This window comes from Streptomyces sp. KL116D (assembly GCF_030766975.1).
Classification (GTDB): Bacteria; Actinomycetota; Actinomycetes; order Streptomycetales; family Streptomycetaceae; genus Streptomyces; species Streptomyces longispororuber_A.
The window spans coordinates 1-57,671 of sequence record NZ_JASERH010000016.1 but is presented as its reverse complement, the minus strand read 5'-3'; the positions used below and the strand labels follow the sequence as shown (position 1 = coordinate 57,671).

At 71.6% G+C, this 57,671-nt stretch carries 43 protein-coding genes and 1 tRNA gene (1 of these 44 running past the window's edge); 25 read left to right on the top strand and 19 right to left on the bottom strand.

Annotation, left to right across the window (positions count from 1 at the left end):
- From RBJ77_RS05980 to RBJ77_RS05970, 3 genes are all read right to left on the bottom strand, one after another.
- Window positions 1-662: the 5' portion of a DUF3068 domain-containing protein gene (locus RBJ77_RS05980; protein ID WP_372344013.1), read on the bottom strand. It extends 331 nt beyond the left edge of the window; only the first 662 of its 993 coding nucleotides appear in the window; it begins with the start codon at window positions 660-662; its stop codon lies off the left edge, out of view.
- 15 nt (window positions 663-677) lie between these two features.
- A complete protein-coding gene (locus RBJ77_RS05975) occupies window positions 678-812 on the bottom strand; it encodes an SPW_0924 family protein (RefSeq protein ID WP_255981037.1) in 135 nt (44 codons plus the stop codon).
- Window positions 813-979: 167 nt separating this feature from the next.
- Entirely contained in the window at window positions 980-2,740 is a 1,761-nt protein-coding gene (locus tag RBJ77_RS05970; RefSeq protein ID WP_372344012.1) for a lytic murein transglycosylase, read from the bottom strand.
- A 176-nt stretch (window positions 2,741-2,916) separates the two neighbouring features.
- On the opposite strand from RBJ77_RS05970, the gene RBJ77_RS05965 reads away from it, so the two are divergent.
- A complete protein-coding gene (locus RBJ77_RS05965; RefSeq protein ID WP_372344011.1) occupies window positions 2,917-3,804 on the top strand; it encodes a DUF4184 family protein in 888 nt (295 codons plus the stop codon).
- On the opposite strand, the gene RBJ77_RS05960 is transcribed toward RBJ77_RS05965, so the two are convergent.
- Together RBJ77_RS05960 and polA are read right to left on the bottom strand one after the other, a co-directional pair.
- Window positions 3,701-4,687: a serine hydrolase gene (locus RBJ77_RS05960; protein WP_372344010.1), complete on the bottom strand. Its 987-nt coding sequence runs from the start codon at window positions 4,685-4,687 to the stop codon at window positions 3,701-3,703. The genes RBJ77_RS05965 and RBJ77_RS05960 overlap by 104 nt on opposite strands.
- 323 nt (window positions 4,688-5,010) lie before the next feature.
- A complete protein-coding gene (gene polA, locus RBJ77_RS05955) occupies window positions 5,011-7,680 on the bottom strand; it encodes a DNA polymerase I (protein WP_372344018.1) in 2,670 nt (889 codons plus the stop codon).
- Between the two features lie 215 nt (window positions 7,681-7,895).
- Here polA and RBJ77_RS05950 point away from each other — a divergent pair, with 215 nt between their 5' ends.
- Both RBJ77_RS05950 and RBJ77_RS05945 read left to right on the top strand, forming a co-directional pair.
- Window positions 7,896-10,175, top strand: coding sequence for an FdhF/YdeP family oxidoreductase (locus tag RBJ77_RS05950; protein WP_372344009.1), 2,280 nt, complete (start codon window positions 7,896-7,898; stop codon window positions 10,173-10,175).
- A 60-nt stretch (window positions 10,176-10,235) separates the two neighbouring features.
- Window positions 10,236-10,706, top strand: coding sequence for a PaaI family thioesterase (locus RBJ77_RS05945; RefSeq protein ID WP_372344008.1), 471 nt, complete (start codon window positions 10,236-10,238; stop codon window positions 10,704-10,706).
- Here RBJ77_RS05945 and RBJ77_RS05940 read toward each other — a convergent pair.
- Window positions 10,696-12,621, bottom strand: coding sequence for a Xaa-Pro dipeptidyl-peptidase (locus RBJ77_RS05940; protein ID WP_372344007.1), 1,926 nt, complete (start codon window positions 12,619-12,621; stop codon window positions 10,696-10,698). The two genes, RBJ77_RS05945 and RBJ77_RS05940, sit on opposite strands and share 11 nt — an antisense overlap.
- A gap of 146 nt (window positions 12,622-12,767) precedes the next feature.
- Between RBJ77_RS05940 and RBJ77_RS05935 the strand changes: the two genes are divergently transcribed.
- From RBJ77_RS05935 to RBJ77_RS05910, 6 genes are all read left to right on the top strand, one after another.
- On the top strand, window positions 12,768-13,499 hold the full coding sequence (locus RBJ77_RS05935) for a hypothetical protein (protein WP_372344006.1): 732 nt from the start codon (window positions 12,768-12,770) through the stop codon (window positions 13,497-13,499).
- Between the two features lie 380 nt (window positions 13,500-13,879).
- A complete protein-coding gene (locus RBJ77_RS05930; protein ID WP_255980395.1) occupies window positions 13,880-15,103 on the top strand; it encodes a branched-chain amino acid ABC transporter substrate-binding protein in 1,224 nt (407 codons plus the stop codon).
- Window positions 15,104-15,225: 122 nt separating this feature from the next.
- Window positions 15,226-16,158, top strand: coding sequence for a branched-chain amino acid ABC transporter permease (locus tag RBJ77_RS05925; RefSeq protein ID WP_255980393.1), 933 nt, complete (start codon window positions 15,226-15,228; stop codon window positions 16,156-16,158).
- Between the two features lie 5 nt (window positions 16,159-16,163).
- Window positions 16,164-17,966 (top strand): branched-chain amino acid ABC transporter permease, encoded by a 1,803-nt coding sequence (locus RBJ77_RS05920; RefSeq protein WP_372344017.1) that lies wholly within the window; start codon window positions 16,164-16,166, stop codon window positions 17,964-17,966.
- 5 nt (window positions 17,967-17,971) lie between these two features.
- Window positions 17,972-18,823: an ABC transporter ATP-binding protein gene (locus RBJ77_RS05915; protein WP_255980391.1), complete on the top strand. Its 852-nt coding sequence runs from the start codon at window positions 17,972-17,974 to the stop codon at window positions 18,821-18,823.
- Window positions 18,820-19,536 (top strand): ABC transporter ATP-binding protein, encoded by a 717-nt coding sequence (locus tag RBJ77_RS05910; protein ID WP_255980389.1) that lies wholly within the window; start codon window positions 18,820-18,822, stop codon window positions 19,534-19,536. Before RBJ77_RS05915 ends, RBJ77_RS05910 begins: the two co-directional genes overlap by 4 nt.
- Window positions 19,537-19,644: 108 nt before the next feature.
- Here RBJ77_RS05910 and RBJ77_RS05905 read toward each other — a convergent pair whose 3' ends face one another.
- Window positions 19,645-20,301, bottom strand: coding sequence for an ANTAR domain-containing response regulator (locus tag RBJ77_RS05905; RefSeq protein WP_255980387.1), 657 nt, complete (start codon window positions 20,299-20,301; stop codon window positions 19,645-19,647).
- A gap of 107 nt (window positions 20,302-20,408) precedes the next feature.
- On the opposite strand from RBJ77_RS05905, the gene RBJ77_RS05900 reads away from it, so the two are divergent.
- The 3 genes from RBJ77_RS05900 to RBJ77_RS05890 all read left to right on the top strand — a co-directional run bounded on the left by RBJ77_RS05900 (window position 20,409) and on the right by RBJ77_RS05890 (window position 23,402).
- Window positions 20,409-20,482 (top strand) — tRNA-Leu (locus RBJ77_RS05900).
- Between the two features lie 106 nt (window positions 20,483-20,588).
- Window positions 20,589-21,353 carry a transcriptional regulator gene (locus tag RBJ77_RS05895; RefSeq protein ID WP_372344005.1) on the top strand — a complete coding sequence of 255 codons (765 nt, stop codon included), beginning with the start codon at window positions 20,589-20,591 and terminating at the stop codon, window positions 21,351-21,353.
- A gap of 144 nt (window positions 21,354-21,497) precedes the next feature.
- Window positions 21,498-23,402 (top strand): alkyl/aryl-sulfatase, encoded by a 1,905-nt coding sequence (locus RBJ77_RS05890; protein ID WP_372344004.1) that lies wholly within the window; start codon window positions 21,498-21,500, stop codon window positions 23,400-23,402.
- Window positions 23,403-23,462: 60 nt separating this feature from the next.
- On the opposite strand, the gene pyk is transcribed toward RBJ77_RS05890, so the two are convergent.
- Together pyk and RBJ77_RS05880 are read right to left on the bottom strand one after the other, a co-directional pair.
- Window positions 23,463-24,899: a pyruvate kinase gene (pyk, locus tag RBJ77_RS05885; RefSeq protein ID WP_372344003.1), complete on the bottom strand. Its 1,437-nt coding sequence runs from the start codon at window positions 24,897-24,899 to the stop codon at window positions 23,463-23,465.
- 165 nt (window positions 24,900-25,064) lie between these two features.
- The gene (locus RBJ77_RS05880; protein ID WP_372344002.1) at window positions 25,065-25,778 is read right to left on the bottom strand and encodes an SIMPL domain-containing protein; all 714 of its coding nucleotides are present in this window, start codon (window positions 25,776-25,778) and stop codon (window positions 25,065-25,067) included.
- Between the two features lie 152 nt (window positions 25,779-25,930).
- On the opposite strand from RBJ77_RS05880, the gene RBJ77_RS05875 reads away from it, so the two are divergent.
- The 3 genes from RBJ77_RS05875 (at window position 25,931) to RBJ77_RS05865 (ending at window position 29,817) form a co-directional block, all read left to right on the top strand.
- Complete coding sequence (locus tag RBJ77_RS05875; protein WP_372344001.1) at window positions 25,931-27,736, top strand: bifunctional UDP-sugar hydrolase/5'-nucleotidase; 1,806 nt, start codon at window positions 25,931-25,933, stop codon at window positions 27,734-27,736.
- 166 nt (window positions 27,737-27,902) lie between these two features.
- A complete protein-coding gene (locus tag RBJ77_RS05870) occupies window positions 27,903-29,171 on the top strand; it encodes a hypothetical protein (RefSeq protein ID WP_372344000.1) in 1,269 nt (422 codons plus the stop codon).
- A complete protein-coding gene (locus RBJ77_RS05865; RefSeq protein WP_372343999.1) occupies window positions 29,149-29,817 on the top strand; it encodes a hypothetical protein in 669 nt (222 codons plus the stop codon). Before RBJ77_RS05870 ends, RBJ77_RS05865 begins: the two co-directional genes overlap by 23 nt.
- 54 nt (window positions 29,818-29,871) lie before the next feature.
- Here RBJ77_RS05865 and RBJ77_RS05860 read toward each other — a convergent pair whose 3' ends face one another.
- From RBJ77_RS05860 to RBJ77_RS05840, 5 genes are all read right to left on the bottom strand, one after another.
- The gene (locus RBJ77_RS05860) at window positions 29,872-31,317 is read right to left on the bottom strand and encodes a lysine N(6)-hydroxylase/L-ornithine N(5)-oxygenase family protein (RefSeq protein ID WP_372343998.1); all 1,446 of its coding nucleotides are present in this window, start codon (window positions 31,315-31,317) and stop codon (window positions 29,872-29,874) included.
- Complete coding sequence (locus RBJ77_RS05855) at window positions 31,314-32,708, bottom strand: aspartate aminotransferase family protein (RefSeq protein ID WP_372343997.1); 1,395 nt, start codon at window positions 32,706-32,708, stop codon at window positions 31,314-31,316. Before RBJ77_RS05855 ends, RBJ77_RS05860 begins: the two co-directional genes overlap by 4 nt.
- 223 nt (window positions 32,709-32,931) lie before the next feature.
- Window positions 32,932-35,430: an aminopeptidase N gene (gene pepN, locus RBJ77_RS05850; RefSeq protein WP_372343996.1), complete on the bottom strand. Its 2,499-nt coding sequence runs from the start codon at window positions 35,428-35,430 to the stop codon at window positions 32,932-32,934.
- Between the two features lie 58 nt (window positions 35,431-35,488).
- On the bottom strand, window positions 35,489-35,824 hold the full coding sequence (locus tag RBJ77_RS05845) for a chorismate mutase (RefSeq protein WP_372343995.1): 336 nt from the start codon (window positions 35,822-35,824) through the stop codon (window positions 35,489-35,491).
- 6 nt (window positions 35,825-35,830) lie between these two features.
- Window positions 35,831-36,718 (bottom strand): AraC family transcriptional regulator, encoded by an 888-nt coding sequence (locus RBJ77_RS05840; RefSeq protein WP_255983425.1) that lies wholly within the window; start codon window positions 36,716-36,718, stop codon window positions 35,831-35,833.
- 138 nt (window positions 36,719-36,856) lie between these two features.
- Between RBJ77_RS05840 and RBJ77_RS05835 the strand changes: the two genes are divergently transcribed.
- On the top strand, window positions 36,857-38,605 hold the full coding sequence (locus RBJ77_RS05835; protein ID WP_372343994.1) for a beta-galactosidase: 1,749 nt from the start codon (window positions 36,857-36,859) through the stop codon (window positions 38,603-38,605).
- A gap of 310 nt (window positions 38,606-38,915) precedes the next feature.
- Here RBJ77_RS05835 and RBJ77_RS05830 read toward each other — a convergent pair whose 3' ends face one another.
- Window positions 38,916-41,996 carry an endo-alpha-N-acetylgalactosaminidase family protein gene (locus RBJ77_RS05830; RefSeq protein ID WP_372344016.1) on the bottom strand — a complete coding sequence of 1,027 codons (3,081 nt, stop codon included), beginning with the start codon at window positions 41,994-41,996 and terminating at the stop codon, window positions 38,916-38,918.
- 491 nt (window positions 41,997-42,487) lie between these two features.
- On the opposite strand from RBJ77_RS05830, the gene RBJ77_RS05825 reads away from it, so the two are divergent.
- The 3 genes from RBJ77_RS05825 (at window position 42,488) to RBJ77_RS05815 (ending at window position 45,703) form a co-directional block, all read left to right on the top strand.
- Complete coding sequence (locus RBJ77_RS05825; RefSeq protein WP_372343993.1) at window positions 42,488-43,393, top strand: hypothetical protein; 906 nt, start codon at window positions 42,488-42,490, stop codon at window positions 43,391-43,393.
- A 136-nt stretch (window positions 43,394-43,529) separates the two neighbouring features.
- Window positions 43,530-45,317, top strand: a complete 1,788-nt coding sequence (locus RBJ77_RS05820) for an ankyrin repeat domain-containing protein (RefSeq protein WP_372343992.1) — start codon at window positions 43,530-43,532, stop codon at window positions 45,315-45,317.
- Between the two features lie 170 nt (window positions 45,318-45,487).
- Window positions 45,488-45,703 carry a hypothetical protein gene (locus RBJ77_RS05815; protein WP_372343991.1) on the top strand — a complete coding sequence of 72 codons (216 nt, stop codon included), beginning with the start codon at window positions 45,488-45,490 and terminating at the stop codon, window positions 45,701-45,703.
- A 31-nt stretch (window positions 45,704-45,734) separates the two neighbouring features.
- On the opposite strand, the gene RBJ77_RS05810 is transcribed toward RBJ77_RS05815, so the two are convergent.
- From RBJ77_RS05810 to RBJ77_RS05795, 4 genes are all read right to left on the bottom strand, one after another.
- Window positions 45,735-46,904: a hypothetical protein gene (locus tag RBJ77_RS05810; protein ID WP_372343990.1), complete on the bottom strand. Its 1,170-nt coding sequence runs from the start codon at window positions 46,902-46,904 to the stop codon at window positions 45,735-45,737.
- 158 nt (window positions 46,905-47,062) lie between these two features.
- Window positions 47,063-50,221: a LuxR C-terminal-related transcriptional regulator gene (locus tag RBJ77_RS05805; RefSeq protein ID WP_372343989.1), complete on the bottom strand. Its 3,159-nt coding sequence runs from the start codon at window positions 50,219-50,221 to the stop codon at window positions 47,063-47,065.
- 96 nt (window positions 50,222-50,317) lie between these two features.
- The gene (locus RBJ77_RS05800) at window positions 50,318-51,271 is read right to left on the bottom strand and encodes an SDR family oxidoreductase (protein ID WP_372343988.1); all 954 of its coding nucleotides are present in this window, start codon (window positions 51,269-51,271) and stop codon (window positions 50,318-50,320) included.
- Window position 51,272: 1 nt separating this feature from the next.
- A complete protein-coding gene (locus RBJ77_RS05795; protein ID WP_372343987.1) occupies window positions 51,273-52,013 on the bottom strand; it encodes an SDR family oxidoreductase in 741 nt (246 codons plus the stop codon).
- Window positions 52,014-52,133: 120 nt separating this feature from the next.
- On the opposite strand from RBJ77_RS05795, the gene RBJ77_RS05790 reads away from it, so the two are divergent.
- From RBJ77_RS05790 to RBJ77_RS05765, 6 genes are read left to right on the top strand one after another with little or no spacing between them, the layout of a single operon-like run.
- Complete coding sequence (locus RBJ77_RS05790; RefSeq protein WP_372343986.1) at window positions 52,134-52,901, top strand: enoyl-CoA hydratase family protein; 768 nt, start codon at window positions 52,134-52,136, stop codon at window positions 52,899-52,901.
- A gap of 47 nt (window positions 52,902-52,948) precedes the next feature.
- A complete protein-coding gene (locus RBJ77_RS05785; protein WP_372344015.1) occupies window positions 52,949-53,797 on the top strand; it encodes a CoA transferase subunit A in 849 nt (282 codons plus the stop codon).
- Complete coding sequence (locus tag RBJ77_RS05780; protein WP_372343985.1) at window positions 53,794-54,585, top strand: CoA-transferase subunit beta; 792 nt, start codon at window positions 53,794-53,796, stop codon at window positions 54,583-54,585. Before RBJ77_RS05785 ends, RBJ77_RS05780 begins: the two co-directional genes overlap by 4 nt.
- Complete coding sequence (locus RBJ77_RS05775; protein ID WP_372343984.1) at window positions 54,582-55,655, top strand: NAD(P)H-dependent flavin oxidoreductase; 1,074 nt, start codon at window positions 54,582-54,584, stop codon at window positions 55,653-55,655. The genes RBJ77_RS05780 and RBJ77_RS05775 overlap by 4 nt, the downstream gene beginning before the upstream one ends.
- Before the next feature lie 43 nt (window positions 55,656-55,698).
- Window positions 55,699-56,625: a tyrosine-protein phosphatase gene (locus RBJ77_RS05770; protein ID WP_372343983.1), complete on the top strand. Its 927-nt coding sequence runs from the start codon at window positions 55,699-55,701 to the stop codon at window positions 56,623-56,625.
- A gap of 50 nt (window positions 56,626-56,675) precedes the next feature.
- Window positions 56,676-57,644, top strand: coding sequence for an SDR family NAD(P)-dependent oxidoreductase (locus tag RBJ77_RS05765; RefSeq protein WP_372343982.1), 969 nt, complete (start codon window positions 56,676-56,678; stop codon window positions 57,642-57,644).
- Window positions 57,645-57,671 lie beyond the last annotated feature (27 nt).

Sequence of the window (57,671 nt, the reverse complement as noted above, 5' to 3'; positions counted from 1 at the left end):
GTGCGGACGGTCGTGTACCACATCTGGGTGCCGGTCTTGGCGACGGATTCGGGGGTGATGCCCGCGACCGGGAGCTTCTTGGGGAGGGGCACCCTGGTCCAGGGGATCGTCTGCTCGAAGCGGTAGACGGTGACGCCGCGGAAGTCCTCGGTGCCCTTGTAGTGGATGGGGCGGGTGATGCGGGCGCGCGCGTCGAAGTACTCGTAGTCCCGCTTCTCGGTCAGGAAGGGCCACTTGAACTCGATGCCGTCGCGCTTGACCGCGTCGCCGTCGACGGACTCACCGGTGGCGTGCACGGGTTCCTGGCTGTGGGCGTCGAAGATGTAGCGCTCGGGGATCTGGGAGACGAACTTGCCGTCGGGGCCCACGATGTAGCTGAGGCCGTCCCAGACGACGACGTCCCGCCCGGCGCTCTTCTCGATCTTCTCGGACTCCTCGACGTTGCCCTTGAGCGTCTGTACGACGGTGAGTCGGGGGACCTTCTCGGCCTGCATGGTGCCGTAGTCGATGAGGGTCGCGTCCTTCGCCTCCAGGACCATGGTCTGGTACTGGCTGGGCGGGATCTTGGCGAGGCGCGGGAACGCGTACCAGCGCATCAGCGGGGACAGCGCCGTGAAGAACACGGCGAAGGCGAGCAGGATCAGGCTGGCCTTGCGGCGCATCTCGGCGGCCCTCCTCTACGGGTGCTTCGGAACGGTCGTGAGCAGCGGTTTCGGGGACGTCTCGCCCGGCGGTGCGCCGATCGCCGTCATCGTGAGAACGAGGGCGAACGCCGCGGCCAGTCCGATCGCCGCCGCTATGAGGGCACGCATGTCCGGCCTCCCGAATCTGCATCTGATGGGGCGTCAGGCCTTGCGGTCGGTGCACCGTAGCAATGCCGGGGACAGATGAGAACACGTTGCACAGGACGTACCCGCGACGCACCGAGCCCCCGGCCGATCGTCGGCCGGGGGCTCACGTGCGGTGCGTGCCGCGGGAGTTACGCGGAGGGGCTCGCGGACTCCGTCGGGGTCTCGCTCGCGCCGCCGGACGGGGCCGCGGTCACCTTCAGCTCGACGGTGAGCGTCGCGCCGCCCGTGGTGTTGATCCGCAGCAGGAACGTGCCGGTCGCGTCGTCCGCGTACAGCTTCGGCAGCTCCAGGACGCCGTCGGCGTCCGTCGTGAGGTCCTTGAGGGTGCGGACCGCCTTGCCGTCGGCGTCCTTGAAGTAGGGGCCCTTGTCGGCCTCGGTGGCGTCGTCGGCCGACTTGATGAGCGTGGCCGTCGCCGCGACGCCGTCGGCCACGGCGCCCTTGTACGTCGCCTTCACCTCGACGGCGTCCGCGAACGTGCCGCCCGCGACGCAGCTGAGCTCCTTGTCGCCGGTGCGGGCCAGGGCGTCGGCCTGCCGCGCGGTGACCGTCGCCTTGTAGTCGAGCCCGGCCAGCGAGCGGCCGACGACGGTGGCGCGGACGGTGAACTCGCCGGTCTGCTCGCCCGCCTTGATCGCGGGCGCCGTGGCGACACCCGACGTGCTCGTGGTGACGGTGGCGCTCGTGCCGCCGCCGGAGAACGTCGCCTTCGTGTCGCCCACGATCGCGAACCGCACCTGGACGGAGCCGACACCCGCCCCCGACTTGTTCTTCGCGCGCACCTTGACCCGGTCGGCGAAGGTGTCGCCGGCCGTCGCGGAGAGCGTGCCGGTGCCCGCGTCGGCGAGCGCGGTGACCGACTGGACGGGCGTGGTGGTGGGCGGGGGCGTCGTCGGGTCCGAAGGGCCGGGGCTTCCCGTGCCGCCGCCGGATCCGCCGCCCGAACCGCCGCCGGGTGTCGAACCGCCGCCGCCCGAACCGGGCTTGGACGTGCTGCCGCCACCCGGCGAGCTGGGCGACGGGGACGGCGAGGGGCTCGACCCGGCGGTGCCGGTGCCGCCGCCGCTGGGGTGCTTGGGCAGGACGCCGGTGCCGTTCGGCACCTCGTGCGTGCCCTTGCGGTAGTACTCCAGCCACTTCAGGACCGTGGCGACGTACTCCGAGGACGGGTTGTAGCTGAGGATCGCCTTGTTGAGGTCCGAGGCGTCGGACAGGTCCCAGGAGTAGCGGCACAGGTAGTGGCCGGTGGCGAGGGCCGCGTCGTAGATGTTGTTCGGGTCCTTCTTCCCGTCCCCGTTGCCGTCGCGGCCCGCCCACTTCCAGGTGGAGGGGATGAACTGCATGGGTCCGACGGCCCGGTCGTGGACCGTGTCGCCGTCGTAGGAACCACCGTCGGTGTCGGTGATCTTCGCGAACCCGTTGCCGTTCAGGACCGGGCCGAGGATCGGGCTGAGCGTCGTGCCGTTCTCGTCGACGTTGCCGCCGCGGGCCTGGCCCGACTCGACCTTGCCGATCGCGGCGAGCAGCTGCCACGACATGTTGCAGCCGGGCTTGCTCGCCGCCAGCTCGGCGGCCGCCTTCTTGTACGCGTCCAGGACCGTGGCCGGGATGCCGGCCTCGGCGTCGCCCGTGTTCGCGCCGGGGCCGCCGGGGGTGGCGGTCGGGTCGTCGGTGGGGCTGTCCAGCGGCGGCAGATCGGTGAAGTAGTCGGGTCCGGTCGCCGCGTCGGGCGTGTCGTCGGAGCGGTCCGCCGCGGAGGAGTTGCCGTTGTCCGCCTGCGGGGTGGTCACGCCCGGCGCCTGGGAGGCGGAGAGGGCCGCCACTGCCGCCGCGGCGACCGCGGCCGTCATGACACCCCTGCGCAGCCGCTTGCCGAATACCGCCGCCATGCCGCGAACCCCTCCCGTGGACACCGTTGTCGTACGCTCCCCAGCGCACGGACGCAGCCGACACTACGACAACTTCCGCCGCGCAGGTACCTGTTCGTGCCCGGTATTTCCCGGTTGGCCGCGTACGCGTTCCCGTACCCTTCGACGCTTGTCGCATTCGTCCAGAGGGGGGCCTCTTGCCGTTCACCATCAGTCATGCCGCGGCGGTGCTGCCGTTCGTCCGGCGGGACGGTTCGGGCCGGGGGCGGCTCGTGCCGTCGCTGCTCGTGGCCGGCTCGTTCGCGCCGGACGTCACGTACTTCGCGGCGAGCGCGGTGCCGGGCGCCATGGAGTTCGGTGCGTTCACGCACTCCTTCGCCGGTGTGTTCACGGTGGACGTGCTGCTCGCGTGCGCCCTGGTGGCGCTGTGGCGGCTGGTCAGGGAGCCGGTGCTGGCGCTGCTGCCCCGGCGGGTTTGGGGGCAGGTGACGGCGGTGGCCGTCGGCCGGCCGGCCGGGCGGGACCGCCGGTGGCCGCTGTGGTGGTACGTCTCGGCGGCGCTCGGCGCGACGACCCACGTGGTGTGGGACGCCTTCACGCACCTGGACCGGTGGGGCACGAGGGTCCTGCCCGTGCTCGGCGAGGAGATCGCGGGCTCACCGCTCTACTGGTACGCGCAGTACGGGGGTTCGGCCCTCGCGCTCGTCGTCGTCGGGGTGTTCCTGTGGTGGGCGGTGCGCGGCGCCGCCGGCCGCGCCGACGCCGCCGACGGTCCCTGGCCGCCGTCCGGGGGCGAGCGGTGGCTGGCCCTCGCCCTGATCGGCGGGTGCGCGGCCGGCTGCGGGGCGGTGCGGGTGGTGCGCTGGCTGTCCTACGTCGACGGGGCCGGTCTCGCCTGGCGGCCCTGGGAGATCGTGCCGACGGTGTGCTTCGGGGCGGGGGCGGGGCTCGTCCTCGGGCTCGTGCTGTACGCGGTGGTGATCAGGGTGCGGCGCCGTCCGGGCGGGCGGGGCGGTCCGACGGGGCGTACGGGTAAGGGAGTTGAGGCGCGTCCGGTGGCACCGAGCCGTCCGGGACCTCGCTGATCTCGTCGGCCGGGGTGTAGCCGCGGCCGACCGCACGGCCCTTGTTGAGGGCGCGGTGGACGGCGTGGGCGACCCGCTCGACGGTGCGCACGCCGTACGTCATGGACGGGTTGTCGTGGCTGAGCACGGCGAGGCGGTAGCTGCGGCCGCCGCCGGTGAACACGCCGATGCTGTGGATGCGCCAGCCGTGCGTGGCGCGGGGCAGCCAGCCGTTCTTCAGGTGGGCGCGCAGTCCGCGCGGCATCCCGGCGGGCACGCCCCACCGCTGGTCCTTGCGCACCTCGCTCATCAACTGGATCCCGAAGGCACGGGACTTGGCGCCGAGGAAGGAACGCGGGCCGCTGAGCGCGCCGAGCAGTCGCAGCTGGTCGGCGGCCGTGGTGCGGGTCAGTCCCCACAGGCCGTAGGGGCCGAGGCTGGTGCGGGTGGTGCCGGCGCGGTGCAGTGTCGAGGCGAGGTACGGGTGCCCCAGGTCGTTCCACAGGCGGCTCGCGGCGGAGTTGTCCGAACTGCGGATCATGGGGCGGACGTTGCGCCGCTCCCAGCCGGTGAGGGCGCGGCCCCGGGCGGCGGCTCGGCGCAGCGTCGCCTCCATCATCAGGACCTTGACGAGGGACGCCGAGTCGTAGCGGGTGCCCTGGGCGAGGGTGCAGCTGGCCTTGGTGCGGTCGTCGTACAGGGCGAGCGAGACGGTGCCGCCGCGCCGGGCCAGCGCGGTGCGCAGGTCGCGGGTGAGCTGTTTGGCGAGGGCCGGGTTCTTGGGGGCGCGGCAGGTGGGGGTGCGCTCCGCCGCGGCCGCGGGGGGTGCGGTGCCGCCGAGCAGGGCTGTGGCCACCAGGAGGGCCGTCGTCGTGAGATTCCGGCGGGTGGGGTGTGGGGGCATTTGCCCATGGTGGGGGCGGGGGTGGGGTGGGGCGCGGCGTAGGGGCTGAACGGGCGGTTCGACTCCACCGGGTGGGGGGCGCTCCGCGGGGGCGGGGGGCGTTCTGCGTGTGCCGCGTGGGGGTGTGGCGGCGGGTGCGGGTGCGTGGGGCTTCTCGCGCAGTTCCCCCGCGCCCCTGAAGGCCTGCGGCTTCGCCGCTGCCTCCCCACGGAGTGCGCCCCTGGAGATCGCGCACGAAGTGCGCATCTCCAGGGGCGCGGGGAACTGCGCGAGAAGCCCCCACGCACCCGCGGAGGACCACCTGCGCGACCAGCCCGGAGGGACTAGTGGGCCGCGGACTCCCAGTCCGGGCCCACGCCCACCGAAACATCCAGCGGCGCCCGGAGGGTCACCGCGTCGGCCATCTCCCGGCGGACCAGCTCCTCCAGTGCCGCGGCCTCCCCGGGCGCCACCTCCAGCACGATTTCGTCGTGGACCTGGAGCAGCATCCGGGACGTCAGCCCCGCCTCCGCGAGCGCCTTGTCCACGTTCAGCATCGCGATCTTCACGATGTCCGCGGCCGTGCCCTGGATCGGCGCGTTCAGCGCCATCCGCTCGGCCATCTCGCGCCGCTGCCGGTTGTCCGAGTTCAGGTCGGGCAGATAGCGGCGGCGGCCGAGCATCGTCTCCGTGTACCCGGTGGCGCGCGCCTCGTCGACGACCCGCCGGAGGTAGTCGCGCACCCCGCCGAACCGCTCGAAGTACGTGTCCATCAGGGCACGCGCCTCGCCCGCCTCGATGTTCAGCTGCTGGGAGAGGCCGAAGGCGGACAGTCCGTAGGCCAGGCCGTACGACATCGCCTTGATCTTGCGGCGCATCTCCGCGTCGACCGCGGAGCGCTCCACGCCGAACACCTGCGAGGCGACCGTGGTGTGCAGGTCCTCGCCGGAGGTGAACGCCTCGATGAGGCCCGCGTCCTCGGACAGGTGCGCCATCACGCGCAGCTCGATCTGGCTGTAGTCGGCCGTCATCAGCGACTCGAAGCCCTCGCCGACCACGAAGCCGCGGCGGATCGCGCGGCCCTCGTCCGTGCGGACCGGGATGTTCTGCAGGTTCGGGTCGGTCGAGGAGAGGCGGCCGGTCGCCGCCACCGTCTGGTTGAACGTGGTGTGGATGCGGCCGTCGGCGGCGATCGTCTTGATCAGGCCCTCGACCGTGACGCGCAGCTTCGCCTGCTCGCGGTGGCGCAGCATGATGACGGGCAGCTCGTGGTCCGTCTGCGTCGCCAGCCAGGCCAGCGCGTCCGCGTCCGTCGTGTACCCGGTCTTCGTCTTCTTCGTCTTGGGCAGGTCCAGCTCGCCGAAGAAGACTTCCTGGAGCTGCTTGGGGGAGCCGAGGTTGAACTCGTGGCCCACGGAGGCGTGCGCCTCCTTCACCGCCTGCTGGACGGCGCCCGCGAACATCTGCTCCATGGCCTCCAGATGGGCGCGGTCGGCCGCGATGCCGTGCCGCTCCAGGCGGGCGAGGAGCGTGGACGTGGGCAGCTCGATGTCCTTGAGGAGGTCCGCGGCGCCGACCTCCTTCAGTCGCTCGCCGAACGCCTCGCCCAGGTCGAGGATGGCGCGGGCCTGCACCATGAGCGCGTCGGCCTCGGCCTGGTCGTCCTCGTCCGTGCCGAAGGCCAGCTGTCCGTCGGCCGCGCCGGCCGGGGCGAGCTCGCGGCCCAGGTACTCCAGGGACAGCGCATCGAGGGCGAAGGAGCGGCGGCCGGGCTTGACCAGGTACGCGGCGAGCGCCGTGTCCATGGTGATGCCCTCGACGCTCCAGCCGTGCTCGGCGAAGACCCGCATGACGCCCTTGGCGTTGTGCAGGACCTTCGGCTTCTTCGCGTCGGCGAGCCAGGCGGCGAACGCCTTCTCGTCGGCCTCGTCCAGCGTCGACGGGTCGAACCAGGCGGCCTCTCCCCCCGCGGCGGCGAGCGCGATCTCGCTGACCGTGCCCGTGCCCAGCGACCAGGTGTCGACCGTCGCGAGACCCAGGACGGCCTTGGCGTGCTCGGTCAGCCACGGGGCGACCTCGCCGGTGCCGAGGACCTTTCCGTCCAGCTCGACGCCGGGCTCGGCCGGCGCCTGCTCGGCCTCCTCCGCGCCCGGGTCGACGGCGAACAGGCGCTCGCGCAGCGACGGGTTCCGGATCTCCAGGGTGTCCAGGACCATCGCGATCGTGGTGCGGTCGTACGCCTGCCGCTCCAGGTCGCCGACGCCCTTGGGCAGCTCGACGTCGCGCACCATCTCGGTGAGCCGGCGGTTGAGCTTGACGGCCTCCAGGTGCTCCCGCAGGTTCGCCCCGGCCTTGCCCTTGACCTCGTCGGCGCGCTCGACCAGCTCGGCGAACGAACCGAACTGGTTGATCCACTTCGCGGCCGTCTTCTCGCCGACGCCAGGGATGCCCGGGAGGTTGTCCGACGGGTCGCCGCGCAGCGCCGCGAAGTCCGGGTACTGGGCGGGGGTCAGGCCGTACTTCTCCTGGACCTTCTCCGGCGTGAACCGGGTCAGCTCGGAGACGCCCTTGGTCGGGTACAGCACCGTCACGTTCTCCGTGACCAGCTGGAAGGAGTCGCGGTCACCGGTGACGATGAGGACCTCGAAGCCCTCGGCCTCGGCCTGCGTGGCGAGCGTGGCGATGACGTCGTCCGCCTCGAAGCCGTCGACGGCGAAGCGCGGGGTGTGCATCGCGTCGAGCAGCTCGCCGATCAGCTCGACCTGCCCCTTGAACTCGTCGGGCGTCTTCGACCGGTTCGCCTTGTACTCGGTGAACTCCTCGGAGCGCCACGTCTTGCGGGACACGTCGAACGCCACCGCGAAGTGCGTGGGCGACTCGTCGCGCAGGGTGTTCGCCAGCATCGACGCGAAACCATAGATCGCGTTCGTCGGCTGGCCCGTCGCCGTCGTGAAGTTCTCCGCGGGCAGCGCGAAGAACGCGCGGTACGCCAGCGAGTGCCCGTCCATGAGCATCAGCCGGGGGCGCCCACCTGCACCGCTGCCCGTCGCCTTCGTCGCGGTTGTCTTCGCCGTTTTCGCTGCTTTCTCTGCCACGTCCCCGATCCTGCCACGCCCCACTGACAGTGCGGCCCACCCCGACCGGGCGGCGGCGCCGTCGGACCCCCGTGCGAGGATCGGAGACGTACCTCACAGCACGCTCGCAGGACCCGCTCGAAGGGGAGCACGACATGGCCAGCAAGCCGCCCGCGTCAGACCCGGTCCAGGACGCGCCGCAGGTCGCGGCGCCGCAGCACCACGCCGCTGGGCTGCCGGCCGTCAAGCACTCCCTCAAGATCGCCCGCGAGCAGATGGGCGTGAAGCGCACCGCGCTGACACTGCTGAGGGTCAACCAGAAGGACGGCTTCGACTGCCCGGGCTGCGCCTGGCCCGAGCCGGAGCACCGGCACGCGGCGGAGTTCTGCGAGAACGGGGCGAAGGCGGTCGCCGAGGAGGCCACGCTGCGCCGGGTGACCCCGGAGTTCTTCGCCGCCCACCCGGTCGCGGACCTCGCGACGCGCTCCGGGTACTGGCTGGGCCAGCAGGGCCGGCTCACCCACCCCATGTACCTGGCCGAGGGCGCCACGCACTACGAGCCGGTGCCGTGGGAGCGCGCCTTCGACATCATCGGCGAGGAGCTCGACGCGCTCTCCTCCCCCGACGAGTCGGTCTTCTACACGTCGGGCCGGACCAGTAACGAGGCGGCGTTCCTCTACCAGCTGTTCGCCCGCGAGTTCGGCACGAACAACCTGCCCGACTGTTCGAACATGTGCCACGAGTCGTCCGGTTCGGCGCTGACGGAGACCATCGGCATCGGCAAGGGCAGCGTCCTCCTGGAGGACCTGTACAAGGCGGACCTGATCATCGTCGCCGGGCAGAACCCGGGCACGAACCATCCGCGGATGCTCTCCGCCCTGGAGAAGGCGAAGGCGGGCGGCGCGCGGATCATCTCGGTGAACCCGCTGCCGGAGGCGGGTCTGGAGAAGTTCAAGAACCCGCAGACGCCGAAGGGCCTCACCAAGGGCGCCTCGCTCACCGACCTGTTCCTGCAGATCCGGCTCGGCGGCGACCAGGCCCTCTTCCGCCTCCTGAACAAGCTGGTCCTGGAGACGGAAGGCGCCACCGACGACGCGTTCATCGCCGAGCACACCCATGGCTTCGAGGAGTTCGCCGCCGCCGCGCGGGGCGCCGACTGGGACGAGACGCTGACGGCGACCGGCCTGTCCCGCGCCGACATCGAGCGGACCCTGGAGATGGTGCTCGCCTCCAAGCGCACCGTCGTGTGCTGGGCGATGGGCCTCACCCAGCACAAGCACTCGGTGCCGACGATCCGCGAAGTGGTCAACTTCCTGCTGCTGCGCGGCAACATCGGCCGTCCGGGCGCGGGCGTCTGCCCGGTGCGCGGCCACTCGAACGTGCAGGGCGACCGCACCATGGGCATCTTCGAGCGCCCCGCCCCGGCGTTCCTGGACGCCCTGGAGAAGGAGTTCGGGTTCGCTCCGCCGCGCGAGCACGGCTTCGACGTCGTCCGCGCCATCCGCGCGCTGCGCGACGGCGAGGCGAAGGTCTTCTTCGCCATGGGCGGCAACTTCGTGGCCGCTTCCCCCGACACCGAGGTCACCGAGGCGGCCATGCGCCGGGCCCGCCTCACCGTCCACGTGTCGACGAAGCTGAACCGCTCGCACGCCGTCACCGGCGCCCGCGCCCTGATCCTGCCCACCCTCGGCCGCACCGAGCGCGACCTCCAGGGCAGCGGCGAGCAGTTCGTGACGGTCGAGGACTCCATGGGCATGGTGCACGCCTCCCGCGGCCGCCTCGACCCCGCGAGCAAGCACCTCCTGTCCGAGCCCGCCATCGTGGCCCGCCTGGCCCGCCGCACCCTCGGCGAGGACTCCCGCACGCCCTGGGAGGAGTTCGAGAAGGACTACGCGACGATCCGCGACCGCATCGCCCGCGTCATCCCCGGCTTCGAGGACTTCAACGCGCGCGTCGCGAACCCGTCCGGCTTCGCCCTGCCGCACGCCCCGCGCGACGAGCGCCGCTTCCCGACCGCCACCGGCAAGGCCAACTTCACGGCCGCCCCGGTCGAGTACCCGCGGCTGCCCGAGGGCCGGCTGCTGCTGCAGACGCTGCGCTCGCACGACCAGTACAACACCACGATCTACGGCCTGGACGACCGCTACCGCGGGATCAGGAACGGCCGGCGGGTCGTCCTGGTGAACGCCGAGGACGCCAAGGACCTGTCCCTGGCCGAGGGGTCGTACGTGGATCTGGTCAGCGAGTGGAGCGACGGCGTCGAGCGGCGCGCGCCCGGCTTCCGCGTCGTGCACTACCCGACGGCCCGCGGCTGCGCGGCGGCGTACTACCCGGAGACCAACGTCCTGGTGCCGCTCGACGCCACCGCGGACACCAGCAACACCCCCGCGAGCAAGTCCGTGGTCGTCCGCCTGGAACAATCGAGGACCGACTGAGCGTTTGCTCAGCCAGTTGTCACCTCCCGCACGCAGGCACGACGGACGGAGCCGGCCCCCATGGGCGAGCAGAACCACGTGAAGTTCCCGCAAGAGGTCATCGACGAGTACGCGGCGCTCGGCGTCGACCTGCCCGCCCTGTTCTCCGCCGGGCACCTCGGCACCCGGATGGGCATCGAGATCAAGGAGGCCTCGGCCGACCGCGTGGTCGGCACGATGCCCGTCGAGGGCAACACGCAGCCGTACGGCCTGCTGCACGGCGGCGCCTCCGCCGTCCTCGCCGAGACCCTCGGCTCGGTCGGCTCGATGCTGCACGGCGGCCTCGGCAAGATCGCCGTCGGCGTCGACCTGAACTGCACGCACCACCGCGGCGCCCGCTCCGGCCTGGTCACGGGCGTGGCGACACCCGTGCACCGCGGCCGCTCCACGGCGACGTACGAGGTCGTCATCACCGACGAGCAGGACAGACGGGTCTGCACGGCCCGTCTGACCTGCCTCCTCAAGGAAGCTCCCGCGGCGCCTACCGCGTAGCGGGCGCCGTCGGCAGCGTCACCGAGCCGGCCCCGGCGCGCACGGTCATCGTCGTGCCCGCCGGGTACCGCAGGGTGTAGTCGTAGTCGGTCGAGATCAGCACCAGGCCGAGCCGGTGCCCGGCCTTGAAGACGTAGTCCTGCGGCTGCAGGTCCCAGCGCAGCCGGTACTCCCGGCCCTCGACGACCTTGCTCTGGCGCGCGTACGAGTCGCGGTTGCGGGCGTCGAGCCAGCCCCGCGTCACGATCTTGAAGTCCGCGCTCTGCGTGGCGTGCCTCGTCCGGTAGGCGCAGCCGGTCTCGCCGGGCAGTCCGGGCACGCCCTCGCCGTAGCAGACCTGCTGCGTGGTGTCGGTGACCGTCCCGGACGTCGCGCGGGTGTCCTTTCCGTAGTCGACGAGCAGCGCCGTCACGTAGGGCGACGTACCGGAGAGTGACGAACGCACGTCGACCTCGGGCACTCCGTTGAGCCGTACGTCACGGTCGAGGGGCCCGGTCGTGTACGCGAGCCGGTTCGGGTTCGCCGCGTCCGGTGACGTCACGAGCTGCTCGGCGGGGACGGTGCGGCCCGCGTCGGTCAGCGACTGCACGGTGGCCGGGCCCGCGGAGCGGCCGAGGGAGCCGTCGGCGCGCAGCCGCAGCGTCGTGTCCCGGGTGCCGGGGGCGGGCCAGTCCCGCTGCTGACGCCAGCTGAAGTCGGCCTGCTCGACGTCGACTTGGGGTTCCTTCGTGATGCCGTTGTCGATGCCGTAGAGGTAGTGGTCGAACCAGTGGTGGACCTGGCGCAGCCACTCCTCCATGCGCAGCGGCATCGGGTTGGTGTGCCCGGCCTGGTGCAGCCACAGCTTGCGCGGGACGTGGTTCTTCTTGAGCGCCTCCCACAACTGGCCCGCGTTCTTGGTCTTCACGTTCCAGTCGTTGAGCCCGTGCACGACGAAGACGCCCGCCTTGATCTTCCGGACGTCCTTGAGGTAGTCGCGCTCGGCCCAGTACGGGGACCAGTCACCGGTCACCCGGTCCTGGTCGCGCTCCAGGCCGGCCAGGACGGGCTTGCAGACCTCCCGGTCGGCGCGCGAGTACACATACTTGGCGAGCACGTCGGTGTCCTCGCCCTGGAACGTGCCGGGGGCGACGACGCCGCCGTTCGCACGGTAGTAGTCGTACCAGGAGGAGATCCCGGAGATCGGCACGATCGCCTTGAGGCCCTCGACTCCCGTACTGGCGACGGCCGTCGGCAGGGTGCCGTTGTAGGAGATGCCCATCATCGCGGCGTTGCCGGTGGACCAGCCGGCCTCGACGGGACGGCCGTCGAGGTCCCAGCCCCGCGCGCGGCCGTTCAGCCAGTCGATCGCGGCCTTCGCGCCCAGCGTCTCGTTGCGGCCGCCGGAGGTCGGGCAGCCGGTGGACCCGCCGGTGCCGAGGCTGTCGACCTGGGCCACGGCGTAGCCACGGGGCAGGAAGTAGTTGTCGTAGTAGCCCGAGTACGCGACCGCGGGGCCGGTCAATCCCGGTTTGCCCGCGGCCTGTCGGCGCTTCGCGGGCAGTCCGTCCTCGTCGAGGTCGACGCCGTGGTTGGGGACGTCGTTGCCGCCCGCCCAGTACGGGCTGGCCTCGACGATCGTGGCGACCTTCAGGCCCGCCGTGTCCGTCTCCTTCGGGCGCAGGATCCGCATCCGTACGGTGTCGCGCGTGCCGTCGCCGTCACTGTCGACCTCCGTGCGGATGTCGACCTGCTGGTAGACGGCGTCGGCGCGGGAGAAGACGGGCTGCGTCTCCTGGCCCGTCACCGTCAACCCGGCGTGCGGCTGCGGGGGTTGGGCGGCGTACGCCGAGGGGGCGGCCAGGGCCGCCGTCAGCGCGCACACCACGGCCAGGCCGCGGACGCGGCGCCGTCTCTTGCCGGGGGATCTCACCATCGTGCCTCCAGGGGCGCGGTAAGGGAGTTCACTCGCGGGACGCGTGTATTGCACCGCGCCGCGCCCCGACCCACCAGAGGGCCTGCCCAACTCACGTGATCGCCCGGACCGTTGGCGGACGGCGGCGCTCCGGCTTACCGTCGAGCATGACCGGCATCGGGCCCGTGGAGGAGTACGACCCCGGCGACGACTCCCCGCCCCCGGCCGACGCGACCGGCGCCGACTCCCCACCCCCGGCCGACGTGACCGGCGCCGACTCCCCGCCCCCGGCCGACGTGATCGGCGCCGACTCCCCACGCCTGCACGAGCGTTGGGCCGCGCTGCCCGCGCGCAGGCGCCGCACCGCCCTGCTGCTCGCGGCGGTCGCCGCCGCCGTGGCCGTCCTGCTCCTGCTGCGCCCCACCCCGGCCGACCCCGCGCCGTCGCCGCCGCCCGCCGACGCGACGCTGCTGGACTACGACGGTCCCGGCATGGAGAACGGAACGTTCCGGTTCACCGTCCGGGTCAGCTCGGGCAGCCCGGTGACCCTGCGCCAACTGGACGCCTGGATCCCCGAATTGGGAGCCTCCACCACACCGCGGCTGCCACTGACAGTGAAGGCGGGCGAGCCCCGGTTCCTCGTCGTCTGGCTCTCCGTCTACCACTGCCCCGGACTCCCCCGCGACCTCGACCAGCCGCGCCTGGAACTGACCCTGCGCAACCAGCGGGCACAGCAGCAGCACAGCTTCGTCTTCGGCGACCCGCTCAGCCGCGACCTGCTCGCCTTCCTGCGCGCCAACTGCGGCCCGGCGATGCCGCCCCCGGCACCCGCGCCGCCCGCCGGGACCCTCCGGCCGATCTCACATGGCGGTAACACTCAGTTACCTCTGTCGCAATGAAGCAATGCAAGCCTCACGCCATCGCGCGCACGCCCCCAAATCCCCCCACACACCCCCGGCGCGCGGCGCCCCCGCGCGCGCCCCGTAAGGATCAAGATCAATTCAAGTTCCTTAGCGGAACTGGGAGTTCTCGGTATGTGAACAACTGGTTGCCGTCCACATAAGTCCCATTCGCCCACACTGCACCCACCCGAACTCGCCCCGGCATAACAAGAGCGTCACAGCCTGACCTCCACCGGTCCCCCACTCCCCCACCTGCGCTTATAGTCACGGCCAGTCACCGCGCCGCCGGGCGCGTTCATTGCACGGCCCCTGTACCACCCAGTACGGCCCGGCGAGACTCACGGCTTCCGATCCCGGAAGCCGCGCCAGGGAGAGGAATGATCGTGCGACACCGTTCTCTGCTCATACTCACGACCGTGCTCACCACCGGAGCACTCACGCTCACCGCCTGCGGATCGCGCGACGACAAGGGCAGTGACGGCGACAAGGGCGGGGGCAACACCACCGTCGTGATCGGCGTCGACGCGCCCCTCACCGGCCAGAACTCCGCCACCGGCCTCGGCATCAAGTCCGGCGTCGAGATCGCCGTGAAGGACGCCAACGACAAGAAGCTCGTCCCCGGCGTCACCTTCAAGGTCAAGGCCCTCGACGACAAGGCCCTGCCGCCGACCGGCCAGCAGAACGCCTCGGAACTGGTCGCCAACAAGGACGTCCTCGGCGTCGTCGGCCCCCTCAACTCCGGTGTCGCCCAGACCATGCAGAAGGTCTTCGCCGCCGCGAACCTCGTCGAGATCTCGCCGTCCAACACGGCCCCCGAGCTCACGCAGGGCAAGAACTGGGTCTCCGGCGACAAGACCCGCCCCTTCAAGACCTACTTCCGTACCGCCATCACCGATGAGGTACAGGGCGGCTTCTCCGCCGACTACGTCTACAAGACCCTCAAGAAGAAGAAGGTCTTCGTCGTCGACGACAAGCAGACCTACGGCGCCGGCCTCGCCGGCATCTTCGCCAAGAAGTACAAGGAAGCGGGCGGCAAGGTCGTCGGCACCGACCACGTCAACGTGGGCGACAAGGACTTCGCGACCCTCGTCACCAAGGTCAAGAACTCCGGCGCCGAACTGCTCTACTACGGCGGCCAGTACGACGAGTCGCAGGTCCTCACCAAGCAGCTCAAGGACGCCGGGGCCAAGATCCCGCTCATGGGCGGCGACGGCATGTTCACCCCGACCTACATCAAGACCGCCGGCAAGGCCGCCGAGGGCGACCTCGTCACCTCCGTCGGCGTCCCGGTCGACACCCTGCCGGCCGCCAAGGAATTCATCGACAAGTACAAGTCCGGTGGCTACAAGGGCGACTACGGCACCTACGGCGGCTACTCCTACGACGCCGCCACCGCCATCATCAAGGCCATCGGCAACGTCGTGAAGGACGGAAAGGTCCCCGCCGACGCCCGCCAGAAGGTCGTCGACGAGGTCCAGAAGATCAGCTTCGAAGGCATCGCAGGCCCCGTCGGCTTCGACGAGTACGGCGACACCAAGAACAAGACCCTCACCCTGTACCAGGCCACCAAGGGCGAGTGGAAGTCCGTCAAGACCGGCTGACGCCACACAGCAGCACCGCATGAACTGAGCACCGCCCAGGGCCGCGCGGCCACGACGACCCGTCACCGCGCGGCCCTACCTCTACCCCCAGTCACTCTCCGCACCCACATGGAGGCCATGCGGTGCACACTCTGCCGCAACAGCTGGCCAACGGGCTGATCCTCGGCTCGATGTACGGGCTCATCGCCATCGGCTACACGATGGTGTACGGCATCGTCCAGCTCATCAACTTCGCCCACGGCGAGATCTTCATGACGGGCGGCTTCGGCGCCCTCACCACCTATCTCATCCTGCCCGACGGCATATCCATGTGGATTGCCCTCCCCCTCATGCTGATCGGCGGCGGACTCGTCGCCGTCCTCATCGCCGTGGGAGCGGAACGGTTCGCCTACCGACCACTCAGAGGCGCACCACGCCTAGCACCCCTCATCACCGCCATCGGCCTCTCCCTCGCACTCCAGCAGGCCGTCTTCAACTGGTACCCCGACGCCGAGAACCCCCGCGTCTTCCCCACCCTGCCCGGCGGCGCCTTCGACATCACCGACAACCTCAAGATCCAGTCCGGTGAACTGTTCGTCCTCATCGCCGCCCCCGTCTGCATGGCCTCCCTCGCCTTCTTCGTCCGCACCTCCCGCACCGGACGCGCCATGCAGGCCACCGCACAGGACCCGGACACCGCCCAGCTCATGGGCATCGACACCAACCGCATCATCGTGATCGCCTTCGCCATCGGCGGCTTCTTCGCCGCCGTCGCCGGCGTCGCCTACGGCTTCCGCGTCGGCTCCGTCACCTACGACATGGGCTTCGTCGCCGGACTCAAGGCCTTCACCGCCGCCGTCCTCGGCGGCATCGGCAACATCTACGGCGCCATGCTCGGCGGCCTCGTCCTCGGCCTCGCCGAAGGCCTCGCCACCGCCTACATCGCCGACATCCCCGGCATGGACCAGTTCGGCGGCCAGGGCTGGGCCTCCGTCTGGGCCTTCATCCTGCTCATCCTCGTCCTCCTCTTCAGGCCACAAGGCCTACTCGGCGAACGCGTCGCGGACAGGGCGTGACCACGATGACCGACACCACGAAAACGACCGGCGCCCCCCAGGGCGCCCAAGGCACCCCGGTCATCCCGCTCCCCGCAGGCGCCGCCCGCATCCTCATCGCCGTCGGCGCCGTCGCCACCATGGCCAGCACCATGCTCGCCTGGACCTGGACCAGCGAATTCCCCGGCGACCTCACCGTCACCGGCTACCCCGCAGGCCTCCAGCTCCTCACCCTCACCGGCGGCATCCTCACCCTCCTCTACGCCCTCACCCTCTGGAACGTACGAGGACTGCGCTGGCTCAACCCCGCCCGCGCAGGCGGCCCCGTCTTCCTGATGGCCCTGGCCGCCTTCGCCGTCACCTGGTACACGGTCCTCGCCATCACCATCGAGCTCGGCGGCCTCGCCAACCTCGAACCAGGCGGCTACGTCGCAGCCATAGCCAGCCTCCTCCCCGTCCTCGGCGCACTCGCACTCCCCCGCCCCGGAGACACCTGGAAGTCCTACTTCGCCAAGGCCGACGACATCCCGGCCGCCCACGAAGTCCCCGCCTGGGCCGAACGCATCATCATCACCCTCTGCCTCGCCCTCGGCCTCATCGTCTTCACCTACGGCATCGGCACCCCCGACGACGAATACGGCGAGACCTTCAGCGGCTTCATGCTGCTCGTCCTCTTCGCCACCTGGGCCGTCTTCGCCGCCGGACTCACCGACCGGTTCTCCGCCCTCAACGCCCGCCACAAGGGATTCGCCACCTCCATGGCCTTCCTCGCCGCGGCCGTCTTCCCCTTCACCCAGTCCGAGGACCACAACGCCAACATCGGCGTCAACATCCTCATCTTCGCCACCGTCGCCCTCGGCCTGAACATCGTCGTCGGCCTCACCGGCCTCCTCGACCTCGGCTACGTCGCCTTCCTCGGCGTCGGCGCCTACGCGGCCGCACTCGTCTCCGGATCCGAGTACTCCCGCTTCTCCGGCACCCAACTCCCCTTCTGGGGAGCCGTACTCGTCGGCATGGCCGCCTCACTCATCTTCGGCGTCCTCATCGGCGCACCCACCCTGCGACTGCGCGGCGACTACCTGGCCATCGTCACCCTCGGCTTCGGAGAGATCTTCCGCATCGCCGTCAACAACCTCGACGGCTCCTCCGGACCCGACATCACCAACGGCCCCAACGGCATCGCCAACATCCCCGACCTCGAAATCCTCGGATTCAACCTCGGCGAACCCCACGTCATCGCCGGCTTCACCCTCGGCCGGTTCGCCAACTACTTCCTGCTGATGCTGGTCTTCACGGCCATCGTCGTCCTCGTCTTCACCCGCGCCGCCGACTCCCGCATCGGCCGCTCCTGGGTCGCCATCCGCGAGGACGAGACCGCCGCCACCGCCATGGGCATCAACGGCTTCCGCGTCAAGCTCGTCGCCTTCGCCCTCGGCGCCGCACTCGCCGGACTCGCCGGCACCGTCAGCGCCCACGTCAGCTACTCCGTCGTCCCCACCCCCTACCAGTTCGCCGGCGCCGCACCGCCCAACTCCGCGTTCCTGCTCGCCGCGGTCGTCCTCGGCGGCATGGGCACCGTCAGCGGACCACTCCTCGGCGCCAGCCTGCTCTACCTCATCCCCGAGAAGCTCAGCTTCCTCAAGAACTACGAGCTCCTCGCCTTCGGCATCGCCCTCATCCTCCTCATGCGCTTCCGCCCCGAAGGCATCATCGCCAACCGCCGCCGCCAACTCGAATTCCACGAGACCGGCCAACTCGACATCCCCGAACAACAGAGCCTGCCCGAAGGCACCATCGGCGCCACCAAGGCGACCAAGGCAGGGGCGTGACCACCATGACCAACACCGTCCTCGAAGCCAGCGGCGTCACCATGCGCTTCGGCGGCCTCACCGCAGTCCGCTCCGTCGACCTCACCGTCTCCGAAGGCGAGATCGTCGGCCTCATCGGACCCAACGGCGCAGGAAAGACCACCTTCTTCAACTGCCTCACCGGCCTCTACATCCCCACCGAGGGCAAGGTCTCCTACAAGGGATCCGTCCTCCCGCCCAAACCCCACCTGGTCACCCAGGCAGGCATGGCCCGCACCTTCCAGAACATCCGGCTCTTCGCCAACATGACCGTTCTGGAGAACGTCCTCGTCGGCCGCCACACCCGCACCAAGGAAGGCCTCTGGTCCGCCCTCCTGCGCGGCCCCGGCTTCAAGAAGGCCGAAGCCGCCTCCGAGGAACGCGCCATGGAACTCCTGGAGTTCATCGGCCTCGCCCACAAACGCGACCACCTCGCCCGCAGCCTCCCCTACGGAGAGCAGCGCAAGCTGGAGATCGCCCGCGCCCTCGCCAGCGAACCCGGCCTCCTCCTCCTCGACGAGCCGACCGCCGGCATGAACCCCCAGGAGACCCGCGCGACGGAGGAGCTCGTCTTCGCCATCCGCGACAAGGGCATCGCCGTCCTCGTCATCGAGCACGACATGCGCTTCATCTTCAACCTCTGCGACCGCGTAGCCGTACTGGTCCAGGGCGAAAAGCTCGTGGAAGGGACCAGCGACGTCGTCCAGGGCGACGAACGCGTCATCGCCGCCTACCTCGGCACCCCCTTCGAAGGCGCCCCCGAGGACGCCGCGCTCCAAGAGGTCGAAGCGGCCGAAGTCCACGCCGCAGAAGGCTCCTCGGAAGGGAACGACCAGTGACCGCACTCCTCGAGGTCGAAGACCTCAAGGTCGCCTACGGCAAGATCGAAGCCGTCAAGGGCATCTCCTTCAGCGTCGAAGAAGGCCAGGTCGTCACCCTCATCGGCACCAACGGCGCCGGCAAGACGACCACCCTGCGCACCCTCTCCGGACTCCTGAAACCCCTCAGCGGCAAGATCATGTTCAACGGCCAGCCACTGAACGGCGTCCCCGCCCACAAGATCGTCGCCATGGGCCTCGCCCACTCCCCCGAAGGCCGCAGGATCTTCCCCCGCCTGTCCATCGCCGAGAACCTCCAGCTCGGCGCCTTCCTCCGCAAGGACTCGGCAGGCATCGAGAAGGACATGCAGCGCGCCTACGACCTCTTCCCCATCCTGGGCGAACGCAGGAAACAGGCCGCAGGCACCCTCTCCGGCGGCGAACAGCAGATGCTCGCCATGGGCCGGGCCCTCATGTCCCAGCCCAAACTCCTCATGCTGGACGAGCCCTCCATGGGCCTCTCCCCCATCATGATGCAGAAGATCATGGCCACCATCGCCGAACTCAAGGCCCAGGGCACGACGATCCTCCTCGTCGAACAGAACGCCCAGGCCGCACTCTCCCTGGCCGACCAGGGACACGTCATGGAAGTCGGCTCCATCGTCCTGTCCGGCACCGGCCAGGACCTCCTCCACGACGAATCCGTGCGCAAGGCCTACCTCGGCGAGGACTGAGCCCCTCTCCCTCCGCCCACGACTGAGGCCCGCACCCCAACCGGGGCGCGGGCCTCATCGTCGTACACGGCCACACACGGCCACACACGGCCGCACAGGGGCAGAAGGTCAGCCCTTCGCCGCCTTCTTCTCCGCAGCATCCTCGATGACCGCCTCGGCCACCTGCTGCATCGAAAGCCGCCGGTCCATCGACGTCTTCTGAATCCACCGGAACGCCGCCGGCTCCGTCAGCCCGTACTCCGTCTGCAGAATCGACTTCGCCCGGTCCACCAGCTTCCGCGTCTCCAGCCGCTGCGTGAGGTCCGCGACCTCCTTCTCCAGCGTCTTCAACTCCGTGAACCGCGACACCGCCATCTCGATCGCGGGCACCACGTCACTCTTGCTGAACGGCTTCACCAGATACGCCATGGCGCCGGCGTCACGCGCCCGCTCCACCAGATCACGCTGCGAGAACGCGGTCAGCATCAGCACCGGAGCGATCGACTCCTCGGCGATCTTCTCCGCCGCGCTGATCCCGTCCATCTTCGGCATCTTCACATCGAGGATCACGAGGTCCGGCTTGTGCTCACGGGCCAGCTCGATGGCCTGCTCACCGTCACCGGCCTCGCCCACGACGGTGTAGCCCTCTTCCTCGAGCATCTCTTTGAGATCGAGGCGGATCAGGGCCTCGTCCTCGGCGATGACGACACGGGTCGTCAGCGGAGGCACGTGCGACTTGTCGTCGTCGACGGCGTCAACGGGCTGGGGCGACTCGGGGGCGGTCACGGGGGCGCTCCTTGGTTGAGCAGGGCGGGGGTACTGCTCCCAAGAGCCTACCTAGCTGCGGTAAGGTGGATGAGCAGCGGGTCGGGGCGCTCCTTCGATTCGCAGGAGCTCCGGTAGCCCAATCGGCAGAGGCCATCGTCTCAAACACGATCCAGTGTGGGTTCAAGTCCCACCCGGAGCACTTTTCCTTCGATTCGAAGGCTCTTGATCCCAAGCGGATGCTCACGTTCTCGTGAACATCCGCTTTTTGCTGCGTGTCGGAGCGACCGATCTCACAGGCTGCCCGCATGTACGACGTGAGCACACGCAAGCGAGCACTGGCGCTGGTGGAACAGGGACGCAGCCTGAACTCAGTCAGCAAGGAGACCGGAATCTCGCGGGCCACGATCCGGTCCTGGCAGGTCAGCGTCGAACCGCTCGGCCGGCACCGGGCCAGCCCGTGCCCCAGATGCGACGGGGCGCCGCGTGCCCCGGAGGACTCGGCCGCGTACTCGTACCTCCTCGGCCTCTACCTCGGTGATGGCTGCATCAGCCACCTCCGGCGCGGCACATACTTCCTCCGCATCGCCTGCGCCGACGCGTGGCCCGGTCTGATCGACGCATGCGCCGCAGCCATACAGGCAGTACGCCCGGCCAACAAGGTCTTCCGGGTACAGCGCCAGGGCTGCCAGTACGTGACCTGCTACAGCAATCACTGGCCGTGCTTCTTCCCCCAGCACGGCCACGGCAAGAAGCACGACCGCAAGATCGCGCTCGAACCCTGGCAACAGGAGATCGTCGATGCTCACCCGTGGGAGTTCATTCGGGGTCTCGTCCACTCCGACGGCTGCCGCATCACGAACTGGACCACCCGCCTGGTCCTCGGCGAGCGGAAACGCTACGAGTACCCGCGGTACTTCTTCACCAACCTGTCCGCCGACATCACCGGCCTCTTCACCGATACCCTCGACAAGCTCGGCGTCGCCTGGAAGCAGGCGAACCGCCAGAACATCTCCATCGCCCGCAAAGAAGCCGTGGCCCTCATGGACACCCACGTAGGCCCCAAGCACTGACCCGCGCAATGTGACCCGTCACAGCGCCCCGCCCCACCCCCAGGGACCTGCCCCAAATCCCCCGGGAAGCCTTGACCGGCCTGTCGCCCTCGGACGATCTTCGGGATCACACCCACCCCCGTCGCCCGAAGCGAAGAGGTACGCATGAGCCCGATCAACCGGCGCCATTTCATCGCGGCAGCGGCCGGTGCCGCCGCCGCTGCCGTCGCGGTGAGCCCCGCTGCCGGGCTCGGCGGCGAGGCCACCGCCGAGGCCGATGACGTGGACTTCACCAACGCCGACCGGGGCTTCATCGCCGCCCTCACGCCCGGCGTGGTGAAGAACGCCGCCGGCAAGGTGGTCTGGGACAACGACGCGTACGACTTCCTCAAGAAGGACGCGCCCGGCACGGTCGACAAAAGCCTGTGGCGGCAGTCCCAGCTCGTGCGCAAGCAGGGGCTGTACAAGGTCACCGACCGGATCTACCAGGTCCGCGGGCTCGATCTCTCGAACATGACGATCGTGGAGGGCGACACCGGCCTCATCGTCATCGACCCGCTGATCTCCGCCGAGACGGCCGCCGCCGCGCTGAAGCTGTACCGGGACCATCGCGACGCCGCCGGCAAGAAGGTCACGGCGCTGATCTACACGCATCCGCACGTCGACCACTTCGGCGGCGCGTACGGCGTGCTGCCGGACGGGGCCGGGGACGTCCCCGTGGTGGCGCCGGAGGGGTTCCTGGAGCACGCGGTGTCGGAGAACGTGTATGCCGGTACGGCGATGACGCGGCGTTCCGGGTACATGTACGGCGCGCATCTGCCCAAGTCGGCGAAGGGGCAGGTGGGTTGCGGTCTGGGTCAGAACGTGTCGCTGGGGACGGTGGGGCTGATCGCGCCGACCAGGAGCATCACGCGGACCGGGCAGGTCGAGACGTTCGACGGGGTGCGGATCGAGTTCCAGATGACGCCGGGGACGGAGGCTCCGGCGGAGATGAACTTCCTCTTTCCGGATCTGCGGGCGGTGTGCATGGCGGAGAACGCGACGCACACGATGCACAACGTCATCACGCTGCGGGGTGCGCAGGTGCGGGACGCTCGTGAGTGGGCGCACTATCTGGACGAGTCGATCGGGTTGTTCGGTGGCCGTGTCGACGTGGCGTTCGCTTCGCATCACTGGCCGACGTGGGGCGGGGACGAGATCACCGAACTGCTGACGCAGCAGCGGGACTTGTACGCGTACATGCATGACCAGACGTTGCGGATGATCAATCTGGGGATGACGGGTCGGGAGATCGCGGAGGAGATCGAGTTGCCGCCCGCGCTGGAGGGGTGGGCGAACCGTGGGTACTACGGGTCGCTGAGTCACAACGTGAAGGGGATCTATCAGCGGTACATGGGGTGGTTCGACGCGAATCCCGCTCATCTCTGGGAGCATCCTCCGGTCGATGAGGCGAAGCGGTACGTGAAGGCGATGGGTGGGCGGTCGGCGACGGTGGCGAAGGCGAGGGCGTTCGCGCGGGAGGGGGATCTGCGGTTCGCGGCGACGTTGCTGAACCATGTCGTGTTCGCCGATCCGGGGCATCGGGCGGCGAAGTCCGAACTGGCCCGGGTGTACACGAGGTTGGGGTATGCGACGGAGAACGCCGTGTGGCGAAACTTCTATCTCACGGGTGCTCTGGAGCTGACGGAGGGCGTGCGGCGGGGTGAGTCGTCGACGGTGAGTCCGACGATGATGATGGCGTTGAGCGTGGATCAGCTCATCGATTCGGTGGCCATCCGGATCAATGGTCCGAAGGCGTGGGATCTGCGGATCGCGATGGACTGGCGTTTTCCGGCGCTCGGTGTGGTGTATCACCTGACGGTGCAGAACGGTGTGCTGACGTATCGGAGTGATGCCGAGGGCGATCCGGGTGCCGGGGTCACGCTCACCATGACCAAGGCGCAGTTGTTGGCCTTGTTGGGTGGGAAGGGGTTGGGGGACATCGGGGTCGAGGGTGATGTGTCGTTGTTGCAGAAGTTGCTCGCCGTCGTGGACAAGCCGGATCCGAATTTCGCGATCGTGACTCCGTAGACGGGGCGGGGCCGCACCCGTGGTTCTTCGGGTGCGGCCCCAACTGCGTACTGGAAGTGTCTACTTCGGGGTGTCGTCCTCGCCGATGTGGTGGACGCGGACGAGGTTGGTGGAGCCGGTGACGCCGGGCGGGGAGCCGGCGGTGATGACGACGATGTCGCCCTTCTTGCAGCGGCCGATCTTGAGGAGTTGCTCGTCGACCTGGGAGACCATCGCGTCGGTGGAGTCCACGTGGGGGCCGAGGAAGGTCTCGACGCCCCAGGTGAGGTTGAGCTGGGAGCGGGTGGCGGGGACCGGGGTGAAGGCGAGCAGGGGGATCGGGGAGCGGTAGCGGGAGAGGCGCTTGACGGTGTCGCCGGACTGGGTGAAGGCGACGAGGAACTTGGCGCCGAGGAAGTCGCCCATTTCGGCGGCGGCGCGGGCGACGGCGCCGCCCTGGGTGCGGGGTTTGTTGCGTTCGGTCAGGGGCGGGAGGCCCTTGGCGAGGATGTCTTCTTCGGCGGCTTCGACGATGCGGGCCATCGTGGCGACGGTTTCGACGGGGTATTTGCCGACGCTGGTCTCGCCGGAGAGCATGACGGCGTCGGTGCCGTCGATGACGGCGTTGGCGACGTCGCTGGCTTCGGCCCTCGTGGGTCGCGAGTTGTCGATCATCGAGTCGAGCATTTGTGTGGCGACGATGACGGGCTTCGCATTGCGTTTGGCGAGTTTGATGGCGCGCTTCTGCACGATCGGGACTTGTTCGAGTGGCATTTCGACGCCGAGGTCGCCGCGGGCGACCATGATGCCGTCGAATGCGGCGACGATGTCTTCGATGTTGTCGACGGCCTGGGGCTTTTCCACCTTGGCGATGACGGGGAGGTGGCGGCCTTCCTCGGTCATGATGCGGTGGACGTCCTCGATGTCGCGGCCGCTGCGTACGAAGGAGAGCGCGATGATGTCGGCTCCGGTGCGCAGGGCCCAGCGGAGGTCGGCCTCGTCCTTGTCGGAGAGTGCGGGGACGGAGACGGCGACGCCGGGGAGGTTGAGGCCCTTGTGGTCGGAGACCATGCCGCCTTCGACGACTTCGGTGCGGACGCGGGGGCCGTCGACGCCGGTGACTTCGAGGCTCACTTTGCCGTCGTCGACGAGGATGCGTTCGCCGGGGGTGACGTCGTCGGCGAGGCCGCTGTAGGTCGTTCCGCAGGTCTGGCGGTCGCCTTGGATGCCGTCTTCGACGCTGATGGTGAACTCGTCGCCGCGTTCAAGGAGTACGGGGCCTTCGCTGAAGCGGCCGAGTCGGATCTTCGGGCCTTGAAGATCGGCGAGGATGCCGACGCTGCGGCCGGTCTCGTCGGAGGCCTTTCGCACGCGCTGGTAGCGCTCCTCGTGTTCGGCGTAGGTGCCGTGGCTGAGGTTGAAGCGGGCTACGTCCATTCCGGCTTCTACGAGTGCCTTGATCTGCTCGTACGAGTCGGTGGCGGGGCCCAAAGTACAGACGATCTTTGCTCGGCGCATGCTTCGAGCCTAGGCCCTACCGGTGGGTAGAGAATTGGATGGGTATGACTACTCAACCACCTTTGCGTGAAGGGTTATTGACAACGGCCGCCAAGTTTTGAATTTGCGCGGCGGGGTGCTCTGATGAGCGATTTCCGAGGGTAATGCGTTGCTCACAGGTCGGTGTCACAGCGTGGGCGGGTGGAGGGTGAAGCGGGCGTTGACGGCCGCGTGGACGTGTTGCCGTCCGGGTTCGAGGTCGAGTTCGGCGGGGGTGTCGTCGACGGGGCCGGCGAAGGCGGCGGAGGTGGGGACCATGGCACGGTCGAAGCGGGCGACGCGGCCTTCGGCGCCGATGTCGGCGAGTTCGACGAGGGCGGCAAGGGTGGTGCCGAGGGCGTCGGCGTATTCGCGGGCGCGCTGGACGGCTTCGCGGACGGCTTGCTGCCGCGCCTGGGCGTGGATGGGCGAGGTGGGGCGCAGGGACCACCAGGGGCCGTCGACGCGGGTGAGGTCGAGGTCGGCCAGGCGGGTGGTGAGTTCGCCGAGTGCGGTGAAGTCGGTGAGTTCGGCGGTGATGTGGACGCGGCCGTGGTAGGTGCGGATGCGTTCGCCGCGGCCGTGTTTGGTGAGTTCGGGGGTGATGGAGAAGGTGCCGGTTTCGAGTTTCTCCACGGCTTCGCCGTAGGACTTCACCAGATTCAGGGCGGTCGTGTTGCGGTGGGTGAGGTCGTCGAGGGCGGTGCGGCGGTCGGTGCCGCGGGCGGTGACGGTGATGCCGATGCGGGCGAGTTCGGGTTCGGCTTCGAGGTGGGCTTCGCCGCGGACGGCGATGCGGGGGGCCTGTGGTGTGCCGTAGGGGACGGCGGTGGTGTCGGTGTTCGGGTCGTCGTTGGCCATGGGTCCACTGTCGCACCGGGCCGTGGTGCGGTCCGGGTTCGACGTCAGGTCACCTGATCGAAACCTTCCGGGTCTGGTTTACGGCGGCTGGAGGGGCCAGAATCTACGCGCGTTACATCTGTTGTCGAGCGTTGCTCCAGGGGAGATCCGCGATGCCGTTGAACCGCCGTAAGTTCCTTTCGAGATCCGCCGCGACGGGCGCGGGTGCCGCGCTCACCGGTGCGGTCGTCGCACCGGCCGCCGAGGCCGCTCCGGCGCACAAGCCGAAGAAGCGGAAGCGGTACTCGTTCACGGTCATGGGGACGACGGATCTGCACGGGCACGCCTTCAACTGGGACTACTTCAAGAACGCGGACTACGCGGACGCGGCGGGCAACGCGCAGGGCCTGGCGCGGATCTCGACGCTGGTGGACCGGGTGCGCAAGGAGAAGGGCCGCGGGAACACGCTGCTGATCGACGCGGGTGACACGATCCAGGGCACGCCGCTGACGTACTACTTCGCGCGGGTGGACCCGATCACGGCGGCGAACGGGCCGGTGCACCCGATGGCGCAGGCGATGAACGCGATCGGCTACGACGCGGCGGCGCTGGGCAACCACGAGTTCAACTACGGCATCGACACGCTGCGCAAGTTCGAGTCGCAGCTGCGTTTCCCGCTGCTCGGCGCGAACGCGGTGGACGCGAAGACGGAGCAGCCGGCGTTCCGTCCGTACGTGATGAAGACGATGCGTACGCCGCACGGCAAGGACGTGAAGGTGGCGATCCTGGGGCTGACGAACCCGGGGATCGCGATCTGGGACAAGGCGTACGTGCAGGGGGTGCTGAAGTTCCCCGGTCTGGAGGAGCAGGCGGCGAAGTGGGTGCCGAAGCTGCGCTCGATGGGTGCGGACGTGGTGATCGTGTCGGCGCACTCGGGTGCGTCGGGCACGTCGTCGTGGGGTGACCAGCTGCCGTACGTGGAGAACGCGGCGGCGAGCGTGGCGGCGAAGGTGCCGGGGATCGACGCGATCCTGGTCGGGCACGCGCACGTGGAGATCGCGCAGCAGCTGGTGACGAACGAGCGGACCGGCAGGCAGGTCGTGCTGGCGGAGCCGCTGTGTTACGCGGAGCGGCTCGCGCTGTTCGACTTCGAGCTGGAGTGGGACAAGGGCCGGTGGACGGTGGTGTCGGCGTCGTCGAAGCTGCTGAACTCGAACTCGGTGGCGGACGACCCGAAGATCACGAAGCTGCTCGCGGATCAGCACGCGCTGGTCGTGACGTACGTGAACCAGGTCGTGGGCCGGGCGACGACGACGCTGACGACCGTCGATGCCCGCTACAAGGACGCGCCGATCATCGATCTGATCAACAAGGTGCAGGCGGACGTGGTGACGGAGGCGCTGAGGTCGACGGAGTACGCGTCGCTGCCGGTGCTGTCGCAGGCGTCGCCGTTCTCGCGCACGTCGGAGATCCCGGCGGGCGATGTGACGATCCGGGACCTGTCGGGTCTGTACGTGTACGACAACACGCTGGTCGCGAAGTTGCTGACGGGTGCGCAGGTGCGGGCGTACCTGGAGTACTCGGCGGAGTACTTCGTGCAGACGGCGGCGGGTGCGGTCGTCGACGTGGAGAAGCTGACGAACGCGAACGACCGGCCGGACTACAACTACGACTACGTGTCGGGTCTTTCGTACGACATCGACATCGCGCAGCCGGCGGGTTCGCGGATCAAGAACCTGATGTTCCAGGGTGCGGCTCTGGACGACGCGGCGAAGTTCGTGTTCGCGGTGAACAACTACCGGGCGAACGGTGGTGGCGCGTTCCCGCACGTGGCGTCGGCGCAGGAGCTGTGGTCGGAGTCGACGGAGATCCGGACGCGGATCGCGGAGTGGGTGACGGCGAAGGGCGTCCTCGACCCGGCTGATTTCGCTTCGGTGGACTGGAAGCTGACGCGGGACGGGACGCCGGTGTTCGCGTAGGCGGCTGCCTGTCGACCGCGCCGGGGCGGTTGAGTGGGGACGGGTTCCGTGTGGCAGCTGCCGCATGGAACCCGTCCCCCAACTCCGGCCTTTCGTCATGCCGTTGGGTTGCTGTTGCCCCTAGCATGTTGTGTGCTGCGATCGCACGGACGGTACGGGGGTTCCGATGGCGGAAGAGGTTCCCGAGGAGGAGCCGGAGGCGGTGCCGGACGAGGTGCCGCCCACGTACTCGGTGGTCACTCTGGGACCTTCCGGTGCGGGAAAGACGGTTTTTCTCGCCACGCTGTGGGCGCAGTTGCAGGCGAACCCCGACTTCCAGCTCACGCTCGCGAACCGGCACCAGGCCGACACACTGATCAGAGCCTTCGAGGAGGTGGCCTCGCCGACCGAGGGCTGGCCGTCGCCGACGGACGGATCGACCAACCCGACGTGGGAGTTCGGCTGCCGGGTCAGCGGCCCGTACGGGCAGTTCGAGCCGATGCGCGTGCAGTACGTCGACTACTCCGGGGAGCGGCTGACAAAGCCTCAGCTGGGGAGTGCGGAGCAGGAGGAACTGGAGTACACCTTCAGGAATGCCGATGCGCTGCTCGGACTGCTCGACGGGCGGAAAGTGCTCGCGATGATGCGCGGCGACCGTCAAGAGCTCGACAAGGACCTGCCGCACATGCTGAATCTGATGTACGGCTGTCAGGGTCCGATTCATTTCGTCATCACGAAGTGGGACCTGTTGCAGGCCGGGGCCGAGCCGTACAGCCTCGCGGCGGTGAAGGAGAGGCTGCTCCTGCACGACGGGCTCCGCGCTCTCGTGAACAGCCGGAAGCAATGGGACACGCACGGGCTGCGCGTGCCGCCGGGGCGGATCCGGCTGATCCCCGTCAGCTCGGTCGGGGACGATTTCGCCGTCCTCGACAGCGGGGGCACCGTTCGCAAGCTGGAGAACAGGACGCCCAAGCCGTACAACGTCGAGGTGGCGTTCGCCGCGGTTCTGCCGGATCTGCTCGCGCGCGCGCACTACATCCTGCGGGAGCAGAACAGGCAACGGCGGCGGAGCCGGTCGTCGGGTGGGGCGGCCTCCTCGGACGTGGCGCCCCAGACGGGTCAGGGGGCCGGTCCCAGCAGCTTCGGGCAGTTCATCAACGCTCTGCTCCAGAGCGTCGCGGACCACATCACGACGACGAGGGCTCTGCCTCGCTTCACCATCCCGGTGAGCCTCGGCACCGCGATCGTCGCCCTCAGGCTGCCGAGATTCAGGAACAGAGACGTCTCATGGCGACGTCTGCGACATGCCAGGAAGCTGCAGCGCAGAATCCTGGCTTTGAAGATCAACGCGGTGCGCGATGACGAGTCGGCCGCGCACTTCATTCTGTTGCGGCTCGTCCAGAAGCTGCGGAAGTTCGAGGAGACCCAGGGACATGACGCCAGCCGCCTCTCCTGACGGTGACTCCCCCGAGGAGGAGGCCTTCTGGCCCTTTCTGATCTGCCGGGGTCACCGCGTCGGGTTCACCGTCGTGGCGGCACCGGACTTCCTGGTCGCCGCTCGACTGCCGGGGCTCCTCTTCGACGTCGCGGGGGGCGACCCCACGGGGGCGGGACGAGCGCGGTACAGGCTGGTCACCGGGACGCCGGTCGGTGATCTTCTCGTCATGTTCACGGTGCGGAAGGCGAATACGTCGCACCTCGGGGTGGATGCGCCGCCGGGTGCGCCGCTGCTTGACGAACACTCACGCCAGGTGCCCCTGATCGAGGGCGTCGTGGGGCGGGCTGCCGGTCTCGCCCCGGACTCGGGCGATGGGCCGCTGATGGCGGGTCGTGACGTGTGCCTGCCGCTGTTCGTGGACTTCTGGAACGCCGACACCGAACAGGAGCCGACGGCCACGGAGACGTTCCGGATGGACCGGCGGGCCGGGGCCGCGGTGGACTGGGAGTCACGAGATGCCGGCCCGCGGGTCCCGCGCGCTTCGCCCCGCAGGACGGAGACTTCGGTTCCGAAGGGGCCTGCGGCGCCACCTCCTGCCGTCCGTGACGCGGGGCCGCTCGGGCGACTGCTGCGGAAACTGTTCGGGTGGGCCCTGAAGGACTAGCTCCCGCGCGGCCACCGGCGTGGAGGAGGAGCCGGCCGGGTGGCGGACTCCCTCTCAGTCGACGAGCCTGACGAGTTTGCTGCGCTCTCCTGCCTGGTGCTGTCCGGGCCGGGGGCCGCGGTCTTCGTGTCCGGTGAGGCCGAAGGTGGTGAAGGCGGTGCGCCGGGGCTGGGGGTAGGGGTCCTTGCCGGTGAGGGTGTTGAGGATGGTGGCGCTGCGCCAGGCGGCGAGTCCGAGGTCGGGGGCGCCGACGCCGTGGGTGTGGCGCTCGGCGTTCTGTACGTAGACGGCGCCCTGGACGCTGTTGTCGAGGACGAGGCGGAACTGTTCGTCGATGCGGGGGCGTTCGGCGCTGTCGCGGCGGAGGTAGGGGTCGAGTCCGGCGAGCATCCGGCCGAGGGGGCGCTCCTTGTAGCCGGTGGCGAGGACGACGGCGTCGGTGGTGAGGCGGGAGCGGGTGCCCTGGCGGCGGTGCTCCAGATGGAGTTCGATCCTGGTGGTGGCGACGCGTCCCGCGGTGCGGACGGCGACGCCGGGGGTGAGGGTGGCGTCGGGCCAGCCGCCGTGCAGGGTGCGCCGGTAGAGCTCTTCGTGGATGGCGGCGATGGTGTCGGCGTCGATGCCCTTGTGGAGCTGCCACTGGGCGGGGACGAGGTGGTCCCGCTCGCTTTCGGGCAGCTGGTGGAAGTAGTGGGTGTAGTCGGGGGTGAAGTGTTCGAGGCCGAGCTTGCTGTACTCCATGGGTGCGAACGCCTCGGTGCGGGCGAGCCAGTGGATCTTCTCGTGGCCCGCGGGGCGGGCGCGGAGCAGGTCGAGGAAGATCTCGGCGCCCGACTGTCCCGAGCCGATGACGGTGACGTGGTCGGCGGCGAGGAGGCGGTCGCGGTGGGCGAGGTAGTCGGCGGAGTGGATGACGGGCACGGTGGGGGCGTCGGCGAGGGGTTTGAGCGGTTCGGGGACGTAGGGCTCGGTGCCGACGCCGATGGCGATGTTCCTGGTGTAGGTGCGGCCGAGGGCTTCGGCTTCTCCGTCGGTGTCGAGCTGGGTGAAGTCGACCTCGAACAGGCTGCGTTCGGGGTTCCAGCGGACGGCGTCGACCTGGTGGGAGAAGTGGAGTCCGGGGAGGTTCTCGCTGACCCAGCGGCAGTAGGCGTCGTACTCGGCGCGCCGGATGTGGAAGCGCTCGGCGAAGTAGAAGGGGAAGAGGCGCTCGCGGGTCTTGAGGTAGTTGAGGAACGTCCAGTGGCTGGCCGGGTCGGCGAGGGTCACCAGGTCGGCGAGGAACGGGACTTGGAGGGTGGCGCCGTCGATGAGCAGGCCGGGGTGCCAGTGGAAGGCGGGGCGCTGGTCGTAGAAGGCGGTGTCGAGTTCGGTGAGGGGGTGGGCGAGCGCGGCGAGGGAGAGGTTGAAGGGGCCGATGCCGATGCCGACGAGGTCGCGGGGTGCTTCGGTGGGCGGGGTGGCGGGGTGCGGGCCGGACGCGGCTGCCTCGGGCTTCATCGGGGGGTGTGTCCTTCCACCAGTTTCAGGAGCGCGGCGAGGTCGCCGGGTTCGGTGTGCGGGTTGAGCAGGGTGGCCTTGAGCCAGAGGCGGCCGTCCATGCGGGCCCGGCCGAGGACGGCGCGGCCTTCGGTGAGCAGGTCGCGGCGGATGGTGGCGACGGTGGCGTCGCTCGCGCCGGTGGGCCGGAACAGGACGGTGGAGAGGGTGGGGGTGTCGTACAGCTCCAGTGCGGGGTGTGCGTCGACGAGGCGGGCCAGGTGGTGGGCTGCCGCGACGACGTGGTCGACGAGGGTGCCGAGTCCGGTGCGGCCGAGTGCTTTGAGGGTGACGGCGGTCTTGAGGACGTCGGGGCGGCGGGTGGTGCGCAGGGAGCGGCCGAGGAGGTCGGGCAGTCCCGCTTCGGTGTCGTCGTCGGCGTTGAGGTAGTCGGCGGTGTGGGTGAGGGCGTGGGCCTCGGTGTGGTCGCGGACGGCGAGGAGTCCGGCGGCGACCGGCTGCCAGCCGAGTTTGTGCAGGTCGAGGGTGACCGTGTGGGCGCGGGTGAGGCCGTGGAGGCGGGCGGCGTGGCGGGCGCTGAAGAGGAGGCCCGCGCCGTAGGCGGCGTCGATGTGGAGGCGGGCGCCGTGTCGTTCGCAGATGTCGGCGATCTCGGGGAGCGGGTCGATGAGGCCCGCGTCGGTGGTGCCGGCGGTGGCGGCGACGAGTCGGGGGCCGGGGAGGTCGGTGAGGGCGTCGTCGAGGGCGGCGGGGTCGAGGGTGCCGGTGGGGGCGGGTACGACGAGGGGTTCGGGGAGGCCGAGGAGCCAGGCGGCGCGGGCGAGGCTGTGGTGGGCGTTCTCCCCGACGAGGAGTTGGACGGCGCCGTGGCGGCCGGTGGCGTCGTGGGTCTCGCGGGCGAGGAGGACGGCGAGTTGGTTGGCCTCGGTGCCGCCGGTGGTGACGAGGGCGTCGGGCCGGCGGGCGTCCGGGTAGGTCTCGCGGGCGAGTGTGCCGGTCAGCAGGGCTTCGAGGGCGGAGGCGGCGGGGGCCTGGTCCCAGGAGTCCATGGAGGGGTTGAGGGCGCTGGCGGCGAGGTCGGCGGCGGTGGCGACGGCGAGCGGGGGGCAGTGCAGGTGGGCCGCGCACAGCGGGTCGGCGGGGTCGGCGGCGCCTTCGGCGACGGCGGTGACGAGGGTGCGCAGCGCGTCGTCCGGTCCTGTGCCGTGCTCGGGCAGCAACGTGCCGACGCGGTCGTGGAGTTGTGCGGTGACGGCGTCGGGGCCGCCGGCCGGGAGGGGGCCGCCGCGTCGTGTGGCGCCTTCGTGGAGTGCGTCGAGGACGGTGGCGAGCAGTGGCCGCAGGGCGTCGGGGCCTTGGGCGCCTCCGGCGAGGGGCGGCAGTGTGCTCATGCGGGTCCTTCGGGTACGGGTGTGCGGGCGCACGGGCATGCGGGCGGCCGTGCTGCACCAGCCTGGTCTTTTGTCTGCTGGTGCGCCCGATGTACCAACGAAGGGAACCCGAAAGGGGTACGGATGGGTGGGGTGTGCGGGTTCGCGGTGGTGGGGGTGGTAGGGGGTCGGCGCCCCCGGGGGTGCGGGTCGGGCCCGCGCCCCGGGAGGCGCCTTCCGGGGGTCAGGCTCCGCGGACCTTCAGTGCCCTGGCCAGGTCGTCGAGCTGGTCGGCGAGCTTGCGGCGGAGGGCGGGGGTGGGGGTGCCTTCGGTGAGGCACTGGTTGCCGAGGCGGAGGGTGTCGGTGTCGATGGCGTGGACGGGGAACGCGTGGCGGCCGGCGGCTTCGGCGATGGCGGGGCCGCGGCGGGCGGCCAGCGCGGTGGCGTCGGTGAAGTAGCGGGGGACGTAGCCGCGCAGCAGGTCGCCCTGTTCGGGCTGCCAGAAGCCCTGGGCGGTGGCGGTGAACAGGTAGTTGGAGAGTTCGCGGTCGGGGTCGGTGGTGAACAGGGCGTCCCAGGCGGTGGCCTTGGCCTGCGGGTCGGGCAGGGCGGCGTGGCAACGGGCGGCGCCTTCCTGTCCGGTGGCGCTGGGGTCGTGGGCGAGTTCGGCCTCGATGACGGCTTCGTCGACGGCGCCGAGGACGCTCATCCGGCCGAGGATGCGCCAGCGCAGCTCGGGGTCGAGCTCGGGGCCGCCGGGGACGGTGCCGGAGTCGTACCAGCCGCGGATGACGTCGGCGTACTGGGCGGCGTCGATGAGGTGGCGGACGGCGGTGAGGCGCAGGCCGGGGTTGCTGCCGTCCTCGGTGCGGCGGAGCAGGTCCTCGCACAGGGTGGTGAGGAGGGTGAGGGCGGCGGGCCGCTCCGCGGGGGTGCTGAAGCGGTCGGCGACCTGGGTGTGGGCGAAGGTGAGGACGCCCTGGACGAGGGCGAGGTCGCTCTCCTCGGCGAGGTGGGCGCCGGCGGTCTCCAGGTAGGCGGCGGGCTCCAGTTGGCCGTCGCGGACCATGTCGCGCAGCGTGTTCCACAGCAGGGCGCGGGTGAGCGGGTCGGGGATGCCGGAGAGGCCGCGCAGGGCCGCTTCCTCGGAGGCGGGGTCGAGGCGGATCTTGGCGTAGGTGAGGTCCTGGTCGTTGGGGACGATCAGGGCGGGGCGGGGGCCGTGGAAGGTGCGGGGCCCGGTCTGTGGCACGTCGACGTCGAGGCGCTCGCGCAGGACGAAGGCGCGGCCGTCGGCGGGGTCGCGGTCGTAGAGGCCGACGGCGATGCGGTGGGGGCGGCTGCCCTGCTGGTCGACGGTGAGGGTCCAGGTGGTGTCGGTGTCGGTGACCCGGGCGGTGAGGGTGTCGACTCCGGTGGTGCGCAGCCAGGCGTCGGCCCAGGCGTGGACGTCGCGGTCGGCGGAGGCGCCGGAGGCCAGCGAGTCGATGAAGTCGGCGAGGGTGGCGTTGGCGAACTTGTGGCGCTGGAAGTGGATGTTGATCCCGGCGAGGAAGTCCTTCTCGCCGAGCCAGGTGACGAGCTGGCGCAGGGCGGAGGCGCCCTTGGCGTAGGAGATCCCGTCGAAGTTGAGGAGGGCGGAGGCGGTGTCCTCGACGGCTTCGGGGGCGACGGGGTGGGTGGAGGGGCGCTGGTCCGCGTCGTAGCCCCAGGCCTTGCGGGCGACGCCGAAGTCGACCCAGGTGTCGGTGAAGCGGGTGGCTTCGGTGAGGGTCTGGTAGCCCATGTACTCGGCGAACGACTCGTTCAGCCAGATGTCGTCCCACCAGCGGAGGGTGACGAGGTCGCCGAACCACATGTGGGCCATCTCGTGGGCGACGACCATGGCGCGGGTCTGCCGCTCGGTGTCGGTGACGGCCGAGCGGTAGACGAACTCGTCGCGGAAGGTGACGAGTCCGGGGTTCTCCATCGCTCCGGCGTTGAACTCGGGGACGAACGCCTGGTCGTAGGAGTCGAAGGGGTAGGGCTCGGTGAACTTCTCGTGGTAGCGGTCGAAGCACGCGCGCGTGATGTCGAGGATCTCCTCGGCGTCGGCGTCGAGGTGGGGCGCGAGGGAGCGGCGGCAGTGCAGGCCGAAGGGGAGTCCGCGGTGCTCGGTGCGGACGGAGTGCCAGGGGCCGGCGGCGACGGCGACCAGGTAGGTCGACAGGAGCGGGGTGGTGGCGGCCTGCCACTTCCCCTCCCCCAGGTGCTCGGTGACGCTGTTGGCGAGGACCGTCCAGCCTTCGGGCGCGGTGACGGTGAGGTCGAAGAGCGCCTTCAGGTCGGGCTGGTCGAAGGCGACGAAGACGCGCTGGACGTCCTCCATGAACAGCTGCGTGTAGACGTACGTCTCGCCGTCGGTGGGGTCGGTGAAGCGGTGCATGCCCTCGCCGGTGTGCGAGTAGCGCATGGCGGTGTCGGCGACGAGCTCGTGCGGGCCTTCGGTGAGGCCGGTGAGCGGCAGTCGGTTGCCGTCGAGGGCGGTGGGGTCCAGGGGCTGCCCGTCGAGGGTGACGGAGCGCAGATCGGCGGGCTTGAGCTCGACGAACGTGTCGCCTGCGGCGCGCGCGGTGAACCGGATCACGGTGCGGGAGTCGAAGGTGTCGGCGCCGCGGGTGAGGTCGAGGTCCACGGTGTACCGCTGGACGTCGATGAGTCGGGCTCGGGTCTGCGCTTCGTCGCGCGTCAGTACGGGCATGGGTTCATGCTGCCTGATGGCACTGACATCGGGACAGGGCTGCCCCCGGCCCGTGGGGTCAGCGTCTGGTGTCCTCGGCGATCTGCTCGTGGTGGCGGATGACCTCGCTGATGATGAAGTTGAGGAACTTCTCGGCGAAGGCGGGGTCGAGTTTGGCGTTCTCGGCGAGCTGGCGCAGGCGCTCGATCTGGCGGGCCTCGCGGGCCGGGTCCGCCGGGGGCAGTGCGTGGTGGGCCTTGAGGTGGCCGACCTGCTGGGTGCACTTGAAGCGCTCGGCGAGCATGTGGACGACGGCGGCGTCGATGTTGTCGATGCTGTCGCGCAGGCGGCCGAGTTCGGCGCGCACCTCCGGGTCGACGGCCGGCTGTTCCTGGGGCGGCTTGCTGGTGGTCATGACGGATCAGCCTACGTGGAGCATGGGCGGGTCGTCGGGGTCGGGGATCTTGTCGGACCAGCCGCCGGGTACGGCGCGGCCCTGCTGTTCGCGGAAGCGGACGGGGGCGGTGCCGACGCGGCGGGTGAAGAGGCGGGAGAAGTAGGCGGGGTCGTCGTAGCCGACGCGGCGGGCGACGGCGGCGACGGGGAGTTCGGTGGCGGCGAGGAGTTCCTTGGCGCGGCCGAGGCGGATGCCGAGGAGGTAGTCCTTGGGGCTGCAGCCGGCGCCGCGGCGGACGGCGGTGCGCAGTTCGGCGGGGGTCATGCCGTGCCGGGCGGCGTGTTCGGCGACGGACAGCGGCTGGAAGGCGTCGCGGGCGAGGGCCTGGAGGACGGGGTCGCCGTCGGGGGCCATGTCGGCGCGGGCGCGGCGCAGGGCGACGAGGAGTTCGTGGACGGCGGCGCCGGTCTCGACTTCGAGGAGGGGGTTGCCGCGGCGGGCGGCGCGGGCGATGCGGCCGACGGCGGCGCGGGCCTGGGCGGCGTCGGAGAGGGGCACGACGGGCCGGTCGGGTTCGATGTAGCCGAGTTCGGTGTACGTGGTGGTGGCCGGGCCGGTGAAGTCGACGAAGCACTCGTCCCAGCCGGTGTCGGGGTCGGGTCCGTAGTGGTGGGGCCGGCCGGGGGTGAGCCAGATGAGGGCGGGTGCGGTGACGGTGGTGCGGCGGCCCTGGGCGTCCTGGTACCAGCCGCCGCCCGCGGTGACGACGACGGCGACGTGGTGGTCGAGGGTGCGCGGTCCGACGGTGGGCAGCAGCCCGTGCTGGAGTCCCACGCCGAGGCAGACCAGGCCGAGGCGGTGGTGGACCGGGCTGGGTGTGAAGTACCGCATCCAGGTGTGGTACGTGGACATGTGTCCCCTCCCGTGGTGTTTCGTGTCGGCGTCCCCGTCCAACACCAGCCGATCTTTGTCCATGGACCCCGTCGCCCGCCAGAGGTGATGGTGGCGACCGGTGGGTGATGCGCCCGTCAGGCAAAGAGGAGCACGTAGATGGCCGAGTTCAGGGTGGGCGAGGACGACTTCGAGGTGGACGGGCGGCCGGTGCGGCTGTTGTCGGGTGCCTTGCACTACTTCCGGGTGCACGAGGAGCAGTGGGCGCATCGGCTGCGGATGCTGAAGGCGATGGGTCTGAACTGTGTGGAGACCTACGTCCCGTGGAACCTGCACGAGCCGCGTCCCGGTGAGGTGGCCGACGTGGCGGCGGTGGGCCGGTTCCTGGACGCGGCGCAGGAGGCGGGGCTGTGGGTGATCGCCCGGCCGGGTCCCTACATCTGTGCCGAGTGGGAGAACGGTGGGCTGCCGCACTGGCTGACGGGTCCCCTGGGGTCGCGGATCCGTACGCGTGACGCGGAGTTCCTCGCCGCCGTGGAGCGCTGGTTCGGGGTGCTGCTGCCGTACATCGTGGAGCGGCAGGTGGACCGGGGCGGCCCGGTGATCATGGTGCAGGTGGAGAACGAGTACGGCAGTTACGGCTCGGACCATCTCTACCTGCGGGCGGTCGCCGATCTGCTGGTCGAGCTCGGGGTGACGGTGCCGCTGTTCACGTCGGACGGGCCCGAGGACCACATGTTGTCGGGGGGTTCGGTGCCGGGGGTCCTTGCGACGGTGAACTTCGGCTCCCGCGCGCGCGAGGGCTTCGCGACGCTGCGCAGGCACCGTGCCAAGGGTCCGCTGATGTGCATGGAGTTCTGGTGCGGCTGGTTCGACCACTGGGGTGCGGACCACACCGTGCGGGACGCGGCGGAGGCGGCCGACGCGCTGCGGGAGATCCTGGAGTGCGGTGCGTCGGTCAATCTGTACATGGCGCACGGGGGGACGAGTTTCGGGGGCTGGGCGGGCGCGAACCGGGGCGGCGGGGCGTTGCACGACGGACCGCTGGAGCCTGATGTGACGTCGTACGACTACGACGCGCCGATCGACGAGTTCGGCCGGCCCACGGAGAAGTTCTGGCTGTTCCGGGAGGTGCTGGGCCGCTACGCGCAGGAGCCGGTGCCGGAGGTTCCGCGGGCGCCCGCGGTGCTCGGGGCGCCGGTGGAGGCCGAGCTGACGTCGTTCACGCCGCTCGACGGGGTCCTGGCGGCGCTGGGCGGCCCCGAGTCGGAGTCGGCGACGCCGCCGTCGTTCGAGGCGCTGGACGTGGACCGTGGTCTGGTGCGGTACGCGGTGACGGTGCCGGGACCGCGGCAGGCGTATCCGCTGCGGGCGGCCGGGCTGCGGGACATCGCCGTGGTGTACGTCGACGGGGAGCGGGCCGGTGTGCTCACGGAGGCGGAGCCGGAGCTCGCGGAGCCGGTGGCGGGGCACGCGCGCGTGGAGCTGTGGGTGGAGTCGCTGGGCCGGGTCAACTACGGGCCGCGTACCGGGGAGCCGAAGGGCATCACGGGCGGTCTGCTGCACGAGCGGCAGTTCCTGCACGGGGTGCGGGCGCGGGGGCTGCGTCTGGACGCGTTCGTGCCCGAGCGGGTGGCGGCGCTGCCTTCGGAGGGGCCGGGCGAGGGGCGTGCGGGCCTGTACCGGGGTTCGTTCGAGGTGGCCGGCGCGGGGGACGCGGCGCTCGGGCTGCCGGGCTGGGCGCGGGGGTTCGTGTGGGTGAACGGGTTCTGTCTGGGCCGCTACTGGTCGGCGGGTCCGCAGGAGGCGTTGTACGTGCCGGGTCCCGTGCTGCGGGAGGGGACGAACGAGGTGTGGGTCCTGGAGACCGACCGGGCGGCGCGGGAGCCGTGGGTGCGGTTGCGTTGAGTGCCGGGCCCTGAGGGGTCGCGGGTACGAGGAGGGGCCGGTCCCGGGTCGCGGGACCGGCCCCTCGTGTTGTTCGGTGGGGTCAGTCGAGTCGGTCACGGTGAACCGGTCGATGACGACCGCGCCGCCGTCGGAGGCGTTCGGGGTCGGTCCCACCCACGCGTCGCCCTGTTCGGGCGCCGTGAACTCGTAGGTGAACTCGGCGGTGCCCGAGGTGGTCCCCGGCAGCCCGTCCGGCGCCCTCCACCCGCCCCCCCGAAGGGCCGGTGACCCGACGGCCGCGGGCGCGGGGGCCGTCCCCGGCGGTCGCTCAGCCTGTGGTGACCTCGGTGACCTCGAAGGCGTCCAGGGCGAATTCGGCGGTGCCGTGGTCGCCGGTCTTGCGCAGCCCCACCCAGGCCTCGCCCTCCTCGGGTGCGGTGAACTCGTAGGCGAGGGTGGCCGGTTGGGTGGCGACCGGCAGGTCCGTGCGGTCCAGCTCGCGCGGTCCGGGTGCGTCCACCGCGGTGATCCAGGCGTACTGGCCGGCCAGCTCGCACTCGTAGCGCAGGCGGACGCGGTACCGCTTGCCGGGGGCGAAGCGCGCGGTGTGCGGGACGGTGCGGTAGACGAGGCCCGTGTTCTCGCCGCGCGACTTCAGGGACTGGGTGCCGTCGATGACGTCGTCGATCGCCTTGCCGTTCCAGCCGCGCTGGGTGAAGGGCGCGTGGCGTTGCGCGATGTGGGTGCGCGGGTCGGTGGCGCCGCCCGCGTCGCCCTTCACGAAGGGGCCCCAGCCCTGCGGCACGTGCTCGAAGTCCTCGCTGACCAGGGTTCCCCGGGGCGTGGTGGGCCTGTCGGCCCGCACGATGCGCACGTTGTCGAAGCGGACGCGGGGCCGGCCGGCGGCGGCGCGCAGGGCGAGGGTGACGGGGCCGCCGCCCTCGGGGACGGTGAAGTACGTGAAGAGGCGCTGGAAGCGGGTGCCGTGCTTGCGGTCGGCGGCGACGTAGTTGCCTGCGGTGGACGTCTCGGTCCGGTTGGCCGCGGTGACGCCGTCGGCGGTGCGGACCTCCAGGGTGGCCGTGCGGGTCTCCCCCGCTTCGGCGCCGACCTCGACCTGGACGGACGCGGCGTAGTCGCCGGGCGCGAGGCGGGCGAGCCGCTGGGAGACGGAGGCGGCGGAGCCCGCGCCGATGACGAGTTCGTGGTCGCCGAGGGCGCTGCGTTCGACGGTCGCGGGCCCGGAGACGGTCCAGCCCTTCAGGGAGCCGGAGTTGAAGCCGGGGTCGTACAGGGGCGTGCCCTCTCCCCACTGCGGCGCGCGGTCCAGATCAGTGCGCGTCTTGTAGACGACGTAGGGCTGATCGGCATCGGCGTCCAGCGTCACCTTGCCACCCACCACCGACACGTAGGAGACGAACACCCGCCCCTGATCGGTGAGCCGGTACAGGGCGACCCGGTTCCTGCTGGCCCACGCGCGCGGAAGGGCCCAACTCGTCGTGCCGCCCTTGGGGTTGTAGTGGTACAGCTTCGCCGGATCGGTGGCCTTGCGGGGCTCCCAGGGCAGCAGGTAGGTGCCGCCGTCGTACACGAGGCGGCTGTCGGTGGTGATGCGGCGGGTGCCGTCCGCGTCGCTGACGCTGGTCCTCGTGGCGCCGGAGAACGTGATCTCGTGCTCGCCCCACGTCTTGACCGGTTGCGCCTGGAGGTACTTGGCGGGCAGCGAGTCCGTCCAGATGAGGCGGTAGAAGGACGACCAGTCGGTCTTGCCGGTCCAGCCCTCGTAGTTGCCCATGCGGGCGATGCCCAGGAGGGTGGGCCACTTGTCGGCGAAGACGTCCTTCTGGTGGTGGCGGATGAAGCGGATCAGTTGCGAGTTGATGCCGCGCGACGTGTCGGGGCCGTAGTCGGTCTCGGTGGCCCAGTGCGACCACAGGGCGGACCGCTCGAAGCCGTGGCCCCATTCGGTGGTGACGTTCCAGCCCTGTTCGCGGAAGGTGCGCTGGAGGCGGTCGGAGGTCCAGCCGGACTCGCGGAACACGTCGATGTAGAGGGTGTTGAGGCCCGGGTCCGTGTCGCGGCGCAGGTCGGCGAAGCGCTTGACGATGTCGCCGGAGACGAGGTCGCGGCGCTGGTCGATGCGGTAGCTCTGGTCGAGCCAGTCCCACTGCTCGTTCGTCTTGTCGACGAGCGTCTCGGAGAAGGCGTGCGCGACGGGGTAGGACTCGGTGGCGTTGACGTGGACGCCGAAGTCGCTGTTCCACTTCCTGCCCGCGCGGACCAGGGTGTTGAGGTCGTCGAGGCCGCCCGCGCGCGTGTTGTAGTTCCCGGCGTAGTCGGGGTGCGCGGAGTCGTGGCCCTCGGACTGGTAGCCCTTGAGGAGCGTGTACTGGCGCAGCCCGTCGGTGGCCAGGTGGATGCGCTTGACGTCGTCGAGGGTGGCCAGGAACGGGTTGGTGGCCTGCGAGGCGAAGTTGAACGGGATGTGCGGGACGACGCGCAGATGCTGTTCGTCGGCGCCGAGCGGGGTGTGGGCGATGTCGCGGAAGGCGATCGCGGCGTCCTGCCAGTCGACGACGCCGTCGCCGTTCCGGTCCCGCGTGATGATCACCTTCGCCCAGGGCAGCGGCTCGGTGGCGTCGACCGGGGCGGTGGCGGCGCGGTGGGTCCACTCGCCGGGCGTGAGGCGGGCGGCGGTGTGACCGTCGGCGCGCACGGTCTCGCGCCACAGCCTGCCGTTGTCCCAGGTGGTGCCCGCGGCGCTGTCGGGCTTGTCGTAGACGGTGTTGGTCTCGATCGCGCCGCCCAGGGCGTCGTGGGCGACGACGGCGTAGGCGCAGCCGGTGGGCGGCTCGGCGGGACTGTCGGCCCGCGGGGTCACCAGGGTGTCGCCGCTCTTGGCCTTGTCGAGCTGCACCTTGGCGCCGAGCAGAGCGGCGCCGGGCTGGTCGCTGCGGACGGACAGGAGGGCGAGGCCGGGTATGCGCAGGGTGCCGACGCGCAGACCGGGGGTGTCGGTGATCTTCGTGACGCGCCAGTCGACGCGGTGCCCTTCGACCGAGATGCGGACGTCGACGGTGGTGCCGCCGGTCAGGGTGAGCCGGTAGTCGGCCCGGTCGGCGGCGAGGGTGGAGGTCACCTTCGGGGTGTGCTCCGTGCCGTCGATCAGGACGGTCGTGACGGGGTCCGGCTGCGCGTGCAGGACGGCACCCGTGGCCCGGTCCGTGTAGGAGACGACGGCCGGGAATCCGGTGGCGACGCGGACGTCGAGGTCGCGCGAGCGCAGGACGGCGCCGTCCGCGGGGCGGCCCGCGGCCGTGGCCGTCCCCGTGGCACCGAGGCCGAGGGCGGCGCCCGCTCCGGCGACGGCACCGGCGGTGACGACGGACCGGCGGCTCGGTCCGGCCACGGGCTCCGCCCCGCCCGACGATGCGGTGGACGGGGCGCGCTCGGCGACCTTCCGGCTGGGCCCTGCGGGCTGCACGTGCACGGCGCACTCCTTCTCACGGGGGCTTGGCTCGTCGATCACGATGCGCCGGGCGGGGCGAAGGCGCCCATGGACAAAGGAGCGAGAGGTGTTGGACTAATGACGGTGGGGGTGGGCGGGGTAGTTGGGGCCGTCGGGGCGGTTGGGGTCGTCGGGACAGTCGGGGCGGCCGGGGCCGGGGGCGGCGTGGGCCCGTGCCGGTGCCGGTCCCGGTGGAGTGTGTGTGACATCTGTGGGTGGGCGTGCGCTGGGGAAGTGGCGGGACCCGCCCCTCCCCTCCGGCTCCGCCCGGGACCGGTGGGGCGAGGTCGCGCGTGCTGTCCCGGTGAGGCCGGGCCGCCGTACTCTGAAAGCGCCGGGTCCGGGGGCGGACCCCGGGGGGACACGGCCCGGCGGCCCCAGGGGGTGCGCGCGTGGCGAACGGCGGGCCGGTGGTGCACGGCTATCCGCATCTGGAGACCGTGCGGTCGGCGATCACCGCGCTGTACAAGCGCCTCTCCTACGACACGGTGCACACCTTCGCGACGAGCGTCGCGCCGGTGGACGTCGCCTTCTGCGACCAGGACGACCTGTACCTGGGGGCGCAGCGGGTGGCGCGCGAGCTGGTGCGGCACTACCACCTGCCGGACGCCCGGATGATCATCGGGTTCCGGGAGATGCAGCACGCGGCGAGCGTCGAACTGGCCGCGGGGCCGGAGTACTTCATCGAGCTGAACGACCGGTTCCGCACGCACCGGCGGGACATCGGGGCGGCGCTCGCGCACGAGATCATGCACGTGTACCTGCACCGGCTGGACCTGTCGTTCCCGGGGACGCGGGACAACGAGATCCTGACCGACGTCGCGGCGACGTACCTGGGCGCCGGCTGGCTGCTGCTGGACGCGTACCGGGAGGACGCGGCGTCGTCGCAGAAGCTCGGCTATCTGACGCCGGAGGAGTTCGGGTACGTGCTGGCGAAGCGGTCGCTGGTGTTCGGCGAGGCGCCGGAGACGTGGTTCACCAGCCCGCAGGCGTACACCTCGTACACGAAGGGGCTCGCGCAGGCGCGGCGCGACGAGCAGCAGCCACCGCTGGTGGCGGCCGGCTGGGCGGGCCGCCGCCGGTACGCGAAGGACCGCCGGTACGCGCAGGACCACGGCGCCGGGGCCCCTGCTCCGGCGGGCCCTTACGCGTTCACGGCGGAGGGGCCGCAGGGCCGGTCCGGGCTCCGGGTGACGTTCCCCTGCCCGACGTGCCACCAGCGGATCCGGGTCCCGGTGCGCGGCCGGGTGCGGGCGCGGTGCGGGCTGTGCCGGACGGTCCTGGAGTGCGACACGTAGGTCGTCGGCCGCGGTGGTGCCGCCCCTGTCGAGGGTTCCAGGCGAAGGCTCCAGACGAAGGTTCCAGGCGAAGGTTTTGCCCCGTCGGGTCCCAATTGCGTTGCGTACGAGGGGTCCGCGGGGTGAGGGTCGAGGCATGGACGACGAGCTGAAGGCAGGTGTGTCCGGCCTGTTCGACGCGGTGCACAGCGGTGACGAGGACGCGGTGGTGCGCGTGCTGCGCACCGGGGTGCCGGGTGACGTGTGCGGCGAGGACGGCCAGAGCGCCCTGTACGTGGCGGCGGTGGGCGACGAGCCGGCGATCGTACGGCTGCTGCTGGCGGCCGGGGCCGATCCGGACCGGCTCAGCGGGGGTACGGACCTCCCGTTGTGCGGGGCGGCCTGTGGCGGGCACGCCGAGGTGGTCCGCGCGCTGCTCGGGGCCGGGGCGAGAGTGGACGCGGTGGAGGAGTTCGGGTTCCGGGCGTTGACGTGGGCGGTGCAGCGCGGGCACGAGCGGACGGTGCGGGCGCTGCTCGACGGTGGCGCGGACGCCCGGCTGCCGGGCGCGGGCGGCGAGTTGCCGCTGGTCGCGGCCGCGCGGCGGGGGTCGACCGGATGCGTGCGGGCGCTCCTGGAGCACGGGGCGCCGGGGCGGGCGGAGGCGTTGGCTGAGGCGCGGCGGTGGCTGGGCGTGGACGTGGCCGAGTGGTTGCGGGCCGGGCTGGCCGAGTCGGCGGTCGGCGGGGCGGACCGGGAGGCGGTGACGCAGCGGTTCCCGGAGGACGGCGGGGTGACGGTGGTCGTGGAGCTGCTCGACGAGGCGGGGCGTCCGACGAGCGGCAACGACCAGCAGACCGGCCACGCCGCGATCGCCACGCTCCTGGAGGCCGAACTGGGAATCCCGACGTCCCCGGGCGAGCTCGCGGACCGGGCGGTGCGGCGCGGGGACCCGGACGACGACGACTGGGTGGAGGCGATGGCGGTGCTGCGGCGGCGGGGCGACGACGCGACGTTCCGTGCGGCGGTGGCGTGGTGCGTGGACCGGGATCCGTTGCGGCGGGCCTTCGCGGCGGACGTGCTGGGCCAGTTGGGGGTGCCGGGTCCGGACGGGTCGTACCCGTTCGCCCGCCGGGCGTTCCCGTCGCTGCGGAGGATGGCGCGGGGCGCGGAGGCCGGGAGCGGCGCGGTGGCGGCGGGCGACAGGGTGGGCCTGGCGGCACGTCTGGGCGCGAGCGCCGACCCCGCTCCGGGCTCCACTCATGGCTCCACTCATGGACTCGCTCATGGCTCCACTCATGGACTCGCTCATGGCTCCACTCATGGACTCGCTCCCGCAGTCCCGGACTGGGTCGAACTCCGCTCCGTCATCGGCGCGTTGGGCCAGGTGAACGATCCCGCCGCCGTGCCGGAGGTGGTCCGGTTCGCGGGGCATCCGCATCCCGAGGTCCGGCGTGCCGTCGCTCTCGCCCTGCGCGGGTCGACCGGTGGCATCGGTGGCAGCGGCCGCAAGGCCATTACGGCCGGTGAGACCGGTGAAGGCACCCGCGACGGGGACGGGGACGGCGACACCGTCACGGTCGCCACCGCCACCGCCACCGCCACCGCCACCGCCGTCAACGCCCTCCTCACGCTCACGCGCGACACCGACCCCGACGTCAGGACATGGGCCGCGGCCGCACTCGCCGGGACCGGTGCGGACACCCCGCAGATCCGGGCCGCGCTGGCCGCCCTGCTGGGCGACCCCCGGGACGACGTCGCGGCGGAGGCGGCCCGTGGGCTCGCCGTCCGGCAGGACCCGCGCGCCGTGGACGCGCTCGCGAAGCTGCTCGCCTGCACGCCACCCGGCGACTACGCCCGTGACGTGGCACTGGACGGCGCCCGCGCCCTGGGCGACGTACGGGCCAGGAACCGGCTGGAGTGGACGTTCCCGCGCGGGAGTTGAACGCGACCCCGCAACCCCGCCGAGCAGAGGTCGAAGGCGGTCGCGCGTCCCCACCGAGACGGGGCGCGAGCAGAGCGCGTCGACAATCATGTTCCACACGGCCGTCGCCGCGTCCCAGGGCCTGAACCCGACCGAGTCCAAGACGCTCGACCTGCTCAGGAAGCACGGCCGTGCGCCGGGTCAAGCACGCCACGGACAAGCGGCGCTTGGTCATCGAGCTGGACCGGGGCAGGATCGCCGAGCTGACCGCGTTCTTCGTCGACTGGGCGCGGGACGTGGTCAGGGTGTGCGAGGACTTCGACGCCGAGGAGCTGCGGACGGTGACGCGGTTCCTGGCGGCGACGGCCGAGTTGCAGCGCGACGCCGCCGCCCGGCTCTCGCGCTGACGGGCGGCGGCGCTCCCCCGGTACTGCCGTCTCAGGCGGACAGCCGCCAGTCGTACGTCACTTGGTAGTGGCCGCCGTATCCGCGGAAGTCGGCGGTCGTTCCGGCGCAGGCCGTGCGACCGTCGGGCCAGCGGGACGTGTGGGCGGGCACCGTGGCACGGAGCGCGACGGGCCGGAACGTGTCGTCGCCGTGGCGCCGGCGCAGCCGGTCGAAGAGTTCGCCGACGACCACGCACGCGGCGGCCGGCACCCGCGGGTCGGCCGGGCCGAGCAGCGCGCCCACTTTGCGGCGGGCCAGGGCCAGGAGCCGAGCCACGTGGTCGACCAGCGCGTCACCGTCGCGCGCGTCGCGCGGGTCCTGCGTGGACAGGACGAGCAGCCCCAGGTACGCGTCCGGGCCCATCGGGACCCGCCCCGCGGCCACGGCACGATCGACCACCTCACCTGGATCACCTGGATCGCCCGAATGGGCCGGATGGGCCGGATCCGCGAGGGTGAAGCGGTGCAGGGGCCTGGGCGGGCCGTAGGCGACGGTGTCGCCGCTGTTGAACCGGCCCCCCTCCAAGAGGTCGGTGCGGTGCGCGGCGCCGTCCGGGCCGACGCAGACGGCCGCGATCCTGACGGGGTCTGCGCCCCATTCGTCGGTCTCGTCGCGGCACACCACGTGCTGTACGCGGAGTTCCAGGTGGTGCAGCGGCGGGGCGGTGCTCGGGCCCACCGGTTCCGGCAGGCCGCCTGCGGACCGGACGGCCGACACCCTTACCGGCAGGGCCAGTTGAGCGGGCAGCGGCAGGCGGCTCACCTGCGCCTCCACCGACACGCGGGAGCACAGATCGACCCGGGCCAGGCCGCCGAGGCGGGCCACGCGGGCCGCTCCGTCCGCCCGTTCGGCGAGCACGGTGGCCGCGGCCCGCTTCTTGCGGTCGTCCGGCACGTCGTAGAACCGCTCGGCGAGGAGTTGCTCCGGCGCCGAACGGTCCGTGGGCATCGGATACTTGGCGGGATCCGCGTAGTGCGCGGCCACCTTGTCGGCGGCGAGGGCGAGCTCGCGGACGACGTGGTCGACGGCGGCCCTGCCCCGGGCGTCCGGGACGGTGGTGATGGTCTCGTGGCGGGCATCGTGGGTGTGGTGGTCGTGATGGTCGTAGTAGTCGTAGGAGGTGTGCTGCGACGGCCGGGTGACCGCGCACGTCCGTGACAAGGTTCGATGTGGCATCTGTGCATTCCCCCGTGCTGTTCCCCGTGCTGTTCCCCGTGCTGTTCCCCCGTGCTGTTCCCCCGTGCTGGTTCTCTGCCGTCCGCGCGGACGACGTAGAGCACCGTAGGACGCGGGGGCGGCCGGGTGCCCCAGGGTGCGGCCTAGGGGTTTCCCCGGTCCGCGCCGGAGCGGGCGGCGCGGAGCGGGTCGCTGCCGTCGAGGCGGGCGGCCAGGCGGGTGCGGGAGTCGACGCCGAGCTTGGCGTAGATCCGGCCGAGGTGGTACTCGACGGTCTTGACGCTGATGACGAGTTCGCGGGCGACCTGCCGATTGGTGAGGCCCGAGGTGACCTGGCGGGCCACGGCGAGTTCCTGCGGGGTGAGCAGGGCGGCGCCCCCGCCTGTACGTTCCCGGGGGCCGGCCGGGTCGAGGCCGCAGGCCGCCAACTCCCGTGCGCAGCGCGCCAGATCGGGCCCGGCACCGAGCCGGTCGAGCAGCTCCCTGGCCCGGGTGAGCTGCTCGGCCGCGCGGGTCCGCTTGCCGGTGCGGCGCAGGAAGGCGCCGTACGCGAGATGCGCCAGGGCCCGGTCGAACGGGGCCTCGACGTACGGTGCGTGCTTGAGGGCGGCGCGGTGGGCGCGGTCGGCCGCGGCGGTGTCGCCACGGGCCGCCTCCAGGGTGCCGCGGGCCCGGGCGGCGCGCAGCAGGGCACCATGGTGGCCGCGCTGCACGGCGAGCACCTCGTACGGGGCGAGGGCCTCGGCGGCCCGCTCGCTCTCGCCGAGCGCGCTCCACGCGTCGGCCAGCACGTCCCGCCACGGTGTCAGGCCGGGCTCCTCGATGTCGCCGCGGCGGGCGAGGGCGGGCAGCGGCTCCAGGGCGAGGACCACCTCCTCGGGGCGGCCGCGGGCCCGGGCCAGCTGCGCCTGGGCGAGCGCCGCCCACAGGACGGGGTTGGTGTGGCCCTGGCGCGCGTACTCGGCGACGACCCTGGCGTGCGCCTCCGCACGCCCGAACGCGCCCCGTGCACTGTGGAGTTGGCCCGCGATCATGCGGCAGTAGAGAGCGATGTGCGGCTGGTCGGTGTCTGCGGCGAGGCCCAGGGCCTGGTCGGCGTGAGCGAGTGCGTCGTCCCAGGCGCCGATGCGGTGTTCGGCGGAGGCGAGGGCGGTGGCCGCGACGACGCGGAAGGATGCGGCGCGGGTCCTGGCCGCCGCGTGCACACCGGTCAAGTCCCGTACGGCGCCGGTGAGATCGCCCCTGATCTCGCGCAGGGTGCCGCGGCCGAGCAGCTCCTCCAGCTGGGCGGGCGAGGCCACGGCGGGGTCCGGCAGCGGACCGAGTCCGTCGAGCGCCTGCTCCGCGCGCCCGCCGAGGGCGAGTCCGCTCAGCCGCAGGTAGCGGATCATGTCGGTGGCGGTGTCCGCGGGGGCGAGGCGCAGTGCGAGCTCCGCCCATTCGGCCATCTCCGCGCCGCGTGCCGTGCTCCCGTACAGGGCGGCGAACTGTGCGGCGATCCTGGCGCCGAGTACGGGGTCGCGGCCGGGGTCGCAGCGCTGCCAGGCGTCCGTGAGCAGCGCGCGGGAGCGGCCGATGTCGAAGAGGAAGAGCCGGCCGAGCAGGTAGCTGCGCCAGGCGCTCGGTTCGAACTCGCCTATGCGTGCGGCTGCTTCGGCGACGTCGGGGACGTCGCCGGCCAGCAGGCCCGCCTCGACGGATTCCAGGGTGTAGCGCTCGCGCAGTGCCCTTCGGGCGGTGAGGCGGGCGGCGTCGGCGAGTTGCCGGGTGGCGCCGGACCAGGCTCCGCGTGCCGCGAACTCCCTTCCTACGGTGGCCAGTTCTGCGGCGAGGGGTTCGTCGGTGCCGGGGGCGGCGAGCGCTCTGTGGCGGAGTGCTGCCGCTCGGTCGTCGGTCAGGTTCGCTGCGGCGCGGTGCAGCGAGGCCCTCCGGGCGGGGCCCAGTCGGTGGTAGGCGGCGGCGTGTACGAGGGGGTGGGGGAAGCGGAAGGTGCCGGTGGCCGGCGGGGCCGTGAGGAGGCCTGCGGCTGCGGCTGCCTCCAGGGCGTGGAGGGCGAGGTCTGTGGGTGGGGGTGGTCCGTTGCCGGGTGCGTGTTCGTCGTGGCTTGTCGCGCAGTTCCCCGCGCCCCTGTCGGGGCACGTGCCATCGGCCCCCTGCCCGTTCGACGCCGGCCCCTTCCCCGCCATGCCCCCGTCGGCGCCCCTCCCACTCGGCGCCAGATCCTCCCCCGCCTCGCCCCCGTCGGGACCCGTCCCGCCGAACGCCAAGGTCTCCGCCGCCGCGAAAGAGCCGTGTGAGCCCAGCACGCTTGCCGCGCTCACCAGGGCTTCCGTCGCCGCGTCGCACGTCGACAGGCGGGACAGGACCAGGGCCGTGAACGACTTGGGGGCGGGGGGTGTGACGTCGGGGCGTTCCAGTGCCTCGATCAGCGTCCGTCCTTCCTGGTCGAGGAGCGCCAGGGCGTGCAGCGGGTTGCCGGAGGTGTGGGCGTGCAGACGGGCCGCCGCACGCGCGGTGAGCCGTACCCCGCCGACCCGCGCCGCGAGGCTCCGCAGTTCGTCGGGGCCCAGCCCGTCGAGCCCGATCCGCACGGCCCCGGCCGACGTGAAGAGCCGCCGCACCCCGGCCGGCACCCCGGCCTGCTGGGCGTCGCGGGCCACGGTCACCGCGACGACCCGGTCCGCGCGCAGCCGCCGGACGGCGAAGGCGAACGCGGTCAGCGAGGCGGGATCGGCCCATTGCGCGTCGTCGACGACCAGCGCGACGACGCCCCGGCCCCCGGCCTCCCGGTCACCCGTGGCCAGCTCACCCTCGCCCCGGCTGCCCCTGCCCCGCTCACCTGCGGCCCGCCCACCTCCGCCCCGCTCACCCATGGCCAGCTCACCCTCGCCCCAGCTGCCCCTGCCCCGCTCACCCGCGGCCCGCCCACCCCCGGCCCGCTCACCCGAGGCCCGCTCGCCCGCGCCCCGCTGCCCCGCGGCCCGGTCCGCCGCGGACTGTGCCTCGTCGATCGCTTCGAGGAGCGCGGCCCCGGCCTCGACGGGGTCGGTCCAGGCGCGCCCGGCCCGCCCGCCGAGGAGCTGCTCCACGACGCCGAACGCGAGCCCGCTCTCGGCCTCTTCCCCGCTCGCGTACAGGACCGCGCCGACGTCGTCGAGGAACCGGTGGACCAGTGCGGTCTTGCCGACCCCGGCCGCGCCCTCGACGAGCACCCGCTGCGGCACACCGCCCCCGGCGGCCCGCCGCACTCGCTCCAGTACGGCGAGCGCGTCCCCACGCCCCACGAACAGCTCGGCGTCCACGCCCTCACGCTAGGGCGGAACGGCCGGGTCCGGCCCACCCGGGCGCCAGGAAGCCCACGCCGGACGGCCGCAGGAGAAGCCCGCCCCACCGGGCCGTCAGGAAGCCCCGTACACCGCCCCCGGTGCCTCCGCCCGCCCCACCAGCTCCCGCGCCGCGTCCCCCGCGCCGGACGGGGTCCACCGCTCGCCCTTGTCGACGGTCGGGCCGGGGCGCCAGCCCTCCATCACGGTGATCCGGCCGCCCTCCACCTCGAAGACCCGCCCGGTCACCCCGTCGCTGGCCGCGCCGGAGCCGAGCCACACCACAAGAGGTGAGACGTTCGCCGGGTCCATCGCGTCGAAGGCGCCCGCCTGAGGTGCCGCCATCGTCTCGGCGAACGCGGCCTCGGTCATCCGGGTGCGCGCGGCCGGCGCGATCGCGTTGACCTGCACCCCGTACCGGCCCATCTCGGCGGCGGCCACCAGGGTCAGGCCGAGGATCCCGGCCTTGGCGGCACTGTAGTTGCCCTGTCCGACCGAGCCCAACAGGCCTGCTCCGGACGAGGTGTTGACGACGCGGGCGACGGGGGTTCGGCCCGCCTTCGCCTCGGCGCGCCAGTGGGCGGCGGCGTGCTGGAGCGGCAGGAAGTGGCCTTTGAGGTGGACCCGCAGCACGGCGTCCCAGTCGTCCTCGGCGAGGTTCACCAGCATCCGGTCGCGCAGGAACCCGGCGTTGTTCACGAGCGTGTCGAGCCGCCCGAAGGTGTCGACGGCCGCGGCGACGAGCGAGGCGGCCCCTTCGGTCGTCGCGATGTCACCGCCGTGGGCGACCGCCTCGCCGCCCGACTCCCGTATCTCGGCGACGACTTGGGCGGCCGGACTGTCGGGGGCGGGCTGTCCGTCGAGGCCCACCCCGAAGTCGTTCACCACGACCCTCGCCCCTTCGGCGGCGTACGCGAGGGCATGGGCGCGGCCCAGGCCGCGCCCCGCCCCGGTCACCGCGACCACGCGCCCCGCGCACAGACCGCCGCCCGCCGGCGCCACACCCTGATCCGTGTCCGTGTCCGTCATCTCACGCCTCCTTGTTGACCGTTGCCGCGTCGAGAAAGGCGGGGCGCTCCCCGCCGCCGTGCACGAGCAGGCTCGCCCCGGTGATGTACGAGGCGGCGTCCGACGCCAGGAACACCGCCGCCTCACCGACCTCGCGGGGCTCGGCGAGCCGCCCCAGGGGCACGGTCGCGCCGACGGCGGCGATGCCCTCCTCGTCCCCGTAGTGCAGCGCCGAGAGTTCGGTGCGGACCATGCCGAGGACCAGGGTGTTCACCCGGATCTCCGGGGCCCATTCGACGGCCATCGACCGTGCCAGGTTCGCCAGGCCCGCCTTCGCCGCCCCGTACGCCGCGCTGCCCGGCGAGGGCCGGGTGCCGCTGACGCTGCCGATCATCACGATCGATCCGCGCGCCGCGGCGAGCCGCTCGCGGGCGGCGAGGGACGCGGTCAGCGGCGCCGTCAGGTTCAGCTCGATGACGCGGGCGTGCCGCTCGGCATCGCTCTCGCCGAGCAGCCGGTACGACGTGCCGCCCGCGTTGTTCACCAGGACGTCGACCCGGTCGAGGCTTGCGAAGAAGTCTCGTACGGCGGCGCCGTCCCGCAGGTCGAGAGAGACGAACTCGCAGCCTTCCAGGGGCACTTCGGGCGGTCTGCGGGCGCAGACCACGACGCGCGCCCCGGCCCGCGCGAAGGCGCCCGCGATCCCGGCGCCCACTCCCCTGGTGCCGCCCGTCACCACGACGACCCGTCCCGTCAGATCCATCGCGCGCCCCCGCCCCCGTGCGCCGCCCGGCTCGCTCCCCGACCCATTCCGCCGACCTCCGTCGCCTGCTACGGTCATGCACTACCAAACAAACGTTAGGTGGAAAGGTAGCTGAGCGCCATGGGTGTCTCCACCTCATCGCCCGAAAAGGGGATCGCCGTCGTCACGGTGGACTTCCCTCCGGTCAACGCGCTGCCGGTGCAGGGCTGGTACGACCTGGCGGACGCCGTGCGCGCCGCCGGCCACGATCCCGACGTGCGCTGCGTGGTGCTGACGGCGGCGGAGGGCGGCCGGGGGTTCAACGCCGGGGTGGACATCAAGGAGATGCAGCGCGAGACGGCCTCGGCGAGCGGCGGGCACCGAGCGCTGATCGGCGCCAACCGCGGCTGCTACGAGGCGTTCTCGGCGGTGTACCGGTGCGAGGTGCCGGTGGTGGCGGCCGTCGCCGGGTTCTGCCTGGGCGGCGGCATCGGGCTGGTGGGGAACGCTGACGCGATCGTGGCGAGCGACGACGCCACGTTCGGCCTGCCCGAGCTGGACCGGGGCGCCCTCGGCGCGGCCACGCACCTGGCCCGTCTGGTCCCCCAGCACCTGATGCGCACCCTCTTCTACACCTCGCGCACCGTGACCGCCGCCGAGCTGCACGCGCACGGGTCGGTGTGGAAGGTGGTGCCGCGCGAGCAACTTCTGGCGTGTGCACTGGAGTTGGCCCGGGACATCGCACGCAAGGACGGCTATCTGATCCGGCTCGCGAAGGCCGCGCTGAACGGGATCGACCCCGTCGACGTGCACCGCAGCTACCGCTTCGAGCAGGGCTTCACCTTCGAGGCGAACCTCAGCGGCGTCGCCGACCGGGTCCGCGACACGTTCGGACAGGAGGACGAGTGACCATGACCGACCAGGGCAGGGCCGACCGGAGCACGACCGGCCGGAGCATGACGGACAAGACCATGACGCCCGACGAGGTGGTCGCCCGGCTGCGCAGCGGCATGACCGTCGGCATCGGCGGCTGGGGTGCACGCCGCAAGCCGATGGCGCTGGTGAGGGCGTTGCTGCGGAGCGACGTGACGGACCTGACCGTCGTCTCGTACGGCGGCCCGGACGTCGGACTGCTCGCCGCGGCCGGGAAGATCCGCAAGCTGGTCGCCGCGTTCGTGACGCTCGACTCGATCCCGCTCGAACCGCACTTCCGGGCGGCGCGCCAGCAGGGCGCGTTCGAGCTGGAGGAGGTCGACGAGGCGATGTTCATGTGGGGCCTGCACGCGGCGGCGAACCGGCTGCCGTTCCTGCCGGTGCGCGCGGGCATCGGCTCGGACGTCATGCGGGTCAACCCACGGCTGCGGACGGTCACTTCGCCGTACGAGGACGGGGAGACGTTCGTCGCGATGCCGGCGCTGCGCCTGGACGCGGCGCTGGTGCACGTGAACCGCGCGGACCGGCGGGGCAACGGACAGTACCTGGGCCCCGACCCGTACTTCGACGACCTGTTCTGCGAGGCGACCGACGCGGCGTACGTCTCCTGCGAGCGCCTGGTCGACGGCTTCGGGAGCGACGTCGTGCCGCAGTCGCTGCTCGTCAAGCGGCACGCGGTGTCGGGCGTCGTCGAGACGCCGAACGGCGCGCACTTCACGTCCTGCGTGCCCGACCACGACCGCGACGAGGCGTTCCAGAAGATGTACGCGACGACGCCCTGGCCCGAGTTCGCCGAGCGGTTCCTGCCGCCGGACGGCGACGAGAAGCAGTACCAGTCCGCCGTCCAGGCCTGGCACGAGGAGCAGAAGTGACCCCCACGACCCCCGGCACGGCCACCGGCACCACGGCCGGCACGACAGCCGGTACGACCCGCGCCGAGTACTGCGTGATCGCCTGCGCCGACGCCTGGCGCGGCGACGGCGAGGTGCTCGCCAGCCCCATGGGCCTGATCCCGGCCGCCGGTGCGCGGCTCGCCAGGCGGACCTTCTCCCCCGATCTGCTGCTCACCGACGGCGAGGCGATGCTGGTCGGCCCCGACGGCGCGGCCGAGGGCTGGCTCCCGTACCGCCAGCACCTGGCGATGGTGACCGGCGGCAAGCGGCACGTGATGATGGGCGCCAGCCAGCTCGACCGGTTCGGCAACCAGAACATCTCGTGCATCGGCGACTGGGCGCGGCCCGACCGGCAGCTGCTCGGCGTGCGCGGCGCGCCCGTCAACACCCTGAACAATCCGGTGAGTTACTGGGTGCCGAGGCACAGTCCGCGGGTCTTCGTCGAGAAGGTCGACATGATCAGCGGGGTCGGGTACGACAGCGCGGCCGCGGCGGGCCCGTCGGCGACGCGCTTCCACCGCATCCCGCGCGTCGTGACGAACCTGGCGGTCCTGGACTTCGAGACGCCCGGCCGGTCGATGCGGCTCGCGTCCGTGCACCCGGGGGTCACGGTCGAGGAGGTGCAGGCGGCGACGGGGTTCCTGCTCGCGCTGCCGGAGGGCGGCGAGGTGCCGTTCACCCGTGAGCCCACGCCCGAGGAGCTGCGGCTGATCCGGGAGGTCGTCGACCCGAAGGGGACGCGGGAGCGGGAGGTCCCGTCCGCATGAGCAGCGACGCCGCGTTCACCCTCAGCACGCCCCTGACCAAGCTCGTCGGCGTGCGCCACCCCATCGTCCAGACCGGCATGGGCTGGGTCGCGGGACCCCGGCTCGTGTCGGCGTCGGCGAACGCGGGGGCGCTCGGCATCCTCGCCTCCGCGACGATGACGGTCGAGCAACTGCGGTCCGCCGTACGGGAGGTGAAGTCCCGCACCGAGGAGCCCTTCGGGGTGAACCTGCGGGCCGACGCGGGCGACGCGCGGGAGCGGGTCCGGATCATCGTGGACGAGGGCGTGCGGGTCGCCTCGTTCGCGCTGGCCCCGTCGCGCGAGCTGATCGCCGAGCTGAAGGACGCGGGCGTCGTCGTCATCCCGTCGATCGGGGCGCGGCGGCACGCCGAGAAGGTCGCGGCGTGGGGCGCGGACGCGGTGATCGTGCAGGGCGGCGAGGGCGGCGGCCACACCGGAGAGGTGGCGACGTCGGTGCTGCTGCCGCAGGTGGTGGACGCGGTCGACATCCCGGTGATCGGCGCGGGCGGCTTCCACGACGGGCGCGGCCTGGTCGCCGCGCTCGCCTACGGGGCGGCGGGCGTCGCGATGGGGACGCGGTTCCTGCTGACGTCCGACTCCACGGTGCCCGACGCGGTGAAGGCCCGCTATCTCGCGGCGTCGGTGAAGGACGTCACGGTGACGCGGGCGGTGGACGGTCTGCCGCACCGCATGCTGCGCACGGACCTCGTGAACTCCCTGGAGAACGCGGGGCGTTCGCGCGCCCTGCTGCAAGCGGTGCGGCGCGCCGCCGGGTTCCGCAAGCTCTCCGGTCTGTCCTGGCCGCAGCTGGTCAGGGACGGGCTCGCCATGAAGCACGGCAAGGACCTCACGTGGAGCCAGGTACTGCTCGCCGCCAACACCCCGATGCTCCTGAAGGCGTCCATGGTCGAGGGCCGCACCGACCTCGGCGTGATGGCGTCGGGCCAGGTCGCGGGGCTCATCGAGGACCTGCCCAGCTGCGCGGAGCTCGTCGACCGCGTGCTGGCGGAGGCCCGGCACGTGCTCGGCACCCTGCCGACACCAGGGTGATCCACAGGCCGCCGACCGGCCGCTTCCGCAGGGGAGTTCACGTATGCCAGCCACGAACAGAGCAGTCTTCACGCGACGCCGGGCGCTCGGTGCCGCCCTCGGCACGGTGACGGCCGCGGCGCTCTCCCCGGCCGCCACCGCCGCCGCGTCCGCCGCCCCGCCGAACCGGCAGATCCGGCAGATCCGGCAGATCCCGCTGCAGGGAGCGGTGAACGTCCGCGACATCGGCGGGTACCGGGCCGCCGGCGGCGGCCGGGTCCGGTACGGGCTGGTCTACCGTGCCGACGCCCTGAGCAAGCTCACCGACGCCGACGTGACGACGCTGGACGAACTGAGTGTGCGTCAAGCGGTGGACTACCGCGTGCCGTTGGAGGTGCAGTACGACGGCGCGGACCGGCTGCCCGCGGGCGTCACCGGCGTGGCCCGTCCGGTCAGCGACAACGGCCTGTACGCGCACATCCTGACCGCCATCGCCTCGCGGGACCCGGTGCGGCAGGAGGAGATGCTGGGCGGCGGCCGGGCGGCGGCGTTCATGCGGAGCGTCTACCCGATGTTCGTGACCGGCGCCGACAACCGCGCCCGGTTCGCGGCGACCCTGCACGACATCGCGTACGGCGGCCGCGGCGCGCTGCTGTACCACTGCACGTCCGGCAAGGACCGCACCGGCTGGACGACGTACGTCCTGCTGCGGCTGCTCGGAGTGTCCCAACGGGCCGCCGTGGACGACTACTTGGCGTCCAACACCTTCCGCGCGGCCTACGACGCGAAGCTGCGCGAGAGCCTCGCCCAGTCCGGTGCGATGCGGAATCCGGATCTGCTGGTCCCGCTCCAGGAGGTGCGCACCGACTACCTCACGGCCGCCCTCGACCAGGTCGTGACCGACTACGGCGGCCTCCACCGGTACGTCACCGAAGGACTCGGCGTCGACCGGCGCACGGCGGCGCTGCTGCGGGCCCGGCTGGTGTGCTGAGGCGGGTCCGTTTGCCTTGGTGTGCACTCCAGCACCTAGCGTGCCGCGGCATGACCAGCACAGCGCAGCAGCACAGGATCGGCAGCGGGTTCGGGGCGCACAGCACGGCCGCCGACGTGATCGCCGGGGTGGACCTCACCGGCCGGACGGCCCTCGTCACGGGCGGCTACTCGGGCCTCGGCCTGGAGACGACGCGCGCGCTCGCCGCGGCGGGAGCGCGGGTGCTCGTGCCCGCGCGCCGCCCCGACGCGGCGCGCGCGGCGCTCGACGGGATCAGCGGGACGGAGGTGGGCGCGCTCGACCTGGCGGATCTGGAGAGCGTGCGCGTCTTCGCCGAGGGTCTCCTCGACACGGGCCGCACCCTCGACCTCGTCATCAACAACGCGGGGGTGATGGCGGCCCCGGAGACCCGGGTCGGGCCCGGCCGCGAGTACCAGTTCGCCACGAACCACCTCGGGCACTTCGCCCTCGTCAACCGGCTGCGCCCGGCGCTCGCGCCGCACGGCGCCCGGGTCGTCGCCCTCACCTCGTCCGGTCACTTCCTGACCGGCGTCCGCTGGGACGACATCGACTTCCGCACCGGGTACGACCGCTGGCTCGCCTACGGTCAGGCCAAGTCGGCCAACGCCCTGTTCGCACTGCACCTCGACCGGCTCGGCGCCGGCCACGGGCTGCACGCGTACGCCGTGCACCCGGGATCGATCCTCACCCCGCTCCAGCGGCACATCCCGCGCGAGGAGTGGGCGGAGCGCGGCTGGGTCTCGCAGACCGGTGCGCCGCGGCCGGGGTTCAAGACGCCGCAGCAGGGTGCGGCGACCACCGTGTGGGCGGCCACCTCACCCCTGCTCGACGCGCACGGCGGCGCCTACTGCCAGGACTGCGACCTGGCCGAGCCGGTGCCGGACGACGCCGACGACATGCTCGCCGGCGGGGTCAAGTCCTGGGTCCGCGACCCGGAGGCCGCGGCCCGGCTGTGGACCCTGTCGGCGGAGCTGACCGGCGTGGACGCCTTCGCCTGAGTTACGCGGCGGCCTTGCGGGGGCCCC

Bases quoted from the DNA above. Each gene is read 5' to 3' on its own strand.
- RBJ77_RS05765 (WP_372343982.1), top strand. From the start codon at position 56,676: ATGACCAGCACAGCGCAGCAGCACAGGATCGGCAGCGGGTTCGGGGCG.
- RBJ77_RS05795 (WP_372343987.1), bottom strand. From the start codon at position 52,013: ATGGATCTGACGGGACGGGTCGTCGTGGTGACGGGCGGCACCAGGGGA.
- pepN (WP_372343996.1), bottom strand. From the start codon at position 35,430: ATGCCCGTACTGACGCGCGACGAAGCGCAGACCCGAGCCCGACTCATC.
- RBJ77_RS05770 (WP_372343983.1), top strand. From the start codon at position 55,699: ATGCCAGCCACGAACAGAGCAGTCTTCACGCGACGCCGGGCGCTCGGT.
- pyk (WP_372344003.1), bottom strand. From the start codon at position 24,899: ATGCGCCGAGCAAAGATCGTCTGTACTTTGGGCCCCGCCACCGACTCG.
- RBJ77_RS05880 (WP_372344002.1), bottom strand. From the start codon at position 25,778: ATGGCCAACGACGACCCGAACACCGACACCACCGCCGTCCCCTACGGC.
- RBJ77_RS05800 (WP_372343988.1), bottom strand. From the start codon at position 51,271: ATGACGGACACGGACACGGATCAGGGTGTGGCGCCGGCGGGCGGCGGT.
- RBJ77_RS05875 (WP_372344001.1), top strand. From the start codon at position 25,931: ATGCCGTTGAACCGCCGTAAGTTCCTTTCGAGATCCGCCGCGACGGGC.
- RBJ77_RS05775 (WP_372343984.1), top strand. From the start codon at position 54,582: ATGAGCAGCGACGCCGCGTTCACCCTCAGCACGCCCCTGACCAAGCTC.
- RBJ77_RS05970 (WP_372344012.1), bottom strand. From the start codon at position 2,740: ATGGCGGCGGTATTCGGCAAGCGGCTGCGCAGGGGTGTCATGACGGCC.
- RBJ77_RS05950 (WP_372344009.1), top strand. From the start codon at position 7,896: ATGGCCAGCAAGCCGCCCGCGTCAGACCCGGTCCAGGACGCGCCGCAG.
- RBJ77_RS05945 (WP_372344008.1), top strand. From the start codon at position 10,236: ATGGGCGAGCAGAACCACGTGAAGTTCCCGCAAGAGGTCATCGACGAG.
- RBJ77_RS05870 (WP_372344000.1), top strand. From the start codon at position 27,903: ATGGCGGAAGAGGTTCCCGAGGAGGAGCCGGAGGCGGTGCCGGACGAG.
- RBJ77_RS05845 (WP_372343995.1), bottom strand. From the start codon at position 35,824: ATGACCACCAGCAAGCCGCCCCAGGAACAGCCGGCCGTCGACCCGGAG.
- RBJ77_RS05895 (WP_372344005.1), top strand. From the start codon at position 20,589: ATGTACGACGTGAGCACACGCAAGCGAGCACTGGCGCTGGTGGAACAG.
- RBJ77_RS05890 (WP_372344004.1), top strand. From the start codon at position 21,498: ATGAGCCCGATCAACCGGCGCCATTTCATCGCGGCAGCGGCCGGTGCC.
- RBJ77_RS05820 (WP_372343992.1), top strand. From the start codon at position 43,530: ATGGACGACGAGCTGAAGGCAGGTGTGTCCGGCCTGTTCGACGCGGTG.
- RBJ77_RS05915 (WP_255980391.1), top strand. From the start codon at position 17,972: ATGACCAACACCGTCCTCGAAGCCAGCGGCGTCACCATGCGCTTCGGC.
- RBJ77_RS05790 (WP_372343986.1), top strand. From the start codon at position 52,134: ATGGGTGTCTCCACCTCATCGCCCGAAAAGGGGATCGCCGTCGTCACG.
- RBJ77_RS05840 (WP_255983425.1), bottom strand. From the start codon at position 36,718: ATGTCCACGTACCACACCTGGATGCGGTACTTCACACCCAGCCCGGTC.
- RBJ77_RS05835 (WP_372343994.1), top strand. From the start codon at position 36,857: ATGGCCGAGTTCAGGGTGGGCGAGGACGACTTCGAGGTGGACGGGCGG.
- RBJ77_RS05930 (WP_255980395.1), top strand. From the start codon at position 13,880: ATGATCGTGCGACACCGTTCTCTGCTCATACTCACGACCGTGCTCACC.
- RBJ77_RS05860 (WP_372343998.1), bottom strand. From the start codon at position 31,317: ATGAAGCCCGAGGCAGCCGCGTCCGGCCCGCACCCCGCCACCCCGCCC.
- RBJ77_RS05920 (WP_372344017.1), top strand. From the start codon at position 16,164: ATGACCGACACCACGAAAACGACCGGCGCCCCCCAGGGCGCCCAAGGC.
- RBJ77_RS05960 (WP_372344010.1), bottom strand. From the start codon at position 4,687: ATGCCCCCACACCCCACCCGCCGGAATCTCACGACGACGGCCCTCCTG.
- polA (WP_372344018.1), bottom strand. From the start codon at position 7,680: ATGCTCATGGACGGGCACTCGCTGGCGTACCGCGCGTTCTTCGCGCTG.
- RBJ77_RS05935 (WP_372344006.1), top strand. From the start codon at position 12,768: ATGACCGGCATCGGGCCCGTGGAGGAGTACGACCCCGGCGACGACTCC.
- RBJ77_RS05855 (WP_372343997.1), bottom strand. From the start codon at position 32,708: ATGAGCACACTGCCGCCCCTCGCCGGAGGCGCCCAAGGCCCCGACGCC.
- RBJ77_RS05865 (WP_372343999.1), top strand. From the start codon at position 29,149: ATGACGCCAGCCGCCTCTCCTGACGGTGACTCCCCCGAGGAGGAGGCC.
- RBJ77_RS05785 (WP_372344015.1), top strand. From the start codon at position 52,949: ATGACGGACAAGACCATGACGCCCGACGAGGTGGTCGCCCGGCTGCGC.
- RBJ77_RS05940 (WP_372344007.1), bottom strand. From the start codon at position 12,621: ATGGTGAGATCCCCCGGCAAGAGACGGCGCCGCGTCCGCGGCCTGGCC.
- RBJ77_RS05975 (WP_255981037.1), bottom strand. From the start codon at position 812: ATGCGTGCCCTCATAGCGGCGGCGATCGGACTGGCCGCGGCGTTCGCC.